At 71.3% G+C, this 51,244-nt stretch carries 45 protein-coding genes and 2 pseudogenes; 24 read left to right on the top strand and 23 right to left on the bottom strand.

Annotation, left to right across the window (positions count from 1 at the left end; genetic code table 11):
* Window positions 1–94: pseudogene (locus ACFWR9_RS31965) on the bottom strand (RidA family protein); the annotation flags it as partial.
* A 180-nt stretch (window positions 95–274) separates the two neighbouring features.
* Here ACFWR9_RS31965 and ACFWR9_RS31960 point away from each other — a divergent pair.
* Complete coding sequence (locus ACFWR9_RS31960) at window positions 275–979, top strand: antibiotic biosynthesis monooxygenase family protein (protein ID WP_383848121.1); 705 nt, start codon at window positions 275–277, stop codon at window positions 977–979.
* A gap of 22 nt (window positions 980–1,001) precedes the next feature.
* On the opposite strand, the gene ACFWR9_RS31955 is transcribed toward ACFWR9_RS31960, so the two are convergent.
* Window positions 1,002–2,843: an endonuclease/exonuclease/phosphatase family protein gene (locus ACFWR9_RS31955; RefSeq protein WP_383848118.1), complete on the bottom strand. Its 1,842-nt coding sequence runs from the start codon at window positions 2,841–2,843 to the stop codon at window positions 1,002–1,004.
* Window positions 2,844–3,133: 290 nt separating this feature from the next.
* On the opposite strand from ACFWR9_RS31955, the gene ACFWR9_RS31950 reads away from it, so the two are divergent.
* From ACFWR9_RS31950 to ACFWR9_RS31940, 3 genes are all read left to right on the top strand, one after another.
* Window positions 3,134–4,561: a hypothetical protein gene (locus tag ACFWR9_RS31950; protein WP_383848128.1), complete on the top strand. Its 1,428-nt coding sequence runs from the start codon at window positions 3,134–3,136 to the stop codon at window positions 4,559–4,561.
* A gap of 176 nt (window positions 4,562–4,737) precedes the next feature.
* The gene (locus tag ACFWR9_RS31945; protein ID WP_383848116.1) at window positions 4,738–6,204 is read left to right on the top strand and encodes a PhoX family protein; all 1,467 of its coding nucleotides are present in this window, start codon (window positions 4,738–4,740) and stop codon (window positions 6,202–6,204) included.
* Window positions 6,205–6,390: 186 nt separating this feature from the next.
* Window positions 6,391–6,945 (top strand): TetR/AcrR family transcriptional regulator, encoded by a 555-nt coding sequence (locus ACFWR9_RS31940; protein WP_383848114.1) that lies wholly within the window; start codon window positions 6,391–6,393, stop codon window positions 6,943–6,945.
* 41 nt (window positions 6,946–6,986) lie between these two features.
* On the opposite strand, the gene ACFWR9_RS31935 is transcribed toward ACFWR9_RS31940, so the two are convergent.
* From ACFWR9_RS31935 to ACFWR9_RS31905, 7 genes are all read right to left on the bottom strand, one after another.
* Window positions 6,987–8,189 (bottom strand): TerD family protein, encoded by a 1,203-nt coding sequence (locus tag ACFWR9_RS31935; RefSeq protein ID WP_383848126.1) that lies wholly within the window; start codon window positions 8,187–8,189, stop codon window positions 6,987–6,989.
* 141 nt (window positions 8,190–8,330) lie between these two features.
* Window positions 8,331–9,320: a zinc-dependent alcohol dehydrogenase family protein gene (locus ACFWR9_RS31930; protein WP_383848113.1), complete on the bottom strand. Its 990-nt coding sequence runs from the start codon at window positions 9,318–9,320 to the stop codon at window positions 8,331–8,333.
* On the bottom strand, window positions 9,317–10,192 hold the full coding sequence (locus tag ACFWR9_RS31925) for a carbohydrate ABC transporter permease (RefSeq protein ID WP_360892795.1): 876 nt from the start codon (window positions 10,190–10,192) through the stop codon (window positions 9,317–9,319). The genes ACFWR9_RS31930 and ACFWR9_RS31925 overlap by 4 nt, the downstream gene beginning before the upstream one ends.
* Window positions 10,189–11,133, bottom strand: a complete 945-nt coding sequence (locus ACFWR9_RS31920) for a carbohydrate ABC transporter permease (protein WP_383848111.1) — start codon at window positions 11,131–11,133, stop codon at window positions 10,189–10,191. The genes ACFWR9_RS31925 and ACFWR9_RS31920 overlap by 4 nt, the downstream gene beginning before the upstream one ends.
* Window positions 11,130–12,500, bottom strand: coding sequence for an ABC transporter substrate-binding protein (locus ACFWR9_RS31915; RefSeq protein WP_383848108.1), 1,371 nt, complete (start codon window positions 12,498–12,500; stop codon window positions 11,130–11,132). Before ACFWR9_RS31915 ends, ACFWR9_RS31920 begins: the two co-directional genes overlap by 4 nt.
* 89 nt (window positions 12,501–12,589) lie before the next feature.
* The gene (locus tag ACFWR9_RS31910; RefSeq protein ID WP_383848105.1) at window positions 12,590–13,360 is read right to left on the bottom strand and encodes a DeoR/GlpR family DNA-binding transcription regulator; all 771 of its coding nucleotides are present in this window, start codon (window positions 13,358–13,360) and stop codon (window positions 12,590–12,592) included.
* A 263-nt stretch (window positions 13,361–13,623) separates the two neighbouring features.
* Entirely contained in the window at window positions 13,624–14,433 is an 810-nt protein-coding gene (locus tag ACFWR9_RS31905; protein WP_383848103.1) for an NAD-dependent epimerase/dehydratase family protein, read from the bottom strand.
* Between the two features lie 243 nt (window positions 14,434–14,676).
* Here ACFWR9_RS31905 and ACFWR9_RS31900 point away from each other — a divergent pair, with 243 nt between their 5' ends.
* Together ACFWR9_RS31900 and ACFWR9_RS31895 are read left to right on the top strand one after the other, a co-directional pair.
* Window positions 14,677–15,651: a 5-dehydro-4-deoxyglucarate dehydratase gene (locus tag ACFWR9_RS31900; RefSeq protein WP_383848101.1), complete on the top strand. Its 975-nt coding sequence runs from the start codon at window positions 14,677–14,679 to the stop codon at window positions 15,649–15,651.
* Window positions 15,648–16,817, top strand: a complete 1,170-nt coding sequence (locus tag ACFWR9_RS31895; protein WP_383848098.1) for a hypothetical protein — start codon at window positions 15,648–15,650, stop codon at window positions 16,815–16,817. Before ACFWR9_RS31900 ends, ACFWR9_RS31895 begins: the two co-directional genes overlap by 4 nt.
* A gap of 781 nt (window positions 16,818–17,598) precedes the next feature.
* Here ACFWR9_RS31895 and ACFWR9_RS31890 read toward each other — a convergent pair.
* The gene (locus ACFWR9_RS31890; RefSeq protein WP_383848095.1) at window positions 17,599–18,861 is read right to left on the bottom strand and encodes an MFS transporter; all 1,263 of its coding nucleotides are present in this window, start codon (window positions 18,859–18,861) and stop codon (window positions 17,599–17,601) included.
* 142 nt (window positions 18,862–19,003) lie between these two features.
* Between ACFWR9_RS31890 and ACFWR9_RS31885 the strand changes: the two genes are divergently transcribed.
* The 13 genes from ACFWR9_RS31885 (at window position 19,004) to ACFWR9_RS31825 (ending at window position 33,499) form a co-directional block, all read left to right on the top strand.
* The gene (locus ACFWR9_RS31885; RefSeq protein ID WP_383848093.1) at window positions 19,004–19,609 is read left to right on the top strand and encodes a TIGR03086 family metal-binding protein; all 606 of its coding nucleotides are present in this window, start codon (window positions 19,004–19,006) and stop codon (window positions 19,607–19,609) included.
* 176 nt (window positions 19,610–19,785) lie between these two features.
* Window positions 19,786–20,454: a GntR family transcriptional regulator gene (locus ACFWR9_RS31880; protein ID WP_383848090.1), complete on the top strand. Its 669-nt coding sequence runs from the start codon at window positions 19,786–19,788 to the stop codon at window positions 20,452–20,454.
* Window positions 20,451–21,359, top strand: coding sequence for a dihydrodipicolinate synthase family protein (locus ACFWR9_RS31875; protein WP_383848088.1), 909 nt, complete (start codon window positions 20,451–20,453; stop codon window positions 21,357–21,359). The genes ACFWR9_RS31880 and ACFWR9_RS31875 overlap by 4 nt, the downstream gene beginning before the upstream one ends.
* On the top strand, window positions 21,356–23,095 hold the full coding sequence (araD, locus tag ACFWR9_RS31870) for an L-arabinonate dehydratase (RefSeq protein WP_383848085.1): 1,740 nt from the start codon (window positions 21,356–21,358) through the stop codon (window positions 23,093–23,095). Before ACFWR9_RS31875 ends, araD begins: the two co-directional genes overlap by 4 nt.
* A 108-nt stretch (window positions 23,096–23,203) precedes the next feature.
* Window positions 23,204–24,139 (top strand): carbohydrate ABC transporter permease, encoded by a 936-nt coding sequence (locus ACFWR9_RS31865; protein ID WP_383848082.1) that lies wholly within the window; start codon window positions 23,204–23,206, stop codon window positions 24,137–24,139.
* A complete protein-coding gene (locus ACFWR9_RS31860) occupies window positions 24,136–25,035 on the top strand; it encodes a carbohydrate ABC transporter permease (protein ID WP_383848079.1) in 900 nt (299 codons plus the stop codon). The genes ACFWR9_RS31865 and ACFWR9_RS31860 overlap by 4 nt, the downstream gene beginning before the upstream one ends.
* The gene (locus ACFWR9_RS31855) at window positions 25,032–26,189 is read left to right on the top strand and encodes a Gfo/Idh/MocA family protein (RefSeq protein ID WP_383848076.1); all 1,158 of its coding nucleotides are present in this window, start codon (window positions 25,032–25,034) and stop codon (window positions 26,187–26,189) included. Before ACFWR9_RS31860 ends, ACFWR9_RS31855 begins: the two co-directional genes overlap by 4 nt.
* Complete coding sequence (locus ACFWR9_RS31850; RefSeq protein WP_383848074.1) at window positions 26,186–27,031, top strand: PmoA family protein; 846 nt, start codon at window positions 26,186–26,188, stop codon at window positions 27,029–27,031. The genes ACFWR9_RS31855 and ACFWR9_RS31850 overlap by 4 nt, the downstream gene beginning before the upstream one ends.
* Window positions 27,028–28,557 (top strand): family 43 glycosylhydrolase, encoded by a 1,530-nt coding sequence (locus tag ACFWR9_RS31845; protein ID WP_383848071.1) that lies wholly within the window; start codon window positions 27,028–27,030, stop codon window positions 28,555–28,557. Before ACFWR9_RS31850 ends, ACFWR9_RS31845 begins: the two co-directional genes overlap by 4 nt.
* Window positions 28,558–28,606: 49 nt before the next feature.
* Window positions 28,607–29,971 carry an ABC transporter substrate-binding protein gene (locus tag ACFWR9_RS31840; RefSeq protein WP_383848069.1) on the top strand — a complete coding sequence of 455 codons (1,365 nt, stop codon included), beginning with the start codon at window positions 28,607–28,609 and terminating at the stop codon, window positions 29,969–29,971.
* Window positions 29,972–30,123: 152 nt separating this feature from the next.
* Window positions 30,124–31,434, top strand: coding sequence for a polysaccharide lyase family 1 protein (locus tag ACFWR9_RS31835; RefSeq protein WP_383848066.1), 1,311 nt, complete (start codon window positions 30,124–30,126; stop codon window positions 31,432–31,434).
* A gap of 17 nt (window positions 31,435–31,451) precedes the next feature.
* Window positions 31,452–32,585 carry a pectinesterase family protein gene (locus ACFWR9_RS31830; protein WP_383848063.1) on the top strand — a complete coding sequence of 378 codons (1,134 nt, stop codon included), beginning with the start codon at window positions 31,452–31,454 and terminating at the stop codon, window positions 32,583–32,585.
* A 116-nt stretch (window positions 32,586–32,701) separates the two neighbouring features.
* Window positions 32,702–33,499 carry an HAD family acid phosphatase gene (locus ACFWR9_RS31825; protein ID WP_383848061.1) on the top strand — a complete coding sequence of 266 codons (798 nt, stop codon included), beginning with the start codon at window positions 32,702–32,704 and terminating at the stop codon, window positions 33,497–33,499.
* 30 nt (window positions 33,500–33,529) lie between these two features.
* Here the strand turns inward: ACFWR9_RS31825 and ACFWR9_RS31820 are convergent, their stop codons facing one another.
* From ACFWR9_RS31820 to ACFWR9_RS31785, 8 genes are all read right to left on the bottom strand, one after another.
* A complete protein-coding gene (locus ACFWR9_RS31820; protein WP_383848059.1) occupies window positions 33,530–34,249 on the bottom strand; it encodes a hypothetical protein in 720 nt (239 codons plus the stop codon).
* A complete protein-coding gene (locus tag ACFWR9_RS31815) occupies window positions 34,246–34,815 on the bottom strand; it encodes a SigE family RNA polymerase sigma factor (protein ID WP_383848056.1) in 570 nt (189 codons plus the stop codon). The genes ACFWR9_RS31820 and ACFWR9_RS31815 overlap by 4 nt, the downstream gene beginning before the upstream one ends.
* 71 nt (window positions 34,816–34,886) lie before the next feature.
* A complete protein-coding gene (locus ACFWR9_RS31810; RefSeq protein WP_383848054.1) occupies window positions 34,887–36,341 on the bottom strand; it encodes a peptidoglycan D,D-transpeptidase FtsI family protein in 1,455 nt (484 codons plus the stop codon).
* Between the two features lie 64 nt (window positions 36,342–36,405).
* Window positions 36,406–37,068, bottom strand: coding sequence for a response regulator (locus tag ACFWR9_RS31805; RefSeq protein ID WP_383848052.1), 663 nt, complete (start codon window positions 37,066–37,068; stop codon window positions 36,406–36,408).
* Window positions 37,069–37,611: 543 nt separating this feature from the next.
* Window positions 37,612–38,862: a sensor histidine kinase gene (locus tag ACFWR9_RS31800; protein ID WP_383848049.1), complete on the bottom strand. Its 1,251-nt coding sequence runs from the start codon at window positions 38,860–38,862 to the stop codon at window positions 37,612–37,614.
* Window positions 38,859–39,863: a hypothetical protein gene (locus ACFWR9_RS31795; RefSeq protein ID WP_383848046.1), complete on the bottom strand. Its 1,005-nt coding sequence runs from the start codon at window positions 39,861–39,863 to the stop codon at window positions 38,859–38,861. Before ACFWR9_RS31795 ends, ACFWR9_RS31800 begins: the two co-directional genes overlap by 4 nt.
* Before the next feature lie 78 nt (window positions 39,864–39,941).
* Entirely contained in the window at window positions 39,942–40,412 is a 471-nt protein-coding gene (locus ACFWR9_RS31790; protein WP_383848043.1) for a GNAT family N-acetyltransferase, read from the bottom strand.
* Window positions 40,413–40,415: 3 nt separating this feature from the next.
* A complete protein-coding gene (locus tag ACFWR9_RS31785) occupies window positions 40,416–41,189 on the bottom strand; it encodes an IclR family transcriptional regulator (RefSeq protein ID WP_383848040.1) in 774 nt (257 codons plus the stop codon).
* Between the two features lie 125 nt (window positions 41,190–41,314).
* Between ACFWR9_RS31785 and ACFWR9_RS31780 the strand changes: the two genes are divergently transcribed.
* The 5 genes and pseudogenes from ACFWR9_RS31780 (at window position 41,315) to ACFWR9_RS31760 (ending at window position 46,270) form a co-directional block, all read left to right on the top strand.
* Window positions 41,315–42,844 (top strand): aldehyde dehydrogenase (NADP(+)), encoded by a 1,530-nt coding sequence (locus ACFWR9_RS31780; RefSeq protein ID WP_383848038.1) that lies wholly within the window; start codon window positions 41,315–41,317, stop codon window positions 42,842–42,844.
* A 135-nt stretch (window positions 42,845–42,979) separates the two neighbouring features.
* Entirely contained in the window at window positions 42,980–43,588 is a 609-nt protein-coding gene (locus tag ACFWR9_RS31775) for a DUF1349 domain-containing protein (protein ID WP_383848035.1), read from the top strand.
* A gap of 37 nt (window positions 43,589–43,625) precedes the next feature.
* Complete coding sequence (locus ACFWR9_RS31770; protein ID WP_383848032.1) at window positions 43,626–44,129, top strand: GNAT family N-acetyltransferase; 504 nt, start codon at window positions 43,626–43,628, stop codon at window positions 44,127–44,129.
* A 923-nt stretch (window positions 44,130–45,052) separates the two neighbouring features.
* A pseudogene (locus tag ACFWR9_RS31765) lies at window positions 45,053–45,259 on the top strand (helix-turn-helix transcriptional regulator); the annotation flags it as partial.
* Window positions 45,260–45,373: 114 nt separating this feature from the next.
* Entirely contained in the window at window positions 45,374–46,270 is an 897-nt protein-coding gene (locus tag ACFWR9_RS31760; RefSeq protein ID WP_383848123.1) for a transcriptional regulator, read from the top strand.
* Window positions 46,271–46,459: 189 nt separating this feature from the next.
* Here the strand turns inward: ACFWR9_RS31760 and ACFWR9_RS31755 are convergent, their stop codons facing one another.
* The 5 genes from ACFWR9_RS31755 to ACFWR9_RS31735 all read right to left on the bottom strand — a co-directional run bounded on the left by ACFWR9_RS31755 (window position 46,460) and on the right by ACFWR9_RS31735 (window position 50,063).
* Window positions 46,460–47,071, bottom strand: a complete 612-nt coding sequence (locus ACFWR9_RS31755; protein ID WP_383848030.1) for a hypothetical protein — start codon at window positions 47,069–47,071, stop codon at window positions 46,460–46,462.
* A gap of 898 nt (window positions 47,072–47,969) precedes the next feature.
* Complete coding sequence (locus ACFWR9_RS31750) at window positions 47,970–48,263, bottom strand: hypothetical protein (protein ID WP_383848027.1); 294 nt, start codon at window positions 48,261–48,263, stop codon at window positions 47,970–47,972.
* Window positions 48,264–48,354: 91 nt separating this feature from the next.
* Window positions 48,355–49,191, bottom strand: a complete 837-nt coding sequence (locus ACFWR9_RS31745) for a phage major capsid protein (protein ID WP_383848026.1) — start codon at window positions 49,189–49,191, stop codon at window positions 48,355–48,357.
* Between the two features lie 193 nt (window positions 49,192–49,384).
* Window positions 49,385–49,813: a hypothetical protein gene (locus ACFWR9_RS31740; protein ID WP_383848023.1), complete on the bottom strand. Its 429-nt coding sequence runs from the start codon at window positions 49,811–49,813 to the stop codon at window positions 49,385–49,387.
* Window positions 49,806–50,063: a hypothetical protein gene (locus ACFWR9_RS31735; RefSeq protein WP_383848021.1), complete on the bottom strand. Its 258-nt coding sequence runs from the start codon at window positions 50,061–50,063 to the stop codon at window positions 49,806–49,808. The genes ACFWR9_RS31740 and ACFWR9_RS31735 overlap by 8 nt, the downstream gene beginning before the upstream one ends.
* Between the last annotated feature and the right edge of the window lie 1,181 nt (window positions 50,064–51,244).

Here is a 51,244-nt window from a genome sequence, read left to right as displayed (position 1 = left end):
CGCTGGCGCCGTTGATCACGCCGGGCTGGCCGGTGAAGTCGGACGCGGAGGCCACGAATCCGACGACCATCACCACCCGTGCGATGCGGTCGAGGGGGGGGCGCGCGGGCGAGAAACCGCCCCCCGCCGGGCGCGCCCCCCCGCCGCCACGCGTCGTACCGGCGGGCGTACGGGCGGTCGTAGCGGCAGCGGGGCGCACTTGACCTCAACCAAGGTCGAGGTCACAGGGTGGTGCGTGCACCCGACGACCACCGACCGACCAGTGGAGGCCGGCATGACCCGCCGTACCGACGCACACCCCGTACTCGACCGCCCCGACGTCCAGGCACCCCTCTTCAGCACGTGGCGGGTGGGCACCCCCGAGCGGCAGCGCCTCACCGTCGACGCCATCGCCCGGACCTGGGAGCGCCGCCCCTGGCCCGCCGAAGGCCTGCTCGGCTACCACGTCTACACCGGCCACGACGGCAGCACCCTGCTCCACCACTCCCAGTGGGCGAGCGAGCAGGCGTTCGAGGCCTTCGTGAGGACTCACCGCCAGGAGCGCGTCGACGAGATCGACACCGCCGTGCCGGGCATCGAGCGGGTCGGCCTCGGCCGGTACCGGCGCTACCGCAGCGGCACCCGCGAGCACGGGACCGCGCCCGTCCCCGGGTGCGTCGTGATCGTCGACATCGAGTTCGAGAGCCCCGACCCCGACCGGCAGCGCGCCTGGGTCGACGCCGTCTTCGAGGCACTGGAGAGCGAGCCGGAGCAGCACCCCGGCGGCATCTCCGCCCACTTCCACCTCAGCACCGACGGCACCCGCGTCCTCAACTACGCGGAGTGGGAGAGCGCCCAGGCCCACATCGACGCCCTCGCCGCACCCGGCGAGGGGATCGGCTCGGCGACGGCCCCATGGCGGCGGGTCCAGAACTGGCCGGGCCTGAAGAGCAGTACGGTCACCCGCTACGACCACGCCCTCGGCCTCGTACCCCGCTGAACCCGCCCCCACCGCGCTCAGGTCACGGACGGAACCGCAGCACCTGCGGGTCGTGGTCGCTGACCTGGTCGTGGAACTCGGCGTTCACGTGCACGCTGTCGTACGACAGCCGCCCGCCCCACCGGATCGACGGGCTGACCAGGATCTGGTCGAGGACCTGGCTGTTGCCCTGGTAGACGTACGAGTAACGCTCGCTCCGCGGCAGCGACTTGACCGCCGACCACAGGGCGCCGCCGTCCTCCAGGATGCGCGTGGTCTTCGAGAACTCGAAGTCGTTGATGTCGCCCAGCGCGACGACGTCGGCGTTCCGCTGCGCGGAGAGGATGTCCTTGACGAAGGTGTTCACGGCCTTCGCCTGGAGGTGGCGCTGCGTCTCCGAGCCGCGCGAGGGCGGCTGGTACTGCGCCGTCAGACCCTGGTCGCCGCCCTTGGAGTTGAAGTGGTTGGCGATGACGAAGACCGTCCGGCCGTGGAAGACGAACTCGCCGGCCAGCGGCTTGCGGCTGTTCTCCCAGGCCGGGTTCGCCGGGTCGACACGCCCCGGGGAGTGGGTCAGCTCCGCCTCGCCGCGCACCCTCCGCACGCCCGTCGCGGTGGTCGCGTCGCCGCCCGCGCGGTCCGTGAAGGAGACCCGCTCGGGGTTGAACAGGAAGGCCTGGCGGATGTTGCCGCCGGGCTGGCCGCCGTCCGCCTTGTCGACGGGGTCGATGCCCCGCCACTCGTAGCGCGGGCCGCCGGCCGCGACGATCGCGTCGATCAGCCTGCCGACCGTCGCGTCGGCGGCCACCGTGCCGTCGTCCGTGGCGCCGTTGTTGTCCTGGATCTCCTCCAGGGACAGGATGTCGGGCGACTTCAGGTTGTGCACGATCGCGTCGGCGTGCGCGGCGAAGGTGTCGTCCGACGGGTCGAGGTTCTCGACGTTGTACGTCGCCACCGCCAGCTCACGGGAGCTGTGCCGACGCGTCGACTCGCGCTCCAGGCCGCCGCTCTCCAGGGCGCCGATCTCGCTGGCCACCAGCGTGTAGCCGCCGTACTGGTTGTAGTCGAGCGGCCCCGCGGTGGTGCCGGCGAGGGTGTCGCCCACGTTGGCGTCGGGGAAGTCGGACGGCTTGCCGAGCGACTGGATCTGGAGCCGGCCGGTGTTCTGGGCGTCGTAGGAGCCGTAGAGGGTGCCGCCGCGGCGGTTCCGGTTCTCCCAGGGCTTCACCGTGACCCACAGCTCGGTGTACGGGTCGGAGGCGCCGACCACCCGGGCGTCGGCGACCCGGACGGTCATGCCCTCCAGCGACTCGTAGTGGTCCAGGGCGTACCGCGCGGGCCGCAGCCGCAGGCCGTTGACGGACCCGTTCGCCGCCGTGTCGCCCTCGGGCGCGTACGCGCGCGGCACGGAGCGGGCGGAGACGGTCGTCGCCGCCGGGAGCGCGTTGCCGCCGGAGACGACGGTGACCGTCGGGCGGGTGATCTCCGTCAGCGACTGGTTGCCAGAGGACGTACCGCCCGGGACGTACTCCGAGACCGTGCCGGAGACGGTGACCGCGTCACCGACGGCGACCGACGGGGCCGCGTTCGTGAAGACGAAGACGCCCTCGCTGGTGGCCGGGTCGGCGTCGGGCCGCGGGTCCTGGATCCAGAAACCCTTGGAGGAGCCGTAGCCGCGGACGCCGGTGACGATTCCGGCCACGTCCGTGACCTGCTTGCCCGCGTACGGCGACAGACGGGTGCTGCCCTGGATGTCGTGGACCCGCACCGGGCCTTCGGATGCGGAGCCGGCCTGCGCGGGCGCGGTGAGGACGACGGTGGACGCCGCCGAGCACACTGCGGCGACGGTGAGCGCGGCGAGGCGCGTGGAGGACTTGCTGGCCAACGGGATCCCTCCGGGGACGTGACGTGGCGCCGGGACGAGGGTGGACGGCGAGGGGCCACAGGGCGCACGGACCCGCGTGAAACACGTGTCCCCCCGCTCTTCCCCCGCTTTCTACGCGCGTCAATCTCGTGCCTGCTCACGCGCGTTGTCAAGGTTTCGGCCATGTACGCCACCCGACGGGGAGATGAACCGGGCGGCATGGGTGGAAACCCGTCTAGGCTGAGTCGTTGAGCCGTACGGCATCCGGATTCGGCCGTACGGCGGTCAAGGCGCGCGAGGAGAAACAGCCGATGTCAGACAGCTCCACCCTGCCGCCCGCACGGCTGCGCCCCGAAGCGGAGCTGGCCCGCGAGGCACTGTCCACGCCGGTCCTCGCCCGGGCCGCGCGGCTGGCCCGCTGGGCCGGGGCGGACACCCGCGTCGACGCCGGGGGCGGACTCGTCGAGGAACAGCTGCCGGCCGCCGCCGAGCAGCTCGGACTGACCGGCGACGACGCCGCGGCGTACGCGAGCGAGGCCTGGCGGATCGCCGTCGACACCGGGCTCGTCGAGATCACCGACGAGGAGGCGGGCACCGTCGCCGCGGGCGAGGACCTCGCCCTGCTGACCGGCGGCTCGCCGCAGGACGTGCTCGGTCTGTGGGTCACCGCCCTGGAGGCCGTCCTCGCCGACGCGAGCGTCCCCGACCTCGACGACCTGGTCGACGCCATGGCCGAGGGCGGCGAGGTGGACCTGTCCTCCCTCGACTGGGACCCGGAGGCCGAGGCCGAGTTCCTCGACGGCGTGCTCGGCAACCTCTACCTGCTCACCGTCGGCGAGGACGGCCCCGGCGAGGCCCCGGTGCCGCTGCCCGCGCTGGCCGCCTCCGTGATCGTGCCCAGCGACATGGGCGAGCCCAGCAACGAGGTACTCGAGCAGGTGTCGGACGCGATGATGCGCCTGGACGACCAGTTCAGGCTGCTGGAACCGGTCGGGCTCGTCGAGTACCAGCCGGTCGACGAGGCCCTGATGGCCGACGCCGACGAGGAGCCCGCGGCACCCGTCGACGAGACCGACGTCGCCCGTTACGGCATGGTGCGGCTCACCCCGCTCGGACTGTACGGACTGCGCGCCCGGCTGCTGGACGCCGGCTTCGACGCACCCGCCGTCGGGGACCTGGCCGACAAGGGCGCCGACGCGCTCCTCGACGGCACCGCGCCCTTCCCGCCGGCCGCCGCGCACGCCGAGACCGAGCTGTGGCTGGCCGGCCGCGGCCCGCTCACCGCGGCCCGCGAACTGCTGGCGGCCGCCCGCGGCACGGACACCGGAGCACCCCTGCGCCGGCTGCGCTGCCAGCAGGCCCTCTCGCTCGTCGGCGCCGAGGCCGAGCCCGCGCTGCGCGAGGTCCTCGACGACGCCGAGCTGGGCGGCCTCGCCCGGGTGTGGCTCACCGAGCACGGCGCGCGGGACGTGCCGGCCCCGCCGCAGGAGATGGTCTTCTGGCTGACCATCGACACCCTCGCCGCACAGCTCGCGGCCGAGGGCAACTCCGAGGAACTGCGGGCCCTGGTGGAGGGCCTGGCCCGGCAGCACAGCGGGTTCTTCGACACGGTCTGGCGGGTCGAGCACCCGGCCACACCGGACGTCCTGGAGGCGATGGGGCGGCTGCACCCCGACAAGAAGATCGCCAAGGAGGCCCGCAAGGCGGCGTTCAAGGCGCGGTCGCAGCAGGGCGGCTGAGCGGCACGGGTGAGCGTGCGGGGAGAGAGCGCGGGGAGAGGGTGCGGGGAGAGGTCTCCGCCAGTTCAACTCCCGTTCAGTGACGGGCGGGATCCGTGTTCAGGCACGGGCGGAACCGTGACGCCGGACCGAGGTCCGCCACCCTCCACGGCACGCCCACCGTCACAGGAGACACCATGTCGCTCACCCGCAGGGACTTCGCCAGTCGATCCGCGCTCACCGGCGCCGGAGTGGCACTGGCGGGCAGCGTCGGCGCCCTCGCCACCGCCCCGAACGCCCTCGCGTCCACGGACACCGAGAGCGCGGGGGACGAGCACGGCAGAGGTCACGGGCACGACCACGAGCACCGCGGCGTCGGCTACGGGCCGCTGATCCCCGACCCCGACGGCATCCTCGCGCTGCCGGCCGGCTTCCGCTACGAGATCATCACCTACTCCGGGCGGACCAGGCTGGAGTCCGGCGAGTACACCCCGTCCAACCACGACGGCACCGCCGCCTTCGACGGCCCGCGCGGCACCACGCTCCTCGTCAACAACCACGAACTCGGCGGCCACCGCGACGACTGGCCGCACCCCGTCCCGCTCACCGAGGGCCTCGTCTACGACCCGGCCGCCGCCGGCGGCTGCACCGTCGTCGAGGTCCGGCGCGGCGGCCACGTCGCCGAATGGGTCGGCATCGCCGGAACCGCCACCAACTGCGCCGGCGGCAGCACCCCCTGGGGCACCTGGCTGACCTGCGAGGAGACCGAGGACAAGGCCGGCTCCAACGGCATGACCAAGGACCACGGCTACGTCTTCGAGGTCGACCCGGAGGACCGGCGCGCCAACCGCGACCCCAAGCCGATCAAGGCACTCGGCCGCTACGCCCACGAGGCCGTCGTCATCGACCCCAAGCGCGGCCACGCCTACCTCACCGAGGACGCCTCCGGCCCCAACGGCCTGCTCTACCGCTGGACCCCGCCGGAGCACTTCCGGCACGGCCGCGGCCGGCTGCGCGCCCTCGCCGACGACGCCGGGGTCCTCCAGGCCTTCAAGTGCTTCGACTCCGGCGGCAAGTTCGTCGACGACCTCTCCCGGGCGACGAAGACCGGCACGGTCTACGGCGTCGACTGGGTCGACGTCCCCGACCGCGACGCGCGGACCACGCCGGTGCGCAAGCAGTCCGCCGCCGGGGAGGTCACCCGCGCCCGCAAGCTGGAGGGCATGTGGTGGGCCGACGGTGGCACCTACATCGTCTCCTCCTACGCCCGTGACGAGAGCCCGGGCCGCCCGCACGACGGCCAGGTCTGGTTCTACGACCCGGGGCGCCGCACCCTGACGCTCAAGGTCCTCCTCGGCGTCAACACCGACCCGTCCGCCGACGGCGCATACGACGGCCCCGACAACATCACCGTCTCCCCGTACGGCGGTCTGGTCATCGCCGAGGACGGCGAGGGCGTCCAGCACCTCTTCGGCGCGACCGACAGCGGACGCGCCTACCCCATCGCCCGCAACGAACTGAACATCGGCGACGAGACCGACCCGTCGTACAGCGAGTTCACCGGCGTCACCTTCTCCCCCGACGGCCACACCCTGTACGCCAACATCCAGACGCCCGGCATCATGCTGGCGATCACGGGGCCTTGGAAGCGGCAGCGGCGTTAGAACAAGGGGCCACACGTACGGGGTCTTGCCGAGGGAACCCCGGTCCGGCTTCCGGATGGCAAGCGACAGGGAACCATCGATGGGCGGTGCGGAGTCGTGGGGGTTCCCGCCGCCCGCTCCTCTCGAAGGGACCCCAGCCACGCGGTAGGGTGCGGCGACGAACCTCTGTGTGCGGGGAGTAGTGGGATGGCGCAGGTCAGGCCCATGCGTGCGGATGCCCGGCGTAATCGGGAGCGGTTGCTGGAGGTGGCGGCGGCGGCCTTCGCCGAGCGTGGTGAGGGCGCCTCCCTGGATGACATCGCGCGGCGTGCCGGGGTCGGTGTCGGCACCCTGTACCGGCACTTCCCCACGCGGCAGGCGTTGCTGGAGGCCGCCTATCTCGACCGGATCGAGGCGATCGCGGCGCGGGCGGACCTGATCGCCGCCGAGCGGGCGCCGGGCGAGGCGTTGCTGGAATGGCTGAACGAACTCGGCGTCGGGATGATCCAGGTCCGCGGGATGAAGGCGTTGCTCGGCACGGCCGTGGACACGGCGTGCGGTGAGTGCGTGCGGGGCGCGGCGGACCGGCTGGTGCGCGCGGCGCAGGAGGCGGGGACGCTGCGGCCGGACGTCGAGCCGGTCGAGGTGCTGCGGCTGGCGCACGGTGTGGCGACGGCGGCCGAGTCCGCGGCGGGGGAGGGCGGCGGCACGGCCGTCCGGCGGTATCTGTCGCTGTTGGTGGAAGGGCTGATGCCGCGGTAGGGAGCGCCCGGCAGGTGGGCGCCCCCTTGCCGTGCGGGCTGCTACAGCGCCTGGCCGGCCGGCTTCACCATGCCGCGGACCGTGCGGGACTTGACGAAGTCGCCGATGGCGGTCATCTCCCACTCGCCGGAGTACTGGCGGATCAGCTTCGCCATCATCACGCCGGTCTGCGGTTCGGCGCTGGTGAGGTCGAAGCGGACCAGTTCCTCGCCGCTCGCGGCGTCGATGAGGCGGCAGTAGGCCTTGGCGACCTCCGTGAACTTCTGGCCCGAGAACGAGTTCACCGTGAAGACCAGGCCGCTGACCTCCTGCGGGAGCCGGCCGAGGTCGACGACGATCACCTCGTCGTCGCCGCCGCCCTCGCCGGTGAGGTTGTCGCCGGAGTGCTTGATCGCGCCGTTCACGATCGAGAGCTTGCCGAAGTAGCAGCTGTCGATGTGGTTGCGCTGGGGGCCGTAGGCGATGACCGACGCGTCCAGGTCGATGTCCTTGCCGCGGTACGCCGGCTCCCAGCCGAGGCCCATTTTGACCTGGGAGAGCACCGGCTGGCCGCCCTTGACGAGGGACACGGTCTGGTTCTTCTGGAGGCTGACCCGGCCCTTGTCCAGGTTGATCTTGCCGGCGCCCGGGGCGGGCGGCGCGGGCGGTGCCGGCGGTGCCGCGGGCGGAGCGGCGGGCATCGTGGGCGCGGCGGCGGGCGGGGGCGGTGGGGTGGCCGCCTGGGGCTGGGCCGGGGGAGCGGCCGGGGCCGGCTCCTCCACGGTGACGCCGAAGTCGGTGGCGATGCCGGCCAGGCCGTTGGAGTAGCCCTGGCCGACCGCGCGGGCCTTCCAGGCGCCGTTGCGCAGGTAGACCTCCACGATCACCAGTGCGGTCTCGGCGCCGAGCTGCGGGGGCGTGAAGGTGGCGAGGACGGAGTTGTCGTCGCCGTTGCGGATGGTGGCGGTCGGTTCGATGCCCTGGAAGGTCTGGCCCGCGGCGTCCGGGCTCGCGGTGACGACGATCTTCTCGACGCCCGGCGGGACGGCGGAGGTGTCGACCACGATCGCGTCCGGGGCTGAGCCGCCGCCGGAGCGGTAGGTCACGCCCTGGCCGGTGGGCTGGTTGTAGAAGATGAAGTCGTCGTCGGAGCGCACCTTGCCGTCGGCGGTGAGCAGCAGGCCCGATACGTCGAGCCGCACGGGAGCGGCGACGTCCACCGTCACGCGGGCGGCGGAGAGGGGGATGTTCGAGCCGGGGGTCATAGCTGTCATGCCGGGTGAACGAGCGAGCCCGTTTTACCGTTCCCTTACCCGGCGGCCAATCGGGTCAGCGGCGGTTACGGGGGTGGTGGCGGGGTGGCGTGGCCCATCGGGCTTTCGCCCCCGCCGCCCCGACAAGAATGTCTACGGCACGACCACGATCTTCCGTCCCACCCCAGCCGCGAACTGCTCCAGCGCCTGCGGGTAGCGGTCGAGCTCGATGCGGTCGCTGATGAAGACGTCGGGGTCCAGGACGCCGTTCGCGAAGAGTTCGGCGGCGCGCTCGTAGCTGTGCAGGACGGCCATCGAGCCGGTGATGGTGATCTCCTGGTTGTAGACGCGGTACGGGTCGATCTGCACGCGGGTCGCGTAGTCGGCGACGCCGAACTGGAGGAAGGTGCCCGCCTTGGCGACCCGGTCCAGGCCGTCCTGGATCGCCGCCGCGTTGCCGGTGGCGTCGATGACGAGGTCCCAGCCCTGGGGGCGGTCCAGCTCGTCCGGGGTGGCGGCCGACGCCGTGACGCCGAGGCCGCGGGCCGTCTCCAGGCGCGCCGGGTTGAGGTCGACCATGTCGACGCTGGCCGCGCCGGTCCGCTTGGCCAGCTCCAGCATCATCAGGCCCATCGTGCCGGAGCCGTAGATCAGGACGTGGGCGCCGAGGCGGGACTGGAGGACGTCGTAGCCGCGGACCGCGCAGGAGAGCGGTTCGATCAGGGCCGCGTCCTGGGTGCGGACGTGCTCGGGGAGCTTCACGCAGTTCGCCACGGGGGCCACCGCGTACTTCGCCGCGCCGCCCGCCGTCGTGACGCCGATGGCCGCCCAGCGTTCGCAGAGGTTGTTGTGGCCGTTGCGGCAGTAGCGGCACTCGTAGCAGTAGAGGGAGGGGTCGACCGCCACCTGGTCGCCGACGGACACCTCCGTGACCTGGGCGCCCACGCCGACCACCTCGCCGGCGAACTCGTGGCCCGGCACGATGGGGAGCTTGGGCGCGAACTCGCCCTGGAGGATGTGCAGGTCGGTGCCGCACAGGCCGCAGGCGGCGACCTCGACGACGACGTCGCGGGGACCTGGCGTCGGGTCGGAGACCTCGGTGACGACGGCGCGGCCCACGGACTCGATGACGGCGGCCTTCATTTCACGGCTCCCAACGACAGGCCCTGGACCAGCTTGTCCTGGGCGGCGAACCCCGCGGCGAGCACCGGCAGGGAGATGACGAGCGACGCGGCGCACACCTTGGCCAGGAAGAGGCCCTGGCTGGTGATGAAGCCGGTCAGGAAGACGGGTGCGGTCTCGGCGACCACGCCCGTCAGCACCCGGGCGAAGAGCAGTTCGTTCCAGCTGAAGATGAAGCAGATGAGGGAGGTGGCGGCGATGCCCGGCAGGGCGATCGGGGCGACCACGCGGACCAGGATCGTGGGCAGCTTCGCGCCGTCCACCCGGGCCGCCTCGATGATCGCGACCGGGACCTCGGCGAGGAAGGACTGCATCATCCAGACCGCGATCGGCAGGTTCATCGACGTGTAGAGGATGACCAGCAGCCAGATGTTGTCCAGCATGCCGGTGTTCTTGGCGAACAGGTAGATCGGCAGCAGGCCCGCCACCACCGGCAGCATCTTGGTGGACAGGAAGAAGAACAGGACGTCCGTCCACTTCTTCACCGGGCGGATGGAGAGGGCGTAGGCGGCGGGCAGGGCCAGGACCAGGACGAAGAGGGTCGAGGCGACCGACGCCACCGCCGAGTTGATCAGCGCGGGCCAGGGGCTGGCGCCGCCGCCGGCGCCGAAGAACTCGCGGTAGCCGTCCAGCGTGAGCGACGCGGCGAAGGACGGCGGGTTGGTGGCCGCGTCCGCCTCCGAGTGGAAGGAGGTCAGCGCCATCCACGCGATGGGCAGGAAGAAGACGATGCCGGCCAGCCAGGCCACCAGGCCCAGTCCGGCACCGGCCTTGCGGCGGGTCCGGGCCGGCTTGGCGGTGGTGGTGGCGGGACGTACGGCGGTGGCGCTCATGCGCGGCCGGCCTCCTCGCGGAACAGGGACGACACCACGCGCAGCGCGAAGGTGGCGATGATGATCGAGCCGATGACGACCAGGACGCCCGCGGCCGAGGCGAGGCCGTTCTCGTGGGCCTGGTAGAAGCTCTGGTAGACGGTGTAGGGCAGGTTGGCCGTGCCCAGGCCGCCGGACGTGATGGTGAAGACCGCGTCGAAGTTCTGGACGATGTAGATCGAGCCGAGCAGGGCGCCCAGTTCCAGGTAGCGGCGCAGGTGGGGGAGGGTGAGGTGGACGAAGATCTGCCAGTCGCCCGCGCCGTCCACCCGGGCGGCCTCGATCTGCTGCTGGTCGCGGCTCTGCAGGCCGGCCAGCAGGATGAGCATCATGAACGGCGTCCACTGCCACACCAGTGACAGCTCGACGGCGAGCAGCGGGGTGGTGGAGATCCAGTCCGGCTGCGGACCGCCCACGTAGTGCAGCAGCCCGTTGAGCAGGCCGTACTCGGGGTTGTAGAGGACGTGCTTCCAGAGCAGGGCGGCCGCCACCGGGACCACCAGGAACGGGGCGATCAGCAGGGTGCGGACCACGCCCCGGCCCTTGAACCTCCGGTCCAGCAACAGGGCGAGGGCCAGGCCGAGGACGAGGCTGGCCAGGACCACCGCCACCGTCAGCAGGATCGTCGTCCACACCGACTGGCGCAGGTCCGCGTCGCCGAGGACGTCGCCGTAGTTGGCGAAGCCGGTGAAGTGCCGGGCGTCCGGGTAGAGCGAGTTCCAGTCGAAGAAGGAGATCACCAGGGTCGCCACGAAGGGCAGCTGGGTGACCGCGATCATGAAGATCAGGGCGGGGAGGAGCGGGGCGCGGGTGGCCCAGGCGCGCAGCCGGGAGGACGGCGGGTGGACGGTGGGGCGGGTCTGGTCGGGGGCGGCCGAGGGGGCCGTTGTCGTGGCGGTCATCGTCCCTCGTACTCCTCGGAGATCTTCTCGGCGAGCTGCTGGGACTTCTTCAGGGCCTCGTCGACGGACTGGCGTCCGGCGATGGCCGCGCTGATCTCCTGGGAGACCTTGGTGCCGAGGTCGGTGAACTCGGGGATGCCGACGAACTGGATGCCGGGCGCGGGCCGCGGCTGGACGCCGGGGTCGTTCGGCTTCGCGCCCTCGATGGCCTCCTTGGTCATCTCCTGGAAGGCGGCGGCCTCCTGGACGTAGGCCGGGTTCTCGTACGTCGAGGCGCGCTTGCCGGCCGGGACGTTGGACCAGCCGATCTCCTTGCCGACGAGCTGCTCGTACTCCTTGCTGGACGCCCAGGAGACGAACTTCCAGGCCTTGTCGGCGTTGCGGGAGGCCTTCTGGATGCCCCAGGCCCAGGTGTAGAGCCAGCCGGAGCTGTCCGTCTTCTCGACCGGGGCCGGTGCGTAGCCGACCTTGCCCTTGACCGGCGACTTGGCGGCGTCCAGGGACCCGGCCGCGGAGGTGGCGTCGTACCACATGGCGACCTTGCCCTGGGTCATGTTGTTGAGGCACTCCGCGAATCCGGACTGGGCGGCGCCGGACTGGCCGTGTTCGCGGACGAGGTCGACGTAGAACTTCGTCGCCTTCTCCCACTCGGGCGAGTCGAGGCGGGCCTGCCAGTCCTTGTCGAACCAGGTGCCGCCGAAGGTGTTCACGACCGTCGTCAGGGGGGCCATCAGCTCGCCCCAGCCGGGCAGTCCGCGCAGGCAGATGCCCTTCATGCCGGGTTCGGCGCCGTCGAGTCGCGCGGCGAGGCCGGCGATCTCGGTCCAGGTGGGGTGCTCGGGCATCTTCAGGCCCTCTTTGGCGAACACGTCCTTGCGGTACATCAGGAAGGACGACTCGCCGTAGAAGGGCTGGCCGTAGAGCTTGCCGTCGTCGCCGGTGAGGGACTCGCGCATCGGGCCGAGGATGTCCTTCTCGTCGTACGCCGGGTCCTTGGCGACGTAGGGGTCCATCGGCCGCAGCCACTCGTTGCGGGCGTAGATCGGTATCTCGTAGTTGGAGAGGGTGGCGACGTCGTACTGGCCGGCCTGGTTGGCGAAGTCCTGGCTGATCTTGTCGCGGACGTCGTTCTCCGGCAGCACGGTGAAGTTCACCTTGATGCCGGTCTCCTCGGTGAAGTGGTCGGCGGTGAGTTTCTGCAGCTCGACCATCTGCGGGTTGTTGACCATCAGGACGTTGATGGCGTTGCCGCCGGATCCGGCGCCGCCCGCCCCGACCCAGCAGCCGGTGAGCAGCGGGGCGAGCAGCGTCCCTGCGGCGACCACGGCGAGCGTGGCTCGCGGCCTCCGTCGGCTCTGGGTTCGCATGGATCGCTCCTGAACATATGGGGAGGTATGGGGCATTGAAGGGTGTGGGTGTGCCGTGCGGGTGTGCCGTGCGGGGAGTGAGTCGGGTGTCAGACGCGGATGACCTGCGGTCCGAGCAGGGAGTAGCGGTGGGCCTCGGCGGTGGGCAGCAGCGTGCTGGTGACGATCGCCTCCAGGGCGCCGACCTCCGCGAACCGGCAGAAGCTCACCGCTCCGAACTTGGTGTGCGCGCCGGCGAACACGGTGCGGCGGGCGGCCCGGATGGCCTGCGCCTTGACCTCGCTGACCGCGGGGTCGGGGGTGGTGAGGCCGTGCTCCCGGGAGATGCCGTTGGCGCCGATGTACGCCAGGTCGATGACGAAGCCGGCCAGCATCTTCGTCGTCCAGTGGTCGACGGTGGCCAGGGTGCCCGGACGGACCCGGCCGCCGAGCAGCAGGACGGAGGTGTCGTCGGCCTCGGCGAGCGCGCCGGCGACCGGCAGGGACGCGGTGACCACGGTCAGCGGCCGGTTGCGGGGCAGGGCCTCGGCGATCAGCTGGGGGGTGAAGCCCTCGTCCACGAAGACGGTCTCCGCGTCGCCGAGCAGCTCGGCGGCGGCGGAGGCGATCCGGCGCTTCTCGGGCACGTGGCTGGTGGCGCGGAAGGCGAGCGTGGTCTCGAACCCGGCGCTCTCCACCGGGTAGGCGCCGCCGTGGGTGCGGCGGACCAGGCCGTGGTCCTCCAGCGCGCGCAGATCCCGTCGTACGGTCTCCTTGGCGACGCCCAGCTCGGTGGCGAGCGCGGTGACGTCTACCGAACCGGTGGCGCGGGCGACCCGCACGATCTCGCGCTGGCGTTCTTCCGCCGTCCTCGTGCCCATGCCGAACACCTGCCTCACCGCCTCGTCGCCGTACCGCTGCCCGTTCGGGCCCGTGGAGGAAGTTCTACAGCGGTCGGGTGGCACTGACCAGGTCTGTTGCGGACCCGATACTGCCCGGGTGCGCCCGTTTCCGGCGTCGGCTGCCCGTCTCGGACCTGGGGCGCAGCGCGGGGCGGGGTGAGAACGGGCAGTGCGGATGCCCGCATGCGGAAGCGGACGGGCCCGTTCGGTGCCCGTCCGCTTCTCGTGGGGTCGTGTTCCGGTCAGTACGGCCAGATCGGGGGGTCGGTCACGAAGTGGCCGCCCAGGTACGCGTGCGCCGGGTTGTCCGGGTCCAGCCCGCCCTGCTCGGCGAGGAGCTTGTCGGCGTACGGCTCGGAGTCGTCCCGCGGCTCGTAGCCGAGCGCCCTCGCGGAGGTGAGGTCCCACCACAGGCGAGTGTTGGCCGAGGAGCCGTGGACGACGGTGTGCCCCACGTTCTCGGCGGTGAGGGCGGCGTGGAAGAGGCGGGCGCCGTCCGCGGGGCTCATCCACACCGAGAGCATGCGCACGCTGGTCGGCTCGGGGAAGCAGGAGCCGATGCGGACGGAGACGGTCTCGATGCCGTGCTTGTCCCAGTAGAGCTGGGCCAGGTCCTCGCCGAAGCACTTGGACAGGCCGTAGAAGGTGTCCGGGCGGCGCGGCGTCTCGATCGGGATGAGGGGGTCGTCGCCCCGGGGGCGGGGGGTGTAGCCGACGGCGTGGTTGGAGGAGGCGAAGACGACGCGGCGGACACCTTCCTCGCGGGCGGCCTCGTACAGGTTGTACGTGCCCTCGATGTTCGCCCTGAGGATCTTCTCGAAGGGGGCTTCCAGGGAGATGCCCGCCAGGTGGATGATCGCGTCGACGCCGCGGACCGCCTCGCGCAGCGCGTCCCGGTCGGCGAGGTCCGCGACGATCGCGTCCGGCTCGCCCTCGACCGGGCGCAGGTCGAGCGGGCGCAGTGCGTAGCCGTGGGCGGGGAGCAGGTCCCGCATCAGGGTGCCGAGGCCGCCGGCGGCGCCGGTGAGCAGGACGGTGCGGGGAGCGGGCATCCTCGGTTCTCCTGGGTCTGCTGCTAGGTCTGCTGCTGGGTCTGCTGCTGGGTCTGCTGCGGTGGCAGCCGTGCGGGTGAGTGCCTGTCGTTCATATGCGTGGACACGCTAAGGAATGGGTGGTGACCCGTCAAGAGGGCGCCTGCTTGACGGTGTACACAGGGCGGCTTAGCGTGGTCGCGTTCAGAAATATAGACGTGAATCATGAGTATGACGCTCATGGATATGGAATGGGGAGCGCCCGTGACCTCAGCCCCTCTCGCCGACCGGATCACCGCCCCCAGCGGGCCGCTGTTCTTCCCCGTCACGGCGTTCGGCCCCGACGGCGGCCTCGACCTGGACGCCTACCGCACCCACGTGCGCCAGGGGGTCGCGGCCGGGGCCGCCGCCGTGTTCGCCTGCTGCGGCACCGGCGAGTTCCACGCCCTCACACCCGAGGAGTTCGAGGTCTGCGTCCGCGCGGCGGTCGAGGAGACGGCGGGACGGGTGCCCGTGGTGGCGGGCGCGGGCTACGGCACCGCCCTCGCCGTGCGCCACGCCCGCCTCGCCGAGGCGGCCGGCGCCGACGGACTGCTCGCCATGCCGCCCTACCTGGTGCTCGCCGGCCAGGAGGGGCTGGTGCGGCACTACCGGGAGGTGGCCGCCGCGACCTCCCTGCCCGTGATCGTCTACCAGCGGGACAACGCCGTCTTCACCCCGGAGAGCGTGGTCGAACTGGCTCGCACGGACGGGATCGTCGGCCTCAAGGACGGGCTCGGCGACCTCGACCTCGTGCAGCGCATCATCAGCGCCGTGCGGACCGCGCTGCCCGGCGACGACTTCCTGTACTTCAACGGGCTGCCGACCGCCGAGCAGACCCAGCTCGCCTACCGCGCGCTCGGCGTCACCCTGTACTCCTCCGCCGCGTTCTGCTTCGCGCCCGAGATCGCCCTCGCCTTCCACCGGGCGCTGCGCACCGGCGACGACGCCCTCGTGCACCGCCTGCTCGACGGCTTCTACCGGCCCTTCGTGGAACTGCGCGCACAGGGCCGCGGGTACGCCGTCGCCCTGGTCAAGGCGGGCGTACGGCTGCGCGGCCTGGACGTGGGGGAGGTGCGGACGCCGTTGCAGGAGCCGGCCGAGGACCACGTGAAGCAGCTCGCCCAGATCATCGAGCGGGGTTACGCGCTGCTCGACGCGGAGCCCTTCGGGGAGTCCGTCGTGGAGGGGGACAAGTGAAGGCGTCGGCGTTCGTCTACCCGTGGGACGTCAACGGGGACCCGGAAGCCCCCGGGCGCGTCGCGGACCTCGGCGTGTCCCAGGTGACGCTCGCCGCCGCGTACCACTCCACCCGCGCGCTCACCCCGCGTCACCCGCGCCACCGCGTCGTCACCGCCGAGCACTCCGCCGTGCTCTACCCGCCGGACGCCGCCCGCTGGGAGGGCCGCGAGCCGCGCCCGTACGAGGCCGGTGACTGGGCGCCCGGCGACGCCTGGGGCGAGGCCGCCGACGCCCTGGCGCAGGCGGGCCTGGAGGTGAGCACGTGGGTCGTCCTGGCCCACAACTCCCGCCTCGGCGCGGAGCACCCGCACACCTCCGTCGTCAACACCTACGGCGACCGCTACCCCTGGGCGCCGTGCATCGCGCAGCCCGCCACGCGCGCGTACCTCACCGACCTGGCCGCCGAGGCGGCGGTGCGGCCCGGCGCGCGGGGCACCGCACTGGAGTCCCTCGGCTGGTACGGGCTCGCCCACCTGCACGCCCACGACAAGACCGGCGGGGTCGCCCTCGGGGACGCCGGGCAGTACCTGATGTCGCTGTGCTTCTGCCCGGACTGCCGGGCGGGGTACGACGGTCAGGGCCTCGACGCCGACGACCTGGCCGCCGCCGTACGGGCCGCGCTGGAGCCGGTGTGGCGGGGGACGGCGCCGTCGGACGGGGGCTGGCCGGGCGTCGAGAAACTCCTCGGCGAGGCGATGGCGAACGCCACGCGCGCGTGGCGGGACGAGTCCGCCCGCACGCTCCAGGAGGCGGCGGTCGCGGCCGTGCGCGCCGCCGCCCCCGCGGACTTCGAGGTCCTGCTCCACGCCGACCCGGTCTCCTACCACTGCGGCGCCAACGCCGGCGTCGACCCCGCGCACATCCTCTCCGTCGCGGACGGCGTGGTCGTGCCCTGCACGGGCGGCGCGGCCCTGCTGACGCCCTTCGCCGAGCAGAACCGCGCCGGTGCCGTCCTCGCCGCCAACCTCACCGTGGTCTCCGGCATGGGCGGCACCCCGGACACCCTCGCCGCGGACGCGTCCCACGCCACCGAACTGGGCGCGACGGAGCTGCGCCTGTACCACGCGGGGCTGGCCTCGGACGCCGACCTGAGGGCGGTGCGGTCGGCACTCGCGGGACGGTGAGCCGGGGGAGCCGCGACCGGGCTCCTGGGTGGCGGGTCCGGGGCCGGCGGAGCCCGTGACCGGGGCTTGGCGCGGGGTGAGCTCGGGCTGCGGGCCCCGGCTGCGGGCCTGGGGGATGGGACTGCGGTGTCTGCGGGGTGGTGCAGGGCTCCTGGCCCGTCCCGAGGCATGCCTCCTCGGGGCGCGCCAGGAGGTAGGCCGGGGCCCGGGGCGGTGGCTTGTCGCCGGGCCGTGGGCCCTGGGGGCTGGGCGACCTGTGTCCGTGGGGCGGCCGCCTGGTGTTCCGTCTCGCGAGGGCCGGCCGGGGCTGCGAGGCGGTGTGGCGGGTGGCCCCGCAGGGGGGTGGGCGGTTCCCGCCCGTTCGGCGGCGCCGTTGCCGGGTGGTGCCCCAGGCTGGCGGGCGGCTCCTGCCGGGTCGGTGGGTGGCGCCCGGGTGGGTAAGTGGCTCCCGCCAGGTTGTGGGCGGCCCGCGCCCGGGTTGAGTGGGCGGCCTCCGCCGATTTCGTGGTGTCGGGGGCCGGAGCGGACCGGTGGCCGCAGGGGTGGTCACAGCGGTGTGGCGGCGTTCGGTGACGTGGGTGTGAGGCCGGGGTTCTTCGGTGGGCGGCGGGTGATGAGTGGTGCCGGGGGTCCGGCGCGGGCGGGTGGCCGCAGGGGCGGTCACAGTGGTGTGGCGGCGTTTGGTGACGTGGGTGTGAGGCCGGGGTTCTGCGGCGGGCGGCGGGCGGCGGGTGATGAGTGGTGCCGGGGGTTCGGCGTGGGCGGGTGGCCGCAGGGGCGGTCACAGTGGTGTGGCGGCGTTTGGTGACGTGGGTGTGAGGCCGGGGTTCTCCGGTGGGCGGCGGGTGATGAGTGTTGCCGTTGCCAGCAGGGCCACGCCCAGCGCGGGCAGTAGCAGGTGCAGGGTGGTCAGCTCCACCAGGGCCGCTCCCGCGGCCAGGCCCAGGACGTTCGGGGCGAAGACGAGGGTGTTGGCCGTCGCGGTGACCCGGCCGAGGAGTGGGCCGGGCGTCTCGTGCTGGACCTCGGTCAGGGCGGCGATCAGCACCGCGGGCAGCCCCGCGCCGATCGCCGCGCCGCAGAACAGGGCCACCGCGTCGTACGGGACCGCCCGCGCCGCGACCGCCACCGCCAGCAGGGTGATCCCGGCAGCGGCGAAGCGGCGTCCGCCCAGTCGCCGCAGGGCGGGCCCGGCCAGCAGCCCGACCGCCACGGACCCGGCCCCCTGGGCGGCGTACAGCGCACCGGCGTACGTGGGGGCGTGCCCGAGGGCGTCGACGACGGCGTAGACCGTGGCGCCGTTGACGCCGGCGCACAGCATCGTGGCGCCGCCGGCGAGGACGAGCGGGCGCAGCCGGGGGTTGCCCCACAGGAGCCGGGCGCCCTCGGCGGTCTGCCGCCAGCCGTTCAGCGCGGGGCGGGGCGGCGGCGCCTCGCGTACCCGCAGGGCCGCGTACAGCCCCGTGGCCAGCACGAACGTCGCCGCGTCCAGCAGGGCCACGCCCGGGCCGCCGTACGCCGTGTAGAGGGCCGCACCGGCCGGCGGCGCCACCAGTTTCATGCCCTCGTTGGCGGTGGTGCGCAGCCCGTTGAAGTCGCCGAGCAGCCGCGGCTCGACGGTGGCGGCGACGAGTGCCGCCTCGGCCGCGTCGTGGACGACGCCCGCCGCGCCGTACACGAACAGCACCGCGAACAGCAGCCACAGCATGTCCGGTGAGTCGACGGCGCACAGCGTGAGCAGGAGGCCGGCCGGCAGCAGGCTCGTGGCGATCAGCAGCGGCCGGCGGCGCACGCGGTCCGCCAGGGTGCCCAGCGCCGGGCCGGCCGGCGTCGGCGCCCACATCGCGAGCACGCACAGCGCCGCGAGTCCGTCCGAACCGGTGAGGTCCTTCACCCACACCCCGGACACCAGCCACAGCGCCGAGGTGCCGAAGCCGGACACCACCACCCCGGCGAGATACAGGCCCGCGTCGCGGTCGTGCAGGACCCGGGACACCGCCCAGGGCCCCCGCGTCCGGGTCGTCTTCGTCGTCCTTGGTGTCATGCCTGGTCAGCGTGGGCCTAAGGCCCGGCGTCCGGCATCGGGCACGTGCCCTAGCGGCAGCCCCCGCCGCCGATGAGTTCCGCGGCCGGGATCGGTCTACCTCCTCAGAGAGCCGACGCCACATGTTTCCCAGGAGCAGCAGATGACCCCCGAAACCACCACCACCCTCGATCTCGGCCCGCAGACGCGGGTCCTGGCCCGCCTCGCCGAGGGCGTGAGCGACGCGCGGCTGGCCGACCCGACGCCGTGCCCGGACCTTGCCGTCCGCAACCTGCTCGGCCACCTGACCGGCCTGGCCGTCGCCTTCCGCGACGCCGCGCGCAAGGACCTCGGCGTCACCACCGACACCGCCCCCGAATCCTCCGTGCCGGACATCGGGCCCGGCTGGCGCGAGGAGCTGACCGGCGTACTCGGGGAGCTCGCGGTGGCCTGGCGCGACCCCGGGGCCTGGACCGGCATGACCCGGGCCGGCGGCATCGACCTGCCCGGCGAGGCCGCCGGCGCCGTCGTCGCCGACGAACTGGTCATCCACGGCTGGGACCTCGCCCGCGCGACCGGCCAGGAGTACCGCCCCGACCCGGACGCTCTCCAGGCGGCGTACGGCCTGCTCAGCGCCTCCGCCGAGGAGGCCGACCGGGACGAGGGCATGTTCGGGCCGGTCGTCGCCGTGCCCGCCGAGGCGCCGCTGCTGGACCGCGCGGTGGGCCTGAGCGGACGCGACCCCGGCTGGACCCGCGCCGCCCGGTAGCGCCGCCCGGAACCGAACTTTCCTTTTGTCAGAAGCATTGACGTGGCCTCGCGCCCCTCTTACCTTCAACGCGTCGTACTCCGTACGTCATATATGAGACGCGATACGCGAGATCGGATATCCGAGACCGGACATCCGGCAGCCGCGCATCCGACGCGAGATTCCGAGAGGCGCGCATGACCTCTGTGCCCACGCCGATCCCCTCCCGCACGCAGTACGTGCTGGAGGAGATCAAACGCCGCATCCTCACCGGCCGGCTCACGCCGGGCCAGGCCCTGGTCGAGACCGACCTCGCCGCACAGTTCGGGGTGTCCAAGACACCGGTGCGCGAGGCGCTCAAGACGCTGGCCGGGACCGGACTGGTCGTGATGAACCAGTACAAGGGCGTCACGGTGCGCATGGTGGACGCGGACATGGCGCGCGAGGTCTACGACGTACGGCTGCTCCTGGAGCCCGAGGCCCTGCGGCGCGCCGTGCGCCGCGGCGCCTCCCTGGACGCCGCCCGCTCCGCGCTGACCCGGGCCGCCCGGGCCACCGACACGGCTGAACGGTCGCTGGCCAACCGCGAGTTCCACCGCGCCCTGTACGTGCCGTGCGGCAACCCGCTGCTCGGCCGGATGCTCGACGAGGTCCGCGACCAGGCGGCCCTCGTCTCCGCCGTCGCCTGGGCCGCCGACCCCTCCTGGCAGCGGGAGGCCGGCGAGCACCAGGAGATCCTGCGCCTCGCCCTCGCCGGCGACGCGGACGGCGCCGCCCGCGCCCTGCACGCGCACATCGCGTCCTTCGTCGAGCGGGCCTTCCCCGAAGCGGGGACGCCGGCCCAGGAAGAGGACGGTCAGGCATGACAGCGACGTTCGAGACCCAGCGGGCGGCCCTGGCCGACGTGGTGGCGATCCCGGTGACCCCGTTCGCCGAGGACGGCTCCGTCGACCCCGCCACCTACCGGGCCCTGCTGCGTCGCCTCCTCGACGGCGGCATCACGACGCTCACCCCGGGCGGCAACACCGGCGAGTTCTACGCCCTCACCCCGGCCGAACGGCGCCTCGTCACCGAGCTGACCGTCGAGGAGGCCGGCGACCGCGCCGCGATCCTGGTCGGCGTCGGCCACGACCTGCCCACCGCCGTCGCCTCCGCACGGCACGCCCGGGAACTGGGCGCCTCGATGGTGATGGTCCACCAGCCCGTCCACCCCTACGTCGCCCAGGGCGGCTGGGTCGACTACCACCGCGCGATCGCCGAGGCCGTGCCCGGACTCGGCGTCGTGCCCTACATCCGCGACGACCGGCTCACCGGCGCCCGCCTCGCCGAACTCGCCGACGCCTGCCCCAACGTCCTCGGCGTCAAGTACGCCGTACCGGACGCCGCCAGGTTCGCCGCCTTCGCCCGCGACGCCGGCCTCGAACGCTTCGTGTGGATCGCGGGCCTGGCCGAGCCGTACGCCCCCTCGTACTTCAGCGCGGGAGCCACCGGCTTCACCTCGGGGCTGGTGAACGTCGCCCCGGCGGTCTCGCTGAACATGATCGAAGCGCTTCGATCGGGCGACTACCCGGCCGCCATGAAGGTCTGGGAGCAGATCCGCCGCTTCGAGGAGCTGCGTGCCGCGGGCGGCTCCGCCAACAACGTCACCGTGGTCAAGGAGGCCCTCGCCGCCCTCGGCCTGTGCCGGCGGGAGGTCCGCCCGCCGAGCAAGCCCCTGCCCGAGAGCGAGCGCGCCGAGGTCGCCGCCATCGCCGCCGGATGGTCGATATGACACCCCAAAAGTCCCCCGAACAGCTGCGCAGCCACCAGTGGTACGGCAGCGGCGTCTCCTCGGGCCTGCGCTCCTTCAGCCACCGCGCCCGCACCCGGCAGCTCGGCTACCTGCCCGAGGAGCACCTCGGCAAGCCCGTCATCGCGATCCTCAACACCTGGTCCGACATCAACCCCTGCCACGTCCACCTGCGCGACCGCGCCCAGGCGGTCAAGCGGGGTGTCTGGCAGGCGGGCGGATTTCCGCTGGAGTTCCCGGTCTCCACGCTCAGCGAGACCTTCCAGAAGCCGACGCCCATGCTCTACCGCAACCTCCTCGCCATGGAGACCGAGGAACTGCTGCGCTCCTACCCGGTGGACGGCGCCGTGCTGATGGGCGGCTGCGACAAGTCGACCCCCGCCCTGCTGATGGGCGCCGCCAGCGTCGACCTCCCGGCGGTGTTCGTGCCCGCCGGGCCGATGCTCCCCGGGCACTGGCGCGGCGAGACCCTCGGCTCCGGCACCGACATGTGGAAGTACTGGGACGACATGCGGGCCGGGCTCATCGGCGACTGCGAGATGCACGAACTGGAGAGCGGTCTGGCCCGCTCGCCCGGCCACTGCATGACGATGGGTACGGCGTCCACGCTCACCGCCGCCGCCGAAGCCCTCGGCGTCACGGTTCCGGGCGCCTCCAGCATCCCGGCCGTCGACTCCGGCCACGACCGGATGGCCGCCGCTGCCGGCCTGCGCATCGTGGAACTGGTGCACAAGGACCGGAAGCTGAGCGACATCCTCACCGCCGACGCCTTCGAGGACGCGGTCACCACGGTCCTCGGCCTCGGCGGCTCCACCAACGCCGTCATCCACCTGATCGCCATGGCGGGCCGCGCGGGCGTCACCCTCACGCTCGACGACTTCGACCGCGTCGCCCGCACGGTGCCGGTCCTGGCCAACGTACGGCCCGGCGGACAGACGTACCTGATGGAGGACTTCCACTTCGCCGGCGGCCTGCCCGGCTTCCTCTCCCGCATCCCCGACCTGCTCCACCTGGACCGGCCCACCGTCGCGCACGACACGATGCGGGAACAGCTGGCGGGCGCCCTCGTCCACCACGACGACGTCATCCGGCCCCGGGACAACCCCGTCGCGAGCGAGGGCGGGGTGGCCGTCCTGCGCGGCAACCTCTGCCCCGACGGCGCGGTCATCAAGCACATCGCCGCCGAGCCGCACCTGCTCAAGCACACCGGGCGCGCGGTCGTCTTCGACGACTACCGGACCATGCAGCGCACCATCAACGACCCGGACCTGAACATCACCGCCGACAGCGTGCTGGTGCTGCGCGGCTCCGGCCCCAAGGGCGGCCCCGGCATGCCCGAGTACGGGATGCTGCCCATCCCCGACCACCTGCTCAAGCAGGGCGTGCGCGACATGGTCCGGATCTCCGACGCCCGGATGAGCGGCACGAGTTACGGCGCCTGCGTGCTGCACGTGGCCCCCGAGTCGCACGTCGGCGGACCTCTGGCGCTGGTGCGCACCGGCGACTCGATCACCCTCGACGTCGAGGCGCGCTCGCTGCGGCTCGTCGTGGACGACGAGGAGCTGGCGCGGCGCCGGGCGGCGTGGACGCCGCCGCCCGCCCGCCACGAGCGCGGCTACGGCGCGCTCTACGACGAACAGATCACCCAGGCCGACACCGGCTGCGACTTCGAGTTCCTGGCCCGCCCGGGCCAGGTGCAGGACCCGTACGCAGGCTGACCCCACCCCACGAAAGACCTCCGCACCCCCCTGCACGCCGAGAAAGCGCTTCCTGTACGACCTGTACGACCCACGCACGACGTACCAGAACCAGAACGGAGAACTGTCATGGCCCAAGCCGCAGCCGTGGCGAAACCGCCCGCGCCACCCCGGCGGCGCCGTGCCTCCGCCACCCCGCGCAGGCTCCCCTACCTGCTGATCGGGCCGGCCGTCCTGCTGATGCTGGGCTTCATCGCCTATCCGGTCATCAGCGTCTTCTACTACAGCCTGCAGCACTACAACCCCACCAAGCCGTGGCGCAACGGCTTCGCGGGCTTCGACAACTTCGTCAGGATCTTCACCGACGACCCGGTGTTCCTGGACACCCTCGTCTTCAGCGCCAAGTGGGTCTTCGTCGAGGTAGGGCTGCAACTGCTCTTCGGCCTGGCACTGGCGCTCATCGTCAACCAGACCTTCGTCGGCCGGGGCGTGGGGCGCGCCCTGGTCTTCTCCCCATGGGCCGTCTCCGGCGTCCTGACCTCCGCCATCTGGGTGCTGCTCTACAACTCCCAGACCGGCGTCACCCGTTACCTCGCCGACATGGGCATCGGCACCTACGGCACCAGCTGGCTCTCCGACACCTCGACCGTGTTCTCCGCGGCGGTCGTCGCCGACCTGTGGCGCGGCGTCCCCTTCTTCGCGATCCTCATCCTCGCCGACCTCCAGTCCGTCTCGAAGGACCTGTACGAGGCCGCCGAGGTCGACGGGGCGAGCCGTCTCAAGCAGTTCTGGCACATCACGCTGCCGCACCTGAAGGACGCCATCATCCTGTCCACGCTGCTGCGCGCGGTGTGGGAGTTCAACAACGTCGACCTGCTCTACACCCTGACCGGCGGCGGACCCGCGGGAGTGACCACGACCCTGCCGCTGTACATCGCCAACACCAGCGTCGACGCCCACGACTTCGGCTACGCGTCGGCCCTCACCACGGTCGCGTTCGTGATCCTGCTCTTCTGCTCGATCGTCTACCTGCGGCTGAGCAAGTTCGGAGGCGAGAACAAGTGATCACCAAGGAGGCCACCGCGCCCGCCCCCGCGCCCGCGCGGGCCGACCACGAACCGCCGCGTCCGGCCCGCAAGCGCCGCCCCGCCTGGGACGAGGTCCCCCGCTGGCAGATCTACCTGCCGCTCGGCATCTACCTGGTCTTCACCCTGGTCCCGTTCTACTGGATCCTGCTCTTCGCGCTGCGCCCGGCGGGCTCGACCTCGCTGGTGCCCTGGCCGATGACGTTCGACCACTTCGAGAAGGTGTGGACCGACCGAAGCTTCGGCACCTTCTTCCAGAACAGCGTCTACGTCGGCCTCGCCACCCTGCTGATGACCACCCTCGTCGCCCTGGCCGGCGGCTACGCCCTCGCCCGGTTCGACTTCAAGGTCAAGCGGGTCTTCATGCTCGGCCTGCTGTGCTCCCAGTTCGTGCCCGGCGCGCTGCTGCTCGTGCCGCTGTTCGAGATCTTCGCCGAACTCCAGATGATCAACTCGCTCGGCAGCGTCATCCTCGCCGAGACGGTCTTCCAGCTGCCGCTGTCGATCATCCTGATCAGCAACTTCATCAAGAACGTGCCGTACTCCCTGGAGGAGGCGGCCTGGGTCGACGGCTGCGGCCGGTTCCGGGCCTTCCGGATTGTCGTGCTGCCGCTGCTGCGGCCGGGTCTGATCGCGGTGGGCTCCTTCGCCTTCGTGCACTCCTGGAACCACTTCCTGTTCGCCCTGATGTTCCTCAACAACCAGTCCAAGCAGACCATCCCGGTCGGCCTGAACTCCCTGATGAGCGCGGACAGCGTCGACCTCGGCGCGCTCGCGGCGGGCGGCATCATCGCCGCGGTCCCCGTCGTGATCGTCTTCGCCTTCATCCAGAAGTGGCTGATCACCGGCTTCAGCGCGGGGGCGGTGAAGGGATGAGCCCGGTTCCCGTCGTCCTCGCCGGCGCCCGCGGGCACGGGCACTGGCACGTCGCCAACATCCGGCGTCTGGAGCGGGCCGGACTGGTCCGGCTGGCCGGCATCTGCGAACTGGCCCCGCTGACCGAGCAGGAGGCCGGCGGGGAACTCCCCGAGCAGTCCGCCGACTTCGGCGCCCTGCTGGACTCCACCGGTGCCCGGGTCGCGGTGGTCTGCACGCCGATCCCCACCCACACCGACCTCGCGCTGACCGCCGCCCGGCGGGGCGTGCACCTCCTCCTGGAGAAGCCCCCGGCGCCCTCCTACGCCGAGTTCCGCCGGATGGCCGACGGGGTCGCCGAGACCGGCGTCGCCTGCCAGGTCGGGTTCCAGTCGCTCGGCTCGCACGCGGTGCCCGCGGTCCGGGAACTGGTGGCCGAGGGGGCGATCGGTGAGGTCGAGGGCGTCGGCGGGGCCGGGGCGTGGGTGCGGGACGAGGCCTACTTCCGCCGGGCGCCCTGGGCGGGCCGGCGGCGGATGGACGGCGCCGACGTGATCGACGGGGCGCTGACCAACCCGCTGGCGCACGCCGTCGCCACCGCCCTCGCGCTCGGCGGCACCACCCGCGCCGAGGACGTCACGGGCATCGAGACCGAGCTGAGCCACGCCAACGACATCGAGGCCGACGACACCTCCTGCGTGCGGATCGGCACCGCGCGCGGGCACCGCGTCACCGTCGCCGCGACCCTGTGCGCGGAGCGGGCCGCCGAGCCGTACGTCCTGCTGCACGGCGGCAGCGGCCGTATCACCTTCTGGTACAAGCAGGACCGCGTCCTGCTCCAGCGCGGCGGCCACGGCCCCGAGGAGTACCAGTACGGCCGCACCGACCTGCTGGAGAACCTGGTCGGCCACCTCACCACCGGCGCCGCCCTGCTGGTGCCGCCGGACGAGACCGGCGCCTTCATGCGGGTCGTGGAGGCGATCCGCAGGGCTCCCGACCCGGACCCGCTGCCCGCCGCCGCCTGGCACCGCGTCCCCGGTGAGAGCCGCCGCGTGGTCCCCGGCGTCGACGGACTCGTGGCCGCCGCCGCCGACACCCTCTGCCTCTACTCCGAGCTGGGCGCGCCCTGGGCGCCGCGCACCGAGCACGTGCTGAACGAGGTGAGCACCCGATGACCGGCGCCGACACCCCGGTGCTGCGCGTGGCGGGCCGCCCCGTCGCCCGGTACCTCACCCGGCCAGAGCTGCCGGCCCGGCTCTCCCCGCGCCCCTGCCTGCACCCCGTCACCACCCTGGCCGGCACCCCCGTCACCGAGTTCCGCCCCGCCGACCACCTCCATCACCTCGGCGTCGGTGTCGCCGTTCCCGACGTCGAGGGGCACAACTTCTGGGGCGGGCGCACCTACGTCCGCGGCCATGGCCCGACCGAGCTGGACAACCACGGCGCGCAGCGGCACACCGCCTTCCAGCTCCGCGACCCGGACGGCTTCGTCGAGGAACTGCGCTGGGTCGCCGCGGGCACCGAGCTGCTGCGTGAACGCCGCACGGTCGCCGCCACCGGACTCACCGCCACCGCCTGGGCGCTGGACTTCACCTTCTCCCTCACCAACGCCACCGGGGCCCCGCTCACCCTCGGCAGTCCCGCCACCAACGGGCGCCCCGGCGCGGCCTACGGCGGCTTCTTCTGGCGGGCCCGCAAGGAGAGCGCGGCCCCGCGGGTCTTCACCGCCGGCCGGGAGGGCGAGCCGGAGGTCCACGGCCACCGCGCCGACTGGCTCGCGCTGACCGGCGACACCTGGTCGCTGGTCTTCGCCGGCGCCACCGCACGGACCCGGCGCGACCCGTGGTTCGTGCGCACCGAGGAGTACCCGGGGGTGGGTTCGTCGCTGGCCCACGACGACCGGGTGGCCGTCGAGCCGGGGGACACCCTCGTCCGCCGGATCGTCACCGTGGTCGCCGACGGCCGCCTCGACGGCGACGGCGCCGCCGCCCTCGTACGGAAGGCGGTCGGCCGGTGACCCCCGAGAGCGCGCGGACGTACACCAACCCGGTGCTGAACGCGGACTGGTCCGATCCGGACGTCGTGCGGGTCGGCGACGACTTCTACCTGACCGCCTCCAGCTTCGGCCGCGTGCCCGGCCTGCCCCTGCTGCACTCCCGGGACCTGGTCAACTGGACCCTGGTCGGGCACGCCCTGGACCGCCTGGAACCCGCCCACGCCTTCGCGGCGCCCGGCCCCGACCGCGGCGTCTGGGCGCCGTCCCTGCGGCACCACGCCGACCGCTTCTGGATCTTCTGGGGCGACCCGGACCAGGGCGTCTTCCAGGTCAACGCCCCCGAGATCCGCGGGCCGTGGACCGCGCCCCGCCTGGTGAAGGCGGGCAAGGGACTGATCGACCCCTGCCCCCTGTGGGACGACGAGACGGGCGAGGCGTACCTCGTGCACGCCTGGGCCAGGTCCCGCTCCGGGATCAAGAACCGCCTCACCGGCCACCGCATGCACCCCGACGGCACCGAGGTCCTGGACGAGGGCGAGGTGATCGTCGACGGGGACCGCATCCCCGGCTGGTTCACCCTGGAGGGCCCCAAGCTCCACCGGCACGACGGCTGGTTCTGGATCCTGGCGCCCGCGGGCTCGGTCGAGACCGGCTGGCAGGGCGCCTTCCGCTCACGCGGCTTCTTCGGGCCGTACGAGGAGCGGGTCGTCCTCGAACAGAAGGACACCGACGTCAACGGCCCCCACCAGGGCGGCTGGGTGCGCACGGCGTCCGGCGAGGACTGGTTCCTGCACTTCCAGCAGCGCGGCGCGTACGGGCGGGTGGTGCACCTCCAGCCCATGGTGTGGGGCACGGACGGCTGGCCGGTGCTGGGCGACGACGGCGCCCCGGTCACCGAGCACCGGCGTCCCGCCCTGCCGCCGCAGCCGCCCGCCGCGCCGGCCACCGGCGACGACTTCCCCGGCGGTCGCCACGGCCGCCAGTGGTCGTGGACGGCCAATCCCCGTGACGGCTGGGCCACCCAGCACTCGGGGGACGGGCTGCGCCTCGCCTGCGTCCGCTCCGACGACGCGCACGACCTGCGCCGCGTGCCGAGCGTGCTCACGCAGCGGCTGCCCGGCGAGCCGCGCGTGGTCGAGGTGGAGCTGCGGCTGGACAGCGAGGAGCCGGGCGCGCGGGCCGGGCTCGCGGTGCTCGGCGACGCCTACCGCTGGATCGGGCTCCAGCGGGACGCGGACGGGACGGCGTACCTGGTGCACCGGTTCGCCGAGTCGGTGGCGCAGGCCGAGCGGGACGCCGACCGGCCCCGCCCCGCACCGCGGGGGCGTGCGCTCCTGCGGGTGGAGACCGTCACCGGGGCCCGGTGCCGTTTCTCCTACGACCTGGGCGACGGCCCGTGCCCCACCGGCCGGGACTTCGCCGCCACCCCCTGGCGCTGGGTCGGCGCCCTGCTCGGCCTGTTCGCCCTGGCGCCCGCCGGCCAGGGACACGCCGGCGCGGCCACCTTCACCCGGTTCCGCGTCGGACCGCACCGGCCCGCCTACTGAACCACCCGAAGCTCCCCCTTTGTTGGATCCAGAAGAAGAGAGCCGACCAATGAAGATCAGCATTCTCAGCAGCAGAGGCACAGGCAGGCGCCGCACGTCCGCCGCCGTCGCCCTCGGCGCCGTGCTCGCGCTGACCGCCACCGCCTGCGGTGACGACGGCAGCGGGGCCGGCGGCGGCAAGGGCGCCGAGGGCAGCGGCAAGGGGAAGATCGTCTTCTGGGACAACAACGGCGGTATCCGTACGGCCGTCTGGAAGGAGATCATCGCCGACTTCGAGAAGGCCAACCCGGACATCGACGTGGAGTACGTCGGGATCGCCGCCACCGAGTACCAGTCCAAGGTCGACACCGCCATCCAGGGCGGGGGCCTGCCGGACGTCGGCGGCGTCACCGCGTCGATGCTCGCGGGCTTCTCCGCCCAGGGCGCCCTGGAGCCGCTGGACGGACGGCTCGCGAAGTCCTCCCTGAACGGGCAGCTCAACAAGGACATGGTCGAGTCGCTGAAGGCGGCCGGCGGCGGCGACGGCACCCTGTACTCGGTGCCGACCTCCGCCAACAACGGCGTCCTCTACTACCGCACCGACCTGTTCGAGAAGGCCGGGCTGGAGGAGCCGACGACCTGGGACCGCTTCTTCACGGCCGCCGAGAAGCTCACCAAGGCGGACAAGAACGAGTTCGGCTACACCATCCGCGGCGGCTCCGGCTCCATCGCCCAGGCCCTCGACGCGATGTACGGACAGTCCGGCATCACCTCGTTCTGGGACGCCGACAAGAAGAAGACCACCGTCAACGACCCGAAGAACGTCGAGGCGCTGGAGAAGTACGCCGCCCTCTACAAGAAGGTCACGCCGGCCGCCGACGTCAACAACGACTTCGCCAAGATGGTCGCCCAGTGGGACACCGGCACGATCGGCATGCTCAACCACAACCTCGGCTCCTACCAGGACCACGTGAAGGCGCTCGGGGTCGACAAGTTCCGCGGCGTCCCGCAGCCGGTCGGCCCCGGCGGCAAGCGGGTCCAGGTGTCCAACCCGGTCGACGGGCTCGGCGTGTTCAAGAGCTCCAAGAACAAGGAGGCGGCCTGGAAGTTCATCGAGTTCGCCACATCGAAGGAGCAGAACTCGAAGTTCAACGAGTCGGCCGGGCAGGTGCCCTCCAACACCGGGGCCGGGCAGGACGCGTGGATCCAGAGGGCCGAGCCGACGAAGCTGGCGGCGGAGGCGCTGAGTGACGGGTCTACGACCATCGTGCAGCTGCCGTACTACCTGCCGGACTGGAACACGCTGTCCAAGTCGGAGAGTGAGCCGGCGTTCCAGAAGGTGTTGCTCGGGGACATGAGTGCGGAGTCGTTCCTCGATGAGCTGGCCGAGAAGCTGAATGCTGCGCAGGCCGACTGGGTTGAGCAGTTGGGTTAGTTCTGCCGGGTTTCGCCGTGGGACGGCCCGTTGTGTTCGGGCTGCGGGTCGTCCTCGGCTGGGCGCGCAGTTCCCCGCGCCCCTGGGGTGGGTGGTCTGCCCCCCCGTCATAAGGCACTGGCGTGTCACTCAAGAACAAGGAGAGCCGCACTATGCATCTGCGCAGAGTTGGCCTGCTGGCCGGCTGTACCGCCCTCGTGCTGACCCTGACCGCCGCCACCGCCCAAGCCCGGCCCGGGCACCACCCTCCCCGTGATGTAGCCCGGCAGACGTTGCCGGTGAAGGACGGGTGGGCCGCCGAAGGGGCCGGGACCACTGGTGGGGCCGCCGCCGACGCTTCCCGCGTCTTCACCGTGACCGACTGGGACGGGTTCCGTGCCGCCCTCGCCGTCGAAGGCACCGCGCCGAGGATCATCAAGGTGAAGGGGACCGTCGACGCCGCCGCCGAGGGGTGCGACGCCTTCGCCGCGCCCGGCTACGACTTCGACGCCTACCTGGAGAAGTACAGCCCCGAGAACTGGGGCACGGAGACCGACCTGAGTGCCGAGGCCGACGGCAGTCCCGAGGGGCTGCGCCGGGCCTCCGCCGCCCGGCAGGAACGGGCCGTCAAGGCGGAGGTCCCCTCCAACACCACGATCATCGGCGTCGGCCGCGACGCCGGGCTCAAGGGCGCCAGTCTCCAGATCAAGGGCGTGGACAACGTCATCGTCCGCAACCTGACCTTCGAGAGCCCCGTGGACTGCTTCCCGCAGTGGGACCCCACGGACGGCGACACGGGCAACTGGAACTCCGAGTACGACAGCGCCGTCGTGTACGGATCGACGCACGTCTGGCTCGACCACAACACCTTCACCGACGGAGACCACCCCGACAGCGCGGCGCCCACCTACTTCGGCATGCTCTACCAGCAGCACGACGGCCAGCTCGACGTCGTACGCGGCGCCGACTTCGTCACCGCGTCCTGGAACGTGTTCACCGAGCACGACAAGACGATCCTGATCGGCAACAGCGACAGCGAGTCCACCGCCGCCGGCGACCGCGGGCACCTGAAGGTGACCTTCCACCACAACCTGTTCAAGAACCTCGTCGAGCGCGCCCCCCGGGTGCGGTTCGGGCAGGTCGACGTGTACAACAACCACTTCGTGGCCGGCGAGGACTACGCCTACAGCTTCGGCGTCGGCAAGGAGTCCCAGCTCGTCGCCGAGCACAACGCCTTCACGCTGCCCGACGGCGTCAGCGCCGCGAACGTGCTCAAGCGCTGGAACGACTCGCCGCTCACCGCCGCGCACAACCGCGTCAACGGCCGCACCGTCGACCTGATCGCCGTGCACAACGCGGAGATCCCGGAGGAGACCCTGCGCTCCGGCGCGGGCTGGACGCCCACCCTGCGCACCAGGGTCCTGCCCGCCTGGGCGGTCCCGTTCGCCGTGGACCACGGCGCGGGCGCCGGACGCCTGCGCTGACCCGAAGGAGCACCCGCATGCACCGACCCGCCCTGTCCCGCAGGGGGTTCCTGGTGACGGCCGCCGGCTCGGGCGCCGCGCTCGGCCTCACCGCCCGCCCCGCCGTCGCCGGACCCCGGCCCGACCCGCGCCCCTTCGGCCGCCACGGCTCACCGGCCGCCCGGCGCTCCCCGAAGACCCTGTACGTCGACCCGCGCGGCCGCGGCGACTTCACCTCCGTACAGGCCGCCGTGACCGCGGCCGAGGGGAGCGGCTGGACGCTGGTCCTCGCCCCCGGCACCTACCGCGAGACGGTCCTGCTCGACACCGACCGCACGGGGGCGACCTGGATCGGCGCCTCCGGGGACCCGCGCGACGTCGTCATCGTGTACGACAACGCGGCCGGCACCCCCAAGCCGGACGGCTCCGGCACCTACGGCACCAGCGGGTCGGCCACCACCACCCTGCGCGCCGACGGCTTCACCGCCCGCCACCTCACCTTCGCCAACGACTGGCTGCGCGCCGACCACCCCGGCATCACCGGCACCCAGGCCGTCGCGGTCAAGGTCCAGGGCGACCGCTCCGCCTTCCACCACTGCCGCTTCCTCGGCCACCAGGACACCCTCTACGCCGACAGCCGCGACCTCTCCCTCTTCGCCCGCCAGTACTACGGGCACTGTTACGTCGAGGGCGACGTCGACTTCGTCTTCGGCCGGGCGCCCGCGGTGTACGAGCACTGCCACTTCCGCGCCCTGGCCCGCACCGACCTCGACGCCGCCCCCTACGGCTTCGTCTTCGCGCCGTCCACGGCGGGCGCCAACCCGCGCGGCTACCTGGTGACCGGCGGGCGCGTCGGCAGCGAGGCCCCCGACGGCTACTACAAGCTGGCCCGCCCCTGGGTGCCCAGCTCCGACAGCACCGCCCGCCCGATGCTCACCGTGCGCGAGACCCGCCTCGGCGCGGGCATCGACGCCGTCGCGCCCTACGCGAACATGCGGGACGAACACCCCTGGCAGCGGCAGCGGTTCGGGGAGTACCGCAACTCCGGGGCCGGGGCCGGGGCCGCTGTCACCGTCCCGGAGAACCGGCCCCAGCTCACCCGCGCCGAGGCGGCGGCGCACACCCGGGAGGCGTACCTGGGGGACTGGCGGCCGTACCGGCGCATGCCGTGACGGGCCCGCCGGGTCCGGCACTTGACCCGCTTGACGCGAATTTTGCCAGGTAAAGGGGCGCGGATCCGGCCACGGGTCTCGCGCCCAACCGGGTGACGCGCGTAGAAACATGTGTCATGCATAAACCACTGCGCCTCGCGACCGTCACCGCCGCCTGCGCCGTCGCCGGTGCCGTCCTGTACGGCACGGGCGCCGCCACCGCCGGCCAGTCCACGGTCAACTCCACCCACGAGCCCTACAACATAGGGCAGCTGGCCAAGGACATCGACGCCTACTACGGCACCACTCTCGACGCCGACGGCGTCTACCAGGCCTCCCCGGACAGCCCGTACGCCGCCGACCTGGCCCGGGCAGACGCCGCAGCGAGGAAGCAGATCGACCGGGCGGCCCGCACGGCACACCACCGGCACACGAAGCCGGCGGTCGTCCTGGACATCGACGACACGCTGCTCCTCAGCCTCGACTACGAGAAGAAGAACAACTACGGCTACGACAGCGCCACCTGGGCCGCCTACGTCGACCGCGCCGACCGCCCCGCCGTCCCCGGCAGCCCCGGACTCGTCCGGTACGCCGAGAAGAAGGGCGTCGAGGTCTTCTACAACTCGGGTCTGAGCGAGGAACAGCGCGCCGCCGCCGTGCGGAACCTGAAGAAGGTGGGCGCCGACGTGAACCTCGACGCCGCCCACATGTTCCTCAAGGACAAGGCGCACCCGCCGTCCTACCTCACCCACTGCGCCACCCCCGGCACCTGGACCTGCACCACCGTGCAGTACAAGGCGGGCACCCGCGGGCACATCGAGGGGGACCTCGGGTACGACATCGTCGCCAACGTCGGCGACCAGTACTCCGACCTCCAGGGCGGCCACGCCGACCGGACGTACAAGCTGCCCAACCCGACGTACTTCGTCGAGTAGCGCACCGCCGGGGGCCGGCGCGCGCGGGTGTCAGCCGCCCCCGCGTGGCGTGAAACCGCCCTCCACCGAGTGGTGTCCGGACGCCGCGGTGGCCGTCGCGGAGTAGCGGTCGCCGCGCGCGTCCCGGCCACCGCGCTCGTGGTTGTACTGCCCGGCGAACTTCCACTCGCCCGCCGGGACGGTACGGCCCCGCTTGAGCGTCCAGCGGTAGACGAGGAAGCCGTCCCGTTCCCCGGCCGTGAACGTGAAGTCGGCCTCCGGCAGCGAACGCCACGCGCCCGTTGAGGTGACCGAGCCGGTCTGCGCCACCCGCAGTTCGACGGTGAGCGTGGTCAGGGGAGCGCTCGTCCTCAGGGTGACGTCGCTCTGCGCCCAGAACTCGTTGCTGTGCGGGCCCACCGAGCCGACCGACCACAGCGGGCCGGGCTCCCGTGACCCGGGCTCCCGCGACTCGGACTCCCGCGACCCGGGCGAGGCGGCGACCGAGCGCGGTGCGGGAGCGTCCTCGCCCACCGTCGACGCGGCCAGGTAGCCGCCGGTCACCAGGACGCCCGCGACCGCTACGGTCGCCCCGGCCACCCGCGCCCAGCCCGGCAGCGCACGGCCCGGCCGATGGTGCCCGGTGCCGTCCTCGGCCGTCATGCCGCGCTCCACCCGGGCCAGGATGCGCGCCCGGTCCGGCTGGTGCGCCCCGGCCGCTCCGCGCAGCCGGGCGCGCAGTTCCGCGTCGGCGTCCCGCCGCCCGGTCATCCGGCCCCTCCCGCGGCCTCACCGCTGCGTGCGATCGCCGCGCGCACCTGCCGACGGGTGGCCGCCCGGGTGCCGAGCAGCCGCTGCAGTTCGGCGACGCCCTTCGAGGTCTGGCTCTTGACCGTGCCCACCGAGACGCCCAGGGCGAGCGCCGTGTCCCGTTCGGAGAGGTCGAACGCGTGCCGCAGCACCACACAGGCCCGCTTGCGGAACGGCAGCCGGCGCAGCGCCTTCTGCACGTCGACGACCCCGGCGACGTCCGGGTCCTCCGTCCGCCCCTCGCGCTGCGACCAGAACAGGGCGGCCCGTCTGCGCTCGCGCACGGCGGCGCGGATACGGGAGCGGGCCAGATTGGCGACGACACCGCGGGCGTACGCCACCGGATGGTCGGCCGCGCGCACCCGGTCCCAGCGGTGCCACAGAGCCAGCAGGGCGTCCGCCGCGAGGTCGTCGGCGGCGTCCGGCTCGCCCGTCAGCAGCTGGGCGAGCCGGGCCAGCTCGGCGTAGTGGCGTTCGAAGAAGGCGTGGAACTCCGCGGAGGCGGCGTCGTCGACGGCTCTCCCCACGGGCGGACCCTCCTCGCAGCGGCTTCCCCGGCGTCGAACACCGTATGACAGACCGAACCCGCTGGGGAGGGTCAGCTCTTGAGCGCCGCCTCCATCATCGCCTTGGCCACCGGGGCCGCCAGGCCGTTGCCGCTGACCTCGGAGCGGGCCGCGTCGGACTGCTCGATGATGACCGCCACCGCGACCTCCTTGTCCGAGGAGTCGGACTTGGCGTACGAGGTGAACCAGGCGTACGGCGTCTTGCTGTTGTTCTCGCCGTGCTGGGCCGTGCCCGTCTTGCCGCCCACCGTCGCGCCGGCGATCTGCGCGTTCGACCCGGTGCCCTCGTCGACGACGGTCTGCATGGCCGACTGGAGCTGCTCGGCGGTGTCGGAGCCGACGATCCGCTTCGAGTCCGCGTCGGAGTGGTCCTCCAGGGTGTCGCCGCCGCTGTCGGTCACCTGCGACACCATGTGCGGGGAGACCAGCTCGCCGCCGTTGGCGAGGGCCGCGGAGACCATCGCCATCTGCAGCGGGGTCGCCGTCACGTCGAACTGGCCGATACCCGTGAGGGCGGTCGACGAGCTGTTCATGTCCTTCGGGTACACGCTGGTGTACGCCCGGACCGGCACGTCCTGCGACTCGTCGTTGAAGCCGAACTTCTCCGCCATGGCGCGCAGCTCGTCCTGGCCGAGGTCGACGGCCATCTTCGCGAACACGTTGTTGCACGAGTACTGGAGCGCGGTGCGGATCGTGGCGTTCTCGCAGGGCGCGTTCGGGTTCTCGTTGGACAGGTCCGTCGCGGTGCCCGGCAGCCGGTACGGGTCCGGGCTGTCGGTCTTCTCGTCCACCGACCCGTAGAGCCCGTTCTCCAGCGCGGCGGCCGCGACGACCAGCTTGAAGGTGGAGCCCGGCGGCAGCGGCTGGCGCAGCGCGCGGTTGGTCAGCGGCTTGTCCGGGTCCTTGGTGAGCTTCTCCCAGGCCTCGCCCGCGGTGTTGGCGTCGGTGAGCGACGTCGGGTCGTACGAGGGGGTCGACACGACCGACAGGATCCTGCCCGTCTTCGGGTCGATCGCGACGGCGGCGCCCTTCGTCTCGCCGAGGGCGTCGAACCCGGCCTTCTGCACGGCAGGGTCGATGGTCGTGACCACGTTGCCCGGCTCGGCGCGCGTGCCGGTGATCGTGTCCATGACGGTCTTCAGCCGTGGGTCGGTGCCGTTGAGCACGTCCTGGTAGATGCCCTCCAGCTGGGTCGGCGCGTACGCCTGCGAGGCGTAGCCCGTCACGGCCGCGTACAGCTTGCCGTTCTCGTACGTGCGTTTGTGGGCGAGGTCGCTCCCCTCCGTGGGCGCCGAACCGGTGACCGACCGGCCGGCCACGATGATGTTCCCGAGCGGCTCCGCGTACGTCTCTATCGCGTTGCGCCGGTTGTCCTTGCTGTCCGCGAGCGCCCGGCCCTCGTAGAACTGCACCCAGGTCGCCCTGATCAGCAGAGCGAACACGAGGAGCAGCGTGAAGACCGATGCGCGCCTGATCGTCTTGTTCATCCCGCTGACAGGACGAACGGGCGGGGGCCGATCGTTCCGTGTGCCCCGTTTTCTCATCGTCCGTTCATGTGGCCGGTCGCGTGAAGCCGGCCTCGTAGGCCCGGATCACCGCCTGGGTGCGGTCCCGGCTGCCGGTCTTCGCCAGCACCGAGGCCACGTGTGTCTTCGCCGTGGCCGGGCCCACCGCCATCCGTGCCGCGATCTCCGCGTTGGTCAGGCCGGTCGCCATCAGGCGCAGCACCTCGCCCTCGCGGTCCGTGAGCCGCGCCACCCAGGCCGGCGGGGCGGGGTTCGCGCGGGCGTGCTCGGCGGCCAGCGTCCGCACCGCCGACGGGAACAGCAGCGTGTCGCTGTGCGCCACCAGCCGCACCGCCCGCACGAGGGTGTCGGCGTCGGCCCGCTTCAGCAGGAAGCCGGCGGCCCCGGCGCGCAGGGCGTCGTACACGTAGGAGTCGTTCTCGAAGGTGGTCACGACCACGACGCGCGGCGGCTCGGCGACGGTGGCGAGGATCTGCTCGGTGGCGCGGATGCCGTCGACGCCGGGCATGCGGACGTCCATCAGGACCACGTCCGGCAGGGTCTCCCGCACCACGGACACCGCCTCGGCGCCGGTGGCCGCCTCCCCGGCGACCTCCAGGTCCGCCTCGGCGGAGAGGATGGCGCGCAGCGCGGTGCGGACCATCCGCTCGTCGTCGGCGAGCACGATCCGGATCGGCGGGCGGGTCACGGTGGTCTCCTCGGGGCGGGGCGTCGTCCTGCTGGTCCCGGCGGGGTGTGGGGCCCGGGCGGGTCTTGCGGGGCCTGGGGCCCGGCGGGTCTTGCTGGGTCTGGGGCCCGGCGGGTCTTGCTGGGTCTGGGGCCTGGTCGGGGGCCTCCCGTGCCGGGGTTCCGGGGCCGGGCCCGGCCGGGTCGCGGGTGGTTGCCGATACTCCTCCGGCCCAGGGTGTGGAGGGTGGTTGCCGTGGTCGGGCCTGTGGTCCGGGGCTTTCTTCGGGCAGGAGGGCCGACGTCTGCCGCCGGCGGTCTTGTCTTGTCCGGCCCAGGGTGTGGAGGGTGGTTGCCGTGGTCCGGCCTGTGGTCCGGGACTCTCTCCGGACAGGAGCGCCGACGGTCTGCCGCCGTCGGTCATGTCTCCTCCGGTCCGGGGCGTGCACGGGCCTGCCGTGATCGGGCCTGTGGTCCGGGGCTTTCTTCGGGCAGGAGGGCCGACGTCCGCCGCCGGCGGTCGGGGCTCTGCGGCCGAGGGGCCCGAGGTCCGGCACCGGACGCGTCACGTGGTCCCTCTCAGGGGCAGGCGTACGTGGAGGCGCCATGTCTCTCCGTCGGCGCCGGCCTCGGCCGCGCCGCCCAGCAGGCGGGCACGGTCGGTGATGCCGCGCAGGCCGTGGCCGCCGCCGGGGCGCGTGGCGCGGGCCTCGCCGAGGGGGTTCTCGACGGAAATCCGCAGGTCGTCGTCGCGCACGTCGACGCGCAGCGCCACGGTGACGTCCGCGCCCGCGTGCCTGAGCGCGTTGCTCAGCCCCTCCTGCACGATGCGGTACGCCTCGCGCGAGACCAGCGGCGGCAGCGCGCCGGGGTCGGCGGTGACCGCGGCGGTCACCCGCAGTCCGCCCGCGCGGGTGCGGTGCAGCAGCCCGTCGAGGTCGGCGGCGAGCGTGGGTGCCGGCGCGGTGCCGGGGGCGTCGCCGTCGCGCAGTACGCCCAGTACGGCGTCGAGTTCGCCGACCGTGCGACGCGTGGTCTCCTCGATCGCGGCCAGCGCCTCGCGGACGAACTCCGGGTCGGTGTCCAGGACCCGGCGGGCGGCGCTCGCCTGGAGGGTGACCGCGCTCAGGGCGTGGCCCACGGAGTCGTGCAGCTCGCGCGCGAGCCGGTTGCGGACGGCGAGCGCGGCGGCGCGGGCCTCGGCCGCCGCGACCCGGTCCTCGGCGGAGGGGCCGAGCAGCGCGGGCGCCCAACGGGCCAGCAGTGTGCCGCAGGCGGCGGCGCACCCGGCGAGCGCGACCAGCATCGCGGCCCCCGCGACCGGCGCGAGCGCGAGCGCCCAGGTGTGCTGGAGGACGCCGGGCATCCCCATCCGGTCGTCCCGCAGCGCCGGCACGAACGGCAGCACGATCAGCGCGGCCGCGAACGGCGGCACCGCGAGCGACATCCCCGCTATGACCCCGCCGAAGCCCAGGTGCAGGGTGAACCAGGCCGCCGTGCGCCCCTTCTCGCCCTTGGTGCGGGCGGGCCCGTGGGCGAGCCGGTCCGGCTCGACCCCGCACAGCGACCGCACGACGCCGGACTCCAGGGGCCGGGTCAGCGGGAACAGCGAGGTGACGGCGGCGAGCGGCAGCCCGACGGCGAACGAGGCCAGTTGCAGACGCAGCGAGCCGAAGACGTTCACGTCCCCGGCGACCGGGCCGACGACGACCGAGCCGACCAGGACGTACGGCATGGCGAGCGCGCCGCCGAGGATCAGATGGATCCACCGCAGTCGCGCCCGCCGCCCGAACAGCAGCCCGGCGAACACGGTCACGGCCGGGTGCCGAGGGCGGCCGACCGCCGGACGAGGAAGTGGGCGCCGACTGACGCGAGGAGCAGGCCGACGGTCATCTGGCCAGCGTAGGTGAGCGTCATCAGCGCTGTCGGCCGGTCGGCGGGATCGTCGGCCGGCATCAGCGTGGCCAGCAGCACCCAGCCGCCCCAGCAGGCCGCCGCGCCGGAACAGACCCAGGTCGACGCGAGGGGCACCGTGACCGGCAGGACGCGGGCGTGGCGGAAGGCGAGCAACAGGGCGCCGACGACGGCCCCGACGAGGAACGCGACGTGCATGCCGTCCAGTACCTGGAAGTCGGTCGTGCGGTTCTCGTCCCCGAGCCCCGCCGTGCCACCGCACGCCCAGTACAGCCGGACGGCGAGCGGGAGGGACGCGAGGACCGTCGTGGCGACGGCGACGGCCTTGTACGGCGTCCCGACGGCGCCGGCCGGGAGTTCCCACATCCGCCCGCGCCACAGCTGTCCCCAGCGGTCCCGGGCGTAGAGCACGAACAAGGCCCCGAGGGCGAGCCCCTGCACGATGAACCCCGTGTACACGACAGCGAACACCCATTCCTGGAGGAAGGGTTCGCGCCCCGGACCGGGCGTCGTCGCGGTGTCACCGCCCAGCGCCCGGGTGAGCAGCTGCAGCGGGAACCCGGCCATGATCGGCGCGAGCAGCCCAGTGGCGACCCACACGGGGAATGCCAGCAGCCACGCGGGCACCCGCCGGCCCCACGGCCGGGTCAGCACCAGCGCCAGCACGATCACACAACTGTCCAGCAGGACGGAGACCCCGTTGGCGACGATCATGGTCACCCGGTGGTCCAGCAGCGCGCTGCCCTCCGGGATGCCGATCCGGCTCCCCGCGATCCAGGCGGCCTTGAGCCCGAGGTACGGCAGGCAGGAGAGCACGGCCACGGCGCGCAGCAGCCGGCGGGTCCGGGTGGGCCTCGGCGCCGTGGCGGTCGGTGCGGGCGTGGGTGCGAACGTCTGCGTCATGCCTCCACGCTCCCGCGCGGACACCCCCCGGCACGTCACGCCCACCGACGATCCGCCTCCGCCGCGCGGCGGAGGGGGTCAGTGCGCGAGGTGGAGGACGACCTCGTCGATCTCCTCGCCCCGCGCCGCCGCGAAGCCCCTGGCCCGGGCGCTCATCTCGAAGCCGCACTTCTCCAGGACGCGGCGCGAACCCGTGTTGTCGGCCGCCGCGCGCCCGTAGAGCGGGCGGTCCCGCACCTCGGCGAGCAGGGCCCGCAACGCGGCCGTGGCCACGCCCTGGCCCCAGTACGCCCGGTCGACCCAGTACGTCACCTCGCGCTCGCCCGGCTCCCCGTACACCGCCGCGCTGCCGACGACGTCACCGTCGCCGAGGATGGTTCGTACGACGTCATGGGAGGCCCGGATCTTTCTCCAATGGGCCTCGAAAGCGTCCCGGTCGGTCGGATCCTTGTGGGTGAAGGCCGCCATGTGCAGGGCCTCCGGATCGTTCATCTGCCGGAAGAAGACGGGCAGATCGCTGTCGTGAACCTCGCGCAGTGCGATGAGCATGGCTCAGAGCCTACGCGTGGCCAGTGTCAGCCGGTCCCGCGCGTCGAACAGCGCGTCCTTCACCATCTGTTCGTGCGCCGGCGTCAGCCGCGCCACCGGTACGGAGCAGCTGATCGCGTCCCGCGCGGGGGTGCGGTAGGGCACCGCCACGCCGAAGCAGCGCAGCCCCAGCGTGTTCTCCTCGCGGTCCACGGCGAAGCCCTGCTCCCGCACCTGGCGCAGCTCCTCGATGAGCTTCTCCCGGTCGGTGATGGTGTGCTCGGTGAGCGCCGGCAGCGTCTGAGGCAGCATCTTGCGGACCTGCTCGTCGGTGTACGTGCTCAGCAGCGCCTTGCCCAGCGACGTCGAGTGCGCGGGCAGCCGCCGGCCGACCCGGGTGAACGGCCGCAGGTAGTGCTGCGACTGCCGGGTGGCCAGATAGACGACGTTCGTGCCGTCCAGGCGCGCGAGGTGGATGGTCTCCGTCGTGTCGTCGGAGAGCCGGTCCAGCGTCGGCCGCGCCGCCGCGACCACCTCGTCGCCGTCGATGTACGAGGTGCCGACCAGCAGCGCCCGTACCCCGATGCCGTACCGCGTGCCCGTGGCGTCCGTCTCGACCCAGCCCAGCTCCACCAGCGTGCGCAGCAGCATGTAGAGACTGGACTTGGGATAGCCGACGGCCTCCTGGACCGACGCGAGGGAGTGCATACCGGGGCGTCCGGCGAAGTACTCGAGCAGTTCAACCGTCCGCACCGCGGACTTGACCTGCGCTCCGCCCCCCGTATCGCCAGCCGACATCGCCCTTGACCCCTTCGTTCGCCGGGAAATAGTCTCGAACAGCATATTCATCACCAGAGACAGCGTTCAGTATATCGAACGACTGCGATGCAGAACACGTTCCGATGCACGTGGAGGGACCCGCGGTGGCAGCAGCACCAGTCTGGAGTGTCGACCCCCGTACCGGGAAGCAGCGTGAACAGGTCGCGGTGGAGGCCACCGCCCGGGAGGTGGACGACGCCGTCCGCGCCGCGCACGCCGCCCAAGGCGCCCTCGCGGACCGTACCGTCCGCGCGGCCTTCCTGCGCGGTGCCGCCGAGGAACTGAAGGCCGCCGAGGACACGCTGGTCGAGGCCGCCGACGCGGAGACCGCGCTGGGCCCGGTCCGGCTCACCGGCGAACTCGCCCGCACCTGCTACCAGCTGCGGGCCTTCGCGGACATCGTCGACGAGGGCGAGTTCCTCGGTGTCGTGGTCAACCACCCCGACGACACCGCCACCCCGCCCGTCCCGGACCTGCGCCGCTACAAGGTGCCCCTCGGCGTCGTCGCGGTCTACTCGGCCTCCAACTTCCCCTTCGCCTTCTCCGTCCCCGGCGGCGACACCGCCAGCGCCCTCGCGGCCGGCTGCCCGGTCGTCGTCAAGGCCCACCCCGACCACCCGGCCCTGTCCGAACTGGTCGCCAGGGTGCTGCGCCGCGCCGCGGCCCGGCACGGCATCCCGGACGGCGTCCTCGGTCTGGTGCACGGCTTCGACGCGGGCATCGAACTGATCCGGCACCCGCTGGTCTCGGCGGCCGGCTTCACGGGCTCCGTCCGTGGTGGCCGCGCGCTGTTCGACGCGGCGGCGGCGCGGCCGGTGCCGATCCCCTTCCACGGCGAGCTGGGCTCGCTGAACCCGGTCGTCGTCACGGAGGCGGCGGCCGCCGAGCGGGCGGACGCGATCGGCGCGGGGCTGGCCGGTTCGATGACCCTGGGCGTCGGCCAGTTCTGCGTGAAGCCCGGCCTGGTCCTGGTGCCGGCGGGCGCCGCCGGTGACGGCCTGGTCAAGACGCTCACGGACGCGGTCAGCGACACCGACGCCGGGGTCCTGCTCGACCACCGCATGCGGGACAACTTCGTCGCCGGCGTCGCCGAGCGCGCGGCGCTGCCCGACGTGGACTCGCCGGTGACGCCGGGCGCGGGCGGCGAGCACACCGTCGCGGCCGGGTTCCTCACGGTGCCGGCGGCGCGGCTGGCGGCGGAGGGGGAGCACGACCTGCTCCTGGAGGAGTGCTTCGGGCCGGTCACCGTGGTGGCCCGCTATCAGGACGAGGACGAGGTACGGGGCGTGCTGTCGCGGCTGCCGGGGAACCTCACGGCGACCGTGCAGCTCTCCTCCGGAGAGGTGGCGGGGGAGGGAGGTGGCGCCGAGCTGCTCGGTGCGGTGACGCCGCTCGCGGGGCGGGTGCTGGTGAATGGGTGGCCGACGGGGGTTGCCGTGGCGGCGGCTCAGCATCACGGGGGGCCGTATCCCGCGACGACGTCGACGTCCACGTCGGTGGGGGGGACGGCTGTGGAGCGGTGGCTGCGGCCGGTGGCGTATCAGGGGGTGCCGGAGGTTTTGCTGCCGGCTGAGTTGCGGGACGGGAATCCGTTGGGGGTGCCTCGGCGGTTCAACGGGGTGCTTGAGCGGTAGCGGTAGCGCCGTGGGGGTGCGGGTTCGTCGCGGGGTGCTGCGCCGTCGTGGCTTGTCGCGCCCACGCGGCGGAGCCGCACATCGATACAGCCCCGCGCCCCTGAGTCACTCCACTCGGCCTGCGACAATCGGTTGATGCACATGAACCTTCCCGAACTGCCCTTTCCCCTCCGTGCCTATGGTCCCGACGGCGACTGGTCCTACGAAGGCGGTGTGCTCACCGGGACTGCCGGGGCCCGGCAGGATCGGTTTGTGGCGCCGACCGGGGAGGCGTTGGACACCGTCTCCGACGCGCCCCGGTTGCTCGGCGCTCCCGACGGGGACTTCCAGCTCGTCGTCCGGGTCACGGTCGGGTTCAAGGGGGCCTTCGACGCCGGGGTGCTCTACGTGCATGTCGGTGAGCGGGCGTGGGCCAAGTTGTGTCTGGAGTACTCGCCGGACGTGCCCACCGTCTGCACGGTGGTCACCCGCGGACACTCCGACGACTGCAACTCCTTCACCGTGGAGGGGAGTTCCGTCTGGTTCCGGGTCAGCCGCAGCGGGCGGGCCTTCGCCTTCCACGCCTCGCTCGACGGTGAGCGCTGGACGTTCGTCCGCCTCTTCACGCTCGGCGACGCGGACGAGACCGGCGCGGCCCTGGTCGGCTTCCTGGCCCAGGCGCCGACGGGGGAGGGCTGCGTCGTGACGTACGACCGCCTGGAGTTCCGGCCGGGCTGGCCGGCGGACCTGCGCGACGGCAGCTGACGCAACCGGAAGGGTGGGTCCGCGCGTCCTGCGGTGCATGATCAGCGAACGTGTGACCGGAAGCAGGGTGATCCGCACCGTCCTGCCCGCCGAGGCCGAGACGGTCGCCGCCCTGCACGCCCGGGCCCGGGCGACGTACTACCCCGACGGGCTGCCCGACGACGGGCTCGACTGGGCGGCCCTCTGGCGCACCGCCGTCGAGCGGGCCGACGGGCACGTGCTGTGCGCGGTGGAGCGGGGGCGTATCGCCGCCATCGCCTCGTTCCGGGTCCCGGAGGGCGGGTCGGCGGACACGGTCAAGCTGTTCCAGTTCCACGTCGACCCCGACCACTGGCGCGCCGGTCTCGGCACCGCCCTGCACGCCGCCTGCGTCGAGCAGTGGCAGGCCGACGGACTGCGGGCGGCGGTGCTGGACGTGCACGTCGACAACCGGCGGACGCAGGCCTTCTACGCCCGTCTGGGCTGGGTCCCGGACCCGGAGCATCCGCCCGCCGAGGGCGACCACCACCTGTTCCTGCGTTTTCGGGTGCCCGGGGAATGAGGCCCGCTGCTTGAACGTTCACGTACGGGCGCGGAGAGGGCCTCCGCACCCGTACGACCTGGAGAAGAGCCGAGCCATGCGCGTCGAGATCTGGAGCGACATCGCCTGCCCGTGAACCAAGAGAACCTTAGGTTACCTTGGCGCTCTCACCAGCGGCTATGCCCAGGCAGCAGGAAGCCCCGTCTCTGGTGCGGGGGCTCCAGAGACGGGGCAGGACCGGTGCGCTCAGCTATCGGCGAAGCTCAGCGTTCCGGGGATCGTTGGGGTGGCCGTAGCGCATGTGTGCGTCCATGCTCCGCACCACGTCTCCCGCTTGCTCACCATCGTTGTCGCGCATGGCAACTCTCAGCGCAGCGCGGAGACCTCCGCAGACAGGGCATGAATCAGCGTCGACCAGGCCGGCGCGCGGCACCAGGATTCCGTCAAGCATGGGGATGTCTCCTGATCTCCCGCGCTGCCTCAAAACGGTCCCAGGCGTTGCCCGCACGCTTCGCGTTTTCCAGCGCCGTAGATGCCTCCGCGCATGTCTGGCAACCAGGCTTCGGGTGCGCTTCGTACAACCAGTCATCGAGCGGCAGGACAACGGGGGCTTCCTGATATCTACGCGGCTCAGTCACAGCGCAACACCCCATACACGCGCTGAACGTAGGCGCTGGTCATGAGGATGCTCCGTGATTTCTCGGCTACAGCGCTCTATGGCGTCCGGCGCGTTGGCTTCCCTGGCAATCTCACGGGAGTTGGCCAGCGCGATACAGGTCGAGCAGCCTTCAACGCCTACAGGCTCCAGTAATGCGCCTCTTCCGCTGATCTCCGCCGTGGCCATGTCGTCCCCTCACGTCGACTGTCAGGCGTTCCACACTCCTTTGGGCACCGATCACTGACTAGCGGCCACCTGTAGGCCAACTGTCGGCCAGAATGGACGTATGGGCAGCAGCGTTGGGGCCAACATCAAACGGCTGCGCGAAGAGCGCGGCTGGAGTCAGGCACGGCTAGCGCGTGAGGTCTGTCTGACAGCGGGAGTGGTCGGTGATCCCGTGGGACGACAGGAAGTCAGCCGTTGGGAGACAGGCAAGCGCACCCCCCGCGAAAGGCTGCCGTTCCTTGCGAGCGCCCTAAGCGTTGCCGTAGACGTGCTCAGGACGCCCCAGGCGCCCGCTGAGCCACCTCTGCCGACCCTGGCTGACTTCCTGCCCGAAGGGGACCCGTTGGCCCCGCTGAGCGCGGCTACAGGACGTCAAGTCGGTATGGGACAAGTAGACGACCTACAGCAGCGCGTACACGGCCTCAGGCTTGCGGATGACGTGCTGGCCGGCAGAGACCTGATTCGCCCAGCACTCCGGGAGCTTCGCTCAGCCGTAAAGGTGTACCGCGAGGGAAGCCACACCAGCGATGTAGGACGCCAACTACTGCGGCAAGTCGGAGAGTTGGCTCAGATTGCGGGATGGATTGCGTCGGACGCTGGCCAGCACGCGGAAGCTGAGCGCATCTACCGGCTAGGAATCAGTGCAGCGCGACAGGCGGAAGACCATACCCTTGCCGGGAACATTGCCGGGTCACTTGCCTACCAGTTCAGCAACACGGGACGAACGGCCGAAGGCCTGACACTGGCGCAAGCCGCATTGCATGACGCTGGCAGCGAGGCCCCGCCGAAAGCCCGCGCGCTGTACCTGGACCGCGTTGCATGGGCGCATACGAAAGCTGGGGGAGTAACCAACGGGCAGGCTGCTATGCGAGCACTGGGGGCAGCCGGACAAGCCCTCAGCGAGGACAGCGCCGGGACGGAATCGCCGGCGTGGCTCTACTGGGTCGACGCTGGCGAACTCAGGGTCATGGAATCCCGCGTGTACACGGAGCTTCGGCGTCCCCTGCGCGCTGTGCCGTTGCTCCGGGAAGTCCTCAGCGGGTACGACGCGACGCATACGAGAGAAGTGGCGTTGTACCTCTCTTGGCTGGCCATTGCGCTGGCTGATGCCAACGAACCAGAAGAGGCGGCAGGCGTAGCAGATCGGGTCATTACGCTGAGTGCTGACACTCCGTCAGAACGAGTTGCCGAACGGGTCCGTGTGATTCTTAGCCGGTTGCAGGATTGCTTGGACGTGCCGGAAGTCGCTGCCCTACTTGCTGAGCACCGGGCGGCATGACCTGCCACGTCATCGATTCGCTACAGCGCACACCGACGCATACGCGCTGGCAGAGAAACACCCTGGTCAGAGATACAAGGCACGGCAGCCGGCGAATCCCTCAAATTTCCAGCTGCCAACAAAGGAAGCCCCGTACCGACCACCAGGAAGGAAATGGGTACGGGGCTTGGTACAGGCTTAGTCAGCGCGTCAAGGGCGTTCCAGGATCGGGGGCGGTAGATGTCTACGCTTTTTCCAGAGGCGCGCTCGACGTGGTGTGGTTCCATCATCGTTGAGAAAGGTGCTGGCAACGGCTGCGAAAGCATTTATGCCGAGCGTAAGTTCACCCGCCAAATGTTCAAGCGTGTGCAACGAATTCTCGTAGTCTTGGCGTGCGTCCTCTTCCGCGTCCTCATCTGTATGCGAATTAGCGATGCGGGGCCAGGAATCACGAAGATGGCGAGAATCGACCATTTGCCTGATGATGTCGAGATAAGCGTCAAGTAATACCGATGCAATCAGATTGACCGAGCGAGGACCCAAGAAGACTAGCTCAGTCCACAAGGCGTTGATCTCGCTACGCAGACGCTTTTCTTCCGCTTCTGTTGAGTCCTCATACCCGTCGTTGTCAAGGACGCGTTCCCTGAGTGCGATAGCAGACCGAATGAACGCCTTGTAGGCATCACTGCGAGGCTGGTGCCTGTCTTTGGTGTGCTCCGCCCTGACAGTCACGCGGATTGCCTCACGCTGCCACCATCCAGTTATCACCGCACCTGCCAGAGTGCCCAGGAGCGTTCCCACAACAGCAACGACAGTACCCATGGGGGTGATTCTCCGGGCGCCGGGGGCCGCTGTCTAGGGCGCGTTGTTCGTTACTCCGTATCAGCCCAATCGGTCACGCGCTGGTGCGCCTCTGGAATCTGGAAATCTTCGGAGTGAGCGCGGTGTGTGAATTGGTGCCAAGACCGGGCGGACACGAAAGCCTTGCGGTCTGCCGGGGCAATCTCCCACAGCGGACGGGCTAGCTCTTCGTCGCTGAACAATAGGCAGGCAGCAACGCGCGCCTTGTAATCGGCGGTCATCGGCAACTCTCTGGGCATAGGAAAGCCCCGGCCGGCGAGTGACCAGGGCATCGATAAGGAGGGTGTCTGAGGCAAGATCAGCCCACAGGAATGCCCCGTTTAGCCACGCTAGCTTTTTCCCTCCCTGCCGCGCACTTACGAGGGTGGGAGGGGGACCCCCGCCAGGTGGGTACGGTCAGCGGTGCCCTAGAAAGGCGGAATGTCCTGCGAAGCCTCGCGCCTATCTGCCCAGTACTGCCATTCACGCTGTGCCTGTGTCTGCCGCTGCCGTTCGGCTATGACTCCACCAGGCTGCGCACGCCCAGTCTCGCGGTTATGGCAGGGCACGCAGAGGGCGCGCAAGTGTTCAGACGCATTCGCATCAATAACACCTCGCTTAACCAGTTCCTTCCTGGACAGCGGATGGTGGTCGGCAACACGTGCTTCTCTGCCGCATAGGGCGCACCACGGATTCTGATAGATGAAGGCAGCGCGCTTGCGCGGCCAGTCCCTCCCGTAGGCGCTGGTGCCTTTCTCAGCACGTACAGCCGTGAGCATGTGTACATGATCGGCGCATGCCCGCTCCCTACCTGCTATCAGGTTGGGACAAGAGGGGGTCGCGGTACATCGCCGGCGGGGCAGTCTTGGCATGGGGGCACCTACGAGTTTTCGGGGGTGGGGGGTTCCGCTAGGGCACGAAATAGGTCCGCGTCGCTGAGCCGCTGCATGGCGGTAGCCGCGTCTATTGCTGCCTGAGTGTCGTCCAGCGCGTCTAGGTGGTCCTCAGCGTCACAGAGCATGTTGCGTAGAGCCTGTACCAGCCTTGCAGCCCTCTCGGGGTGGGGATTTCCCTCAGCGAGCATGGCGCGTAGCTCTTCGGCGTACCCGCTGGCGTAGCCCAGGGATTGAACCAGGGAGACAGCGTGCGCGGGTGCGTATTCGTCGGAAATCACGGCCGTGTCCTCGCGGCTTGGCTGACTACAGGAAGACGAATAGCCCGGTACTTCCACTGAGGCAGCGTTGTGGAAGTACCGGGCTAGGGTTCTACGCCGCAGCGTTGGTGATGCGAACGTGAGCACCAGCAACCGGCATGCCAAAGGCAACACGCATGGTGCCGCGCACACCGACGCGGTCAGAGGAGAAATAGGCGGAGCGGTCAACGTCTAGGCGCGTGTCCTCACGGGTGACCACAAGGAGATCATCCTTGCTGATGCCGTAAACGGTGTCTGCCGGAACATACGGGCTGACGATGATCGGACGGCCGAGAATGGTACGCCGGCCATCAGCGGTCAGGTCCGGGTTAAGCAGCGCCTTGTTAGAGCCGGTCGCGTCCTTGAGCTTCGCAATTTCAAGGGCAGCCGCAGCACCGGTCACCCAAGAGGTAATCCGGCCCCCGGAAGCCTCGCTGAGCGACACGGCCTCTTCGAACGGGTCAAGGTTCGTGTACGTCCCAGGCGCCTGCACCGTCGAGATGCCAGTCAGGGAGGCGAAGCCGGATGGGTTGGGCGAAGCCAGCGCGTTGAACAGTGCATTGTCTACGCTGTTCGCAATCTGCCGCGCGATGCTTCGCCCAATCTGGTCGGTCGCAGAGGGATTGCTGTCGTCGGCAAGCTCTCGGCTGACAATAGTCAGCCCTCCGAACTTCGCCGGGGAGACCACCAGTTCATCGAAGTCAGCATCAGACGGGGTAATCTCCGCGCCTTCGGCCACAGCGCCAACGGTCACGTCGGAAGCCAGAATCGGAATGCGGTAGTCGTGCGCCTGAGTGGTGACCTTCGTACCGGTCAGGTAGGCGACGGCTAGAGCCTCTACGGGCTTGGTGACAATCTCCCCGTACTCCGGGGGTAGAACGGCACCGCTGGCAGGCGTAAACATGGTCATGCGGAAATTCCTTGCGTTTAGGCATGTGCGCGAATGCGCGATGGAAGCCCGCTGTGCCTGACAGCGAGGAGGAACGGGCAACCAGGCCCAAACGTGAGAAATCCGCCGCCCACCTGGGGCCTAGCGGATTCTCAAAGGCACCTACGAAAGTCCGTAGGCGGATATTTAGTTGTACGGAAACCCCGGGGTTTCCTTAGCGCCCCTTGAACTTGAGGGCGTCCTGCATGGTGGGGGCGCGCTCTGGGACTTCGCGGTGATTCCCGCCAACCTCACCCCAGGGGCGATTGGGGTTTCCCAGCCCAGGGCGCTTAGCGAGCAACGCATCAACAGCGACATCAACAGCGTCCGGCATGACGTTCCCTTCCGGGTCGGTCATGTCATCAACGTTGGCCCCTCCAATTTCGAAGAGGTCAGCGCCGACGGATAGTTCCTTAGCTGCGTGCCCCTCAATCTCCTTGCGTAGGAGTGCAGTGATCCGGGCCTGTGCAGCCTCAAGCTTCGTTTCAGCATCGCGAAGCTTCGTCCGGTACTTCGCAGCCTCGCGGTTTGCGCTACTGCCCTCAGCCGGTGCCTGTGGCTCCTCCGTAGAGCCCTCAGCCGGCGAGACCTCAAGCTCAGTCATTGGCCTTCCGCGCCTCGCTGTAGATGTAAGTCAGAAGATGGGACGCTGGGCAATTCGTCGCGTACGTAACCACGTCGCGCGCCGTCATGTGGCTGCCATACAGCGTGCGCATGTCGTCCTCATCGAGGAAGAGAGCCTGTGCCAGCGATGAGACGGGGAGTTGAGTATCCGGCGCGTCGTGAGCCACAGCGGCGATAAGCTGGCAGGCTGCAAACTGAGTGTCAGCCAGCTCGGCAAGTAGAGACTTCATTTTGTTGTCCGTTTCGTGAGACCCCATCGCCCCCAGGTCGAAAGGACAAAGCGCCTGGGAGCGATGGGGAAGAATGTGGCCCGTCCCCGGGTAGGCATCGCGCCTGAGAGCCCCGGGAACGGGCGTGATGGGTGCCCAGCCCATATCGAAAGGCGGGATAAGTCACTATCCCTGACCGCTGTTGCCAGCGGAGTGTGTGGGCGCCCCCGAAAATTCGGAGGCGCGAGTATGGGTCAGGTCAAGCCACTTGCTCGGTAGAGCACGGAGACCAGCGAAGAAAGAACAATCAGCTCCGCTACGAACACGCGCGTCACGGCTGGCCACCAGGATGCTTCGCGTAGGCAGCGACTAGCCGGTCATGTGTTGCGCGCTCAGCGGCGATTGGCAGCCGGCTATAGCGCCTACCAAGACCCATGTTCTGGGCGTCCAGGAAGGCGTGTGCGGCCCTGGCGCTTGCTTCCCGGGACTCAGCCTCAACAGCGCGCCGTTCGGGGCTTACAGCGGCGTAGGCGGCCGTGATGAGCGGGGCAATGGCCTCTGCCAGTCCCTCGCGCCCAACGCGCCTATAGGCGTAGTCGAACTGGTTGTGGCAGCTACGGCACAAGGCAACGTAGTTCCGCGAGTGCTCGGACCAGACTCGGCCGTCTTCGCTGCGCTCATCAGGATCGTTGTGCAGGTACGCCCACTGATCAGCGGTCAGGAAGCACCAGGCGCAGGCATGGTACTTGGCCGGCAAGCGTAGCGCGTCAATGCGCTGGTGTGCAGTCCGGTACTCGGATGCAGAGGAAGTCATGGGAAAGGGTCGCTTTCACTGGGGTGCGGAAACGACTAAAGGCCCGTTCCGAGGCTCAGCATGATGGGCACCCCTGCCAGTCATGCGAGACGACCCGGAACGGGCCTTTAGCGTATGCGGTTTGCTTAGAGAGCGGCCCCCGCATGGGCGTCGTGGGCAGACCTCGAAAAGGGTGCGGTCCGCAGGATGGGAATTTTGGTCCCGACTGTAACTAGTGCGTCGAATGCCAGCGGGTTGCCTCTAAGGGCTCAAAATCTGGCGATAATGAGTGTCGACCTTAGAGCGTTATGAAGCCGTGACCTACAGTCCCAGAATGCGGCTGGAATTTAGGGGCCATACGAGCGACAGCCCCTCTGACCTGCGACAGTGACGAAGTGTAGGTTTGAGG

The organism is Streptomyces sp. NPDC058534 (assembly GCF_042717365.1).
Taxonomy (GTDB): Bacteria; Actinomycetota; Actinomycetes; order Streptomycetales; family Streptomycetaceae; genus Streptomyces.
Note: the sequence above shows the minus strand (reverse complement) of the source record. Positions and strands in the feature narration are given on the sequence as shown.

Coding starts and splice junctions, on each gene's coding strand:
- ACFWR9_RS31960 (WP_383848121.1), top strand. CDS start 275: ATGACCCGCCGTACCGACGCACACCCCGTACTCGACCGCCCCGACGTC.
- ACFWR9_RS31950 (WP_383848128.1), top strand. CDS start 3,134: ATGTCAGACAGCTCCACCCTGCCGCCCGCACGGCTGCGCCCCGAAGCG.
- ACFWR9_RS31945 (WP_383848116.1), top strand. CDS start 4,738: ATGTCGCTCACCCGCAGGGACTTCGCCAGTCGATCCGCGCTCACCGGC.
- ACFWR9_RS31940 (WP_383848114.1), top strand. CDS start 6,391: ATGGCGCAGGTCAGGCCCATGCGTGCGGATGCCCGGCGTAATCGGGAG.
- ACFWR9_RS31935 (WP_383848126.1), bottom strand. CDS start 8,189: ATGACCCCCGGCTCGAACATCCCCCTCTCCGCCGCCCGCGTGACGGTG.
- ACFWR9_RS31930 (WP_383848113.1), bottom strand. CDS start 9,320: ATGAAGGCCGCCGTCATCGAGTCCGTGGGCCGCGCCGTCGTCACCGAG.
- ACFWR9_RS31925 (WP_360892795.1), bottom strand. CDS start 10,192: ATGAGCGCCACCGCCGTACGTCCCGCCACCACCACCGCCAAGCCGGCC.
- ACFWR9_RS31920 (WP_383848111.1), bottom strand. CDS start 11,133: ATGACCGCCACGACAACGGCCCCCTCGGCCGCCCCCGACCAGACCCGC.
- ACFWR9_RS31915 (WP_383848108.1), bottom strand. CDS start 12,500: ATGCGAACCCAGAGCCGACGGAGGCCGCGAGCCACGCTCGCCGTGGTC.
- ACFWR9_RS31910 (WP_383848105.1), bottom strand. CDS start 13,360: ATGGGCACGAGGACGGCGGAAGAACGCCAGCGCGAGATCGTGCGGGTC.
- ACFWR9_RS31905 (WP_383848103.1), bottom strand. CDS start 14,433: ATGCCCGCTCCCCGCACCGTCCTGCTCACCGGCGCCGCCGGCGGCCTC.
- ACFWR9_RS31890 (WP_383848095.1), bottom strand. CDS start 18,861: ATGACACCAAGGACGACGAAGACGACCCGGACGCGGGGGCCCTGGGCG.
- ACFWR9_RS31885 (WP_383848093.1), top strand. CDS start 19,004: ATGACCCCCGAAACCACCACCACCCTCGATCTCGGCCCGCAGACGCGG.
- ACFWR9_RS31880 (WP_383848090.1), top strand. CDS start 19,786: ATGACCTCTGTGCCCACGCCGATCCCCTCCCGCACGCAGTACGTGCTG.
- ACFWR9_RS31875 (WP_383848088.1), top strand. CDS start 20,451: ATGACAGCGACGTTCGAGACCCAGCGGGCGGCCCTGGCCGACGTGGTG.
- araD (WP_383848085.1), top strand. CDS start 21,356: ATGACACCCCAAAAGTCCCCCGAACAGCTGCGCAGCCACCAGTGGTAC.
- ACFWR9_RS31865 (WP_383848082.1), top strand. CDS start 23,204: ATGGCCCAAGCCGCAGCCGTGGCGAAACCGCCCGCGCCACCCCGGCGG.
- ACFWR9_RS31855 (WP_383848076.1), top strand. CDS start 25,032: ATGAGCCCGGTTCCCGTCGTCCTCGCCGGCGCCCGCGGGCACGGGCAC.
- ACFWR9_RS31850 (WP_383848074.1), top strand. CDS start 26,186: ATGACCGGCGCCGACACCCCGGTGCTGCGCGTGGCGGGCCGCCCCGTC.
- ACFWR9_RS31840 (WP_383848069.1), top strand. CDS start 28,607: ATGAAGATCAGCATTCTCAGCAGCAGAGGCACAGGCAGGCGCCGCACG.
- ACFWR9_RS31835 (WP_383848066.1), top strand. CDS start 30,124: ATGCATCTGCGCAGAGTTGGCCTGCTGGCCGGCTGTACCGCCCTCGTG.
- ACFWR9_RS31830 (WP_383848063.1), top strand. CDS start 31,452: ATGCACCGACCCGCCCTGTCCCGCAGGGGGTTCCTGGTGACGGCCGCC.
- ACFWR9_RS31825 (WP_383848061.1), top strand. CDS start 32,702: ATGCATAAACCACTGCGCCTCGCGACCGTCACCGCCGCCTGCGCCGTC.
- ACFWR9_RS31820 (WP_383848059.1), bottom strand. CDS start 34,249: ATGACCGGGCGGCGGGACGCCGACGCGGAACTGCGCGCCCGGCTGCGC.
- ACFWR9_RS31810 (WP_383848054.1), bottom strand. CDS start 36,341: ATGAACAAGACGATCAGGCGCGCATCGGTCTTCACGCTGCTCCTCGTG.
- ACFWR9_RS31795 (WP_383848046.1), bottom strand. CDS start 39,863: ATGACGCAGACGTTCGCACCCACGCCCGCACCGACCGCCACGGCGCCG.
- ACFWR9_RS31790 (WP_383848043.1), bottom strand. CDS start 40,412: ATGCTCATCGCACTGCGCGAGGTTCACGACAGCGATCTGCCCGTCTTC.
- ACFWR9_RS31785 (WP_383848040.1), bottom strand. CDS start 41,189: ATGTCGGCTGGCGATACGGGGGGCGGAGCGCAGGTCAAGTCCGCGGTG.
- ACFWR9_RS31775 (WP_383848035.1), top strand. CDS start 42,980: ATGCACATGAACCTTCCCGAACTGCCCTTTCCCCTCCGTGCCTATGGT.
- ACFWR9_RS31770 (WP_383848032.1), top strand. CDS start 43,626: ATGATCAGCGAACGTGTGACCGGAAGCAGGGTGATCCGCACCGTCCTG.
- ACFWR9_RS31760 (WP_383848123.1), top strand. CDS start 45,374: ATGGGACAAGTAGACGACCTACAGCAGCGCGTACACGGCCTCAGGCTT.
- ACFWR9_RS31755 (WP_383848030.1), bottom strand. CDS start 47,071: ATGGGTACTGTCGTTGCTGTTGTGGGAACGCTCCTGGGCACTCTGGCA.
- ACFWR9_RS31745 (WP_383848026.1), bottom strand. CDS start 49,191: ATGACCATGTTTACGCCTGCCAGCGGTGCCGTTCTACCCCCGGAGTAC.
- ACFWR9_RS31740 (WP_383848023.1), bottom strand. CDS start 49,813: ATGACTGAGCTTGAGGTCTCGCCGGCTGAGGGCTCTACGGAGGAGCCA.
- ACFWR9_RS31735 (WP_383848021.1), bottom strand. CDS start 50,063: ATGAAGTCTCTACTTGCCGAGCTGGCTGACACTCAGTTTGCAGCCTGC.